Raw genomic sequence first — 57671 nt, forward strand, 5'->3', positions numbered from 1 at the left:
TCAAGACAAAGCCCCCGAAAGCTGCGTCCACCGACCGAGAAAAAAGAGCGCAACATAACATAAGCCGCATGCAAAGCCCATTGAACAACGGCGATTTATCGACCTCTTCGAACCCTTAGTGATGATTTAGAGGGGACTTAATGGAGACTTGTCATGCTCTGGACATAAATTCACTCTAGTTTGAACCAGCCGGGCCACCGGATCCCAATGTGGGCCAAGGACTCATAACCCCAGGCCTTTATTCACTGATTACAAGCGGATATCGGAGTGTTATTGTATATCTGCCGGGCTTTCTCTATACCCGGATTCTGCTAATGAGGAGTCTTAGCGTGTTACCGTCCGTCGAAAAATTTTCTCTGGATAAGGAGCTTTCCTGGCTGTCTTTCAATGAAAGAGTCTTGCAGGAAGCGGCCGATCCTCTGGTGCCTCTGGTGGAACGGGTTCGCTTTTTGGGCATATTCTCCAATAACATGGATGAGTTCTTCCGGGTCAGGGTTGCTGCGGTGCGCCGCTCGATTCTGTTATCCACCCTGCAGGAAGGCCGTAATTCCAGCCGCCATTTGATGGCCAAGATCCAAACCAAGGTATTGATACTGCAAGAGCGTTTCGACACTATCTACGGCGAGTTGATGCGAGAGCTGGCCAGACACAGCATCTTTCTTATCAATGAGAAACAGTTGAGTGATTTTCACAGCCAGTGGCTGAAAAAGCATTTCAAGGATCATCTCAAACGCCATATCGCACCGCTGATCCTCAGCAATCGCTCCGAGCTGTTTAAACAGATCAACGATGACACCACTTATCTGGCGGTGTGCCTCTACAGCCGGGAAAAGCGTCAGTACGCCTTGGTGGAAGTGCCCACCAAGAATGTGCCGCGTTTCATCCAACTGCCGGCAGAAACCTCAAAGCGCCGCAAGCATTTGATCTTGCTTGATAACATAATAAGGCACTGTGTCGATGAGCTATTCGCCCCCTTCTTCGAATATGAAGAGATTGAAGTCTTCTCCATGAAGCTGACCCGCGACGCCGACTTCGACCTCACCGATGAGCTGGAACAGAGCCAACTGGAAAAGCTCACCAAGGGCCTGAAAAAGCGACTCACCGCCGAGCCGGTGCGTCTGGTGTATGACAAAGAGATGCCGGAGCATATGCTGAGTATGCTTACGGCGCAGCTGAATATCTCCAATACCGAGTGCCTGATCCCCGGCGGCCGTTACCACAGCTTCAAGGACTTTATCGGCTTTCCCAATCCGGGACGCAAATACCTGGAAAACGACAAGCTTCCGGCACTGGACTCAGCCGGATTCAGTGTCTGTGCCAACAAGTTTGACGCCATTCGCCGCGGCGATATCATGCTCTATTATCCCTATCACAAGTTTTCCCACTTTACCGAGCTGGTGCGCCAGGCGGCCTATGATCCTGCCGTCAAGTTCATCAAAATCAGCCTCTATCGGGTGGCGAGAAAGTCCCATATCATCCAGTCGCTGATAGATGCGGTGAAAAACGGCAAACAGGTCACCACAGTGATTGAACTCAGGGCCCGTTTCGATGAGCAGGCCAATATCGAGTGGAGCCGGGTGCTGGCCGAGGCCGGTGTCAAGGTGCACCATGGGATCCCAAGCTTGAAGGTCCATGCCAAGATGTGCCTTATCGGCCGCGAGGAAGCCGGTGCAATGCGCCTCTATGGCCATATTGGCTCGGGCAACTTCAACGAGGGCACGGCCAGGGTGTATACCGACCTTTCGCTGTTTACCGCCAATCAGGAAATTGCCGCCGAAATAGAACAGGTATTTGAGTTGATTGAGCACCCTTACAGACGGGATAACTTCCAGCATCTGATAGTCTCCCCCTATGATGCGCGCCAGAAGCTGACCGGCCTTATCGAGCAGGAGATCATCAATGCCCAGAGCGGCATCAAGGCCGCCATCACCCTCAAGCTCAATAATCTGGTGGATGAGGCGATGATCCAAAAGCTGTATGAAGCTTCCAGCGCCGGCGTCAAAATCCGTTTGCTTATTCGCGGTATGTGCGCGCTTATTCCCGATATTCCCGGGATCAGCAACAATATTGAGGTCTTCAGCATAGTGGACCGATTCCTCGAGCACTCGCGGGTGATGCTGTTCCACTCAGGCGGCGAAAACAAACTCTTTCTCTGCTCCGCCGACTGGATGGGGCGTAATATCGATAACCGTATTGAAGTCAGCACCCCGGTATATGATCCCGGTTTGAAGCAGATGATCCTCGATACCCTGGCGCTGCAATTTGCCGACAACATCAAGGCGCGGGTGATCAACAAAGATCAATCTAACCCCTACCGTAAGCGGGGCAACAAGCGTAAGGTAAGATCCCAAATAGCCATACATCAGTATCTGGGCAACTACGAAAAACAGCGGCAACTGGATCTGGCCAAGCCCCAGGAACCGACGCAATAGCAAAATGAGGACCACCTTGACTGCAACACCCAAGCATTTTGTCGCCGTGGATATGGGCTCCAACAGCTTTCATCTGGTGATAGCCCGCGAGCAGGATGGCAGCATTCAGATCCTGCATAAAGAGAAACGTCTGGTACAGTTGGCCGAGGGGCTGGATCAGAACAACAGGCTGGATAATGACGCCATAGCGCGCGGTCTCGCCTGCCTCAAGGATTTCAACCTCAGGTTTTCCACTCTGGATCAGGCCAGAGTCAGACTGGTGGCCACCCACACTCTGAGAGTCGCCCGCAATCGTGAGGCCTTTATCGAGGCGGCCAGGGCCATTATGCCCTACCCGGTCGAAGTGGTATCCGGCCATGAAGAGGCGCGCCTTATCTACAAGGGCATAGCCCACAGCCAGGAGTTGGCAGAGCGCAACCTCATCATAGATATCGGTGGAGGCTCCACCGAGGTGGTGCTTGGCCACAAGACTCAGGCGCAGATACTCTCCAGCCTGCGCTGTGGCTGCGTCAGTTATAACCAGAAATACTTTGTCGATGGCAAGCTGACGTTGGAGAACTTTCGCGCCGCCCAGGCTGCGGCCGATAAACAGTTTGCCTCACTGGCTAAGGAATATTTCAGCGGCCAGTGGGACCTCACTCTCGGCAGCTCAGGCAGTGTCAAAGCCATCTGTGAAGCGATGCAGCACTTCTTCAACGATGAAACCATCACTCTGCCCAGGCTCAAGCAATTGAAACAGCAGTTGCTGGACTGGGGGCATGTGGATCAAATTGAACTGCCGCAGGTGGACAGCAAACGTGCGCCTTTGCTACCGGCGGGGCTGGCTATCCTGATCAGCTTCTTCAAGAGGCTGCCGGTCACCGAGTTGCAGTTTGCGCAAGGGGCTCTGCGCGAAGGCGTTCTATACGAACTTGCCGGGATCAGCCAATTCGGTGATGTCAGCGGCCGCACTGTCGAGAGCATGGCCAAACTCTATCATGTGGACTTGAACCATGCCGCCAAGGTGGCCACTTCCGCCAAACAGCTGTTTGATGCCGTGGCCGACGGTTGGCAACTCGAGCCCTGGCGCTCCCTGCTGGAACATGCGGTGAAACTGCATGAGATAGGGATCCATATCAACTCCCGCGCTCACCACAAACACGGCGCCTACATCATAGCCCATAGCGATCTGCCCGGTTTCAGCCAAGAGCAGCAACAGCTGCTGGCACTGCTGATTGGCAACCAGCGCAAGAAACCCAACCTGGAGGCGCTGGCACAACTGGAGCCCGCTCAGAAATTACGCCTCATCCGCCTAATGGCGTTGCTGCGGCTCGCCGTGTTGCTGAATCTTGGCCGTATCGCCCGCAGCTTGAAAATCACCCGGGTAAAAACCACGGCAACAGGGATGCAGATAAGCCTGCCCGAGCCGCGTCAACGCATCAGCCTGTTTGCCAAAGACCTGCAGCGGGAGCAAAAGCAGCTCGCCCAGTTGGGTTTTGAGCTGCAGATAAGTTATGCCGATAACTAACGTCCTGTGACTAGGCCCTTGTTATATCGGTAACTGTGGTTAATCAGTGGCTGGGGTTAATCAATGACTATGATGTCAGTGGCTGTGATGCCCGCCTTCAAGCTGCTGACCATCTGCCGAGTAGAAGCCTGAGCTGCCATGTTGAATAAAGCCCTGGGTGATCATCTTGGCAATAAAAGGGTCAGACTCACTGTCGCCCACATCGGCAAAATCGAGGTCCTGGAAACCTGAGGTAAGCCGCTTGAAACCCTCCTGGCTCACAGGCGTCAGTTTGCTGAGCCGATAAACAATACGCTGCTCACCTTGAGTGATGGTCATCTCGGCCGGCAGTTCCAGCTCACTTATCCAGCTCAGTTGCAAAGACTGCTGCTCGGTGGCGCTTTTGTTCGCGTGACTATGGTTTTCTTCATGACCTTCGTCATGACTATGATTTTCCTCATGACTTTCTTCATGACTCTTGCTCTTAAAAGAATAGCTCTGACGGGTGAAGCAGCTATCCTGCAGGCTTTGGCCCTTTTCAAATTGACTCAAGGCAGCAGGCGATATCAGGTGAAACTGCCTATCGAGATCGGTGTGAATATTCAGCGCCAAGAGATCGCCGCGGCGATAGCTGATAGAGCGTTTCTCCTGGGGGAAATAACGCACATACTCGCCATTTTTATGCCAAGCCTCGTAGCTGACAGGGCTGCGTTGATAGATGATGGTATCGTCAAAGCGCGTCAAGGTCAGTTGCTGCTGCCTGGCCTGCTCACCGCTGCCAACAGTGATCTGATAGCTGGCTTGAAAACGGCCGGGTTTGGCGGCACAAACATTAGCATCATTGCCAATTGAGCCGCCCGCTTTAACATGGGCTTGCTCCTGGCTGCCAGGCTGGTTGCTGACAGACAAAGTATTGGCCATGGCAAACTGCCCCAGCGAAGCTGTGATCCCCAAAGCGAGTGAAAACGTAAGTGGATGACAAAAAACGCGAGGGGCGGTGCAAAGAGCTATGCGAGGAGCGATATGAAGCGCTACGCGGGAAAAAAAGGGAAACGCTGGCTTGAATGTTACTCGGGACATAATAAACCTACTGATATGACTCTAAAACAAAAGACTAAAACCAAAGACCAAAACCAAAGAAGCAGCCTGACACCTTGCCTGAAACTAGGGGCAGGCAGTGGTATCAGGCTGCGAAACGCTAAACCTTATTGCGCCGCGGCGGCCTCGGCCTTATTGACCAGATCACCGGCAAAGTTCATCACATGGAAGATGTGGTTCTGCTCAACCGTACCCTGGACCAGGCTGGCACCCGGGCCGCGAGCGAAGATGGCCACATCTTCACCGGCATGGGTTTCACTTGCCAGCGGCACCAATGCTTCCTGATGGAACCCCACACTCTGGGTGTCTATGTAATTCAGATCCACCCGACCAGGCTCGGCGGCATAGTTGTAACGCTCATCGCCACCGGTCGCCAGCGAGCCAAAGCCCAGGCCGTTGGCATAACCAACCGTGGTATAAGGCATGCCGTTGGCATCGGTAGAGTTGGTGACCGATGGCTGACCGCTGGCATCGTTACTCTTCACCAGTCCCAGGATAGGATTACCTCGGGTCGGATAGCCGGCGATGGTGAACACATGGCTGTGGTCGGCGGTAACCATCAGCAAGGTATCATTGGCCGAGGTCTTCTCCATGGCGACACGTACCGCCTCAGATAAGGCTATGGTGTCGTACAGAGCTCGGGCCGCATTACCGGCATGGTGAGCGTGGTCGATACGACCGGCTTCAACGATCAGGACAAAGCCTTTGTCGTTCTTTTTCAGAATATCGATACTCTTGGCCGTCATCTCTGCCAAGGAAGGTTCACCGGTAACACCGGCCTCCACTCTGTCGTAGTCATATTCCATGTGAGAGGAGTTAAACAGCCCCAGCGCATGCTCTGTGCTGCCGCTATCCATCGCCAGGAAGCTGTCACGGTCGGTAACGTAACTGGCGTTGGGGTACTGGGACAGCCACTCGGCGGTCAGATCGCGACCATCGTTACGCTTACCTGCTTTGCCTTCAGGATCGATAGTGGTGTTGGGAATAAACGCGCGGCGACCACCGCCCATAACCACATTGATCCCTTTGCCGTTATTGAAGTCCAGCATCTGGGCGGCAATGTCTTTACAGCCGTTGCTGACGGCTTCGGCCGGCAAGTTGCTGTCCGCTTCCCAGTCGCGATCCGGCACATGAGCATAAGTGGCAGCCGGGGTCGCGTGAGTGATACGTGCGGTCGAAACCACACCGGTAGCCATACCCGCCATGGCGGCCAGCTCCAGCGAAGTCACCAGGTTTTGACCGCTGGTGGAAGAACAGACGCCGCGCTCAACACCTTCAGCCTGTGAGATCACGCCAACGTCCGTCTTCACCCCGGTGACCATGGCCGTCATGGTGCCGGCCGAATCCGGGGTTTGACCATCGACATTATAAGTCTTGGCCAGGCCAAGATAAGGCAGGGTTTCAAAGGAGAGTGAGTTTTCCTCTCCAGTTTGCCCCTTGAGCTGACCATCGAGGATCCGCGCAGCCGTCACAGTTGAAACGCCCATGCCATCGCCGACAAACAAGATGATGTTTTTTGCCGCCCCCGCCTGGGTGTTATTGCTCATATTGGACGCCTTGGTGACGCGGTTTTGACCATCGACATACCATTGATTAACGGCGGTCCAGTCTTTTCCGTCACTGCCGTTGCTTCCATCCGTGCCCGGGGTGCCTGCATTGCCGTCCTTGCCGTTGTCACCGTCACTTCCACAGGCCGCCAAACCGAGAATCGCAGCCAAAGACAGTACCAGTAATTTCTTATTCATTTCCTTGCTCCCAATTAATACTTAGTACCGCCAAGCTCTTGGGCTTGATTGATAATGTGGAAAATCACGCTCTGCTCCATTACACCCTGCACCAGGTTGGCGCCGGGGCCTGTGGCGTGCAGACTGATGTCTTCACCGGCGTGGGTTTCACTTCCCATAGGAATAAGAGCTTGTTGCATAAAGTCTTTGTCTTGAGTGTCCACTGAGGTTAGGTCGTCACGGTTCCCCACAACGGCGCCCGGGCCATTGGTGTAACCCAAGGTAGTGTATGGCTTACCGTCAAGGGCAGTAGAAAGGTTTCCGTCTACGCCATGTACCAGACCCAGAATAGGGTTACCCCGCTTCGGATAACCTGCGATGGTGAACACGTGGCTGTGGTCGGCGGTGACCAGAATGAGCGTCTCTTCCGGGTTGGTGTTTTCTACCGCCGCCTTAACGGCGTTGGAGAGTTCCACCGCATCGGCCAGGGCGCGCTTGGCGTTACCGGCGTGGTGACCATGGTCGATACGACCCGACTCGACAATCAGCAGATAGCCCTTGTCGTTCTTCTGCAAAATCTCGATGGATTTCGCTGTCATCTGGGTCAATGAAGGTTCACCGCCCACATCATCGGCGCGGTCCGCTTCATATTCCATGTGGGAGGAGTTGAACAAGCCCAGCAGGTGATCTGTGGTGCCGGCATCTATGGCATCAAACTCTGCGCTGTTCCATACATAGGCGGCGTTGTCCAGGTTGTCGACCCAAGCCTTGGTCAAGTCCAGGCCGTCTTTACGCTGGCCTTTCTTGTTCTCGCCATCTGTCACTGTTTCAGGGATAAAGGCGCGGCGACCACCGCCCAGCGCGACTGACAGGGCATTGTCTTTATCGCGCATCACCATCTGGTAGGCGATATCTTTACACTCGTTGGCTACCGCCTCGGCAGGCAGGTTGGCGTCAGATTCCCAGTCACGCTCCGGGCTATGGGCATAGGTTGCTGCCGGAGTGGCGTGGGTGATACGTGCAGTGCTCACCACACCGGTAGATAAGCCTTTGGCATTGGCCAGATCCACCAAAGTCACCAGCTCATTACCTTTGGATGACAGGCAGTTGCCACGAAGGCTCTGTTCGGATACCGAAATCACCCCCGCTTTGGACTTTACCCCAGTCGCAATGGCCGTCATGGTGCCGGCACTGTCCGGTGTTTGCTGGTTGGTGTTATAGGTCTTGATCAATGCGGTATGGTCAAACTTCTCAAAACTCAGGAAATTCTCTTCACCACCCTGGTTACCGGCCAGCTGCTGCCCTTGGTAGATACGCGCAGCAGTCAAGGTGGAGATCCCCATACCGTCACCGACAAACAAAATGACGTTTTTGGCTTTTGCTTTTGATTCTAATGTAGCCTTGTCTGACACCCGCTGGGCGCTTTCCTTATACCAATGGCTGTCAGTTTGAACACTGGGTAACACGGCACCGTTGGCCGCCATGGTTACCAGGCTGCATGAGATCAACGCAGCTAATCTATTTTTCATCACTTTCATCATCCGTATTGGGTTGAAGTAAATTGTTCGCTATTAAAAATAAAGCGGCCTGATTGTCAGGGATCCAGATGACAGATTTGATTAATCAAGATTGCAGTTATGTGAAGCTCTGCGTTTAAACGACACAAATCAAAGGAAAAGCTGGCTTTTTGACCAAGAAACCTGAATGGGGATTGAGTGGGGGGAAGGCTGCGGTTTGTTCCGGTATCGAAAAACCATAGTGACTGGGGCGATTCAAGGCTCTGAACTAAGGAAGATGTATATAAGAAAAAAGGAGCCTGTGGGCTCCTTGGATGATTAGATTTCTTACCGCTATCAAGAGGTTTGCTTGGCCTGCTCTTTCTGACGCTGTTTTTGCTCACGGCGCTTATGGATCACTTCTTTGACATCGGCGCCTATATGGGCCTCACCGCGGCGCTTGGCCAGTTGCATCTGCCGCTCTCGCTCGATAAAGCGCCGGCGCTGCTTTTCATCCAGCTTATCTATGCAATGGGGACAGCTGACCCCCTGCTCATAGGCCGGGCTCTGCTTATCGGCCTCGGTTATCGGCATCCGGCAGGCATTACACTGATCGTACTGACCTTTTTGCAGCTGGTGATCCACTGAAACCCGGTTGTCGAAGACAAAGCACTCTCCCTGCCACAGACTCTGCTCTTCGGGCACTTCTTCCAGGTATTTGAGGATCCCGCCTTCGAGGTGATACACCTCATCAAAGCCTTGTTGCTTAAGATAAGCTGTGGACTTTTCACAGCGGATCCCGCCGGTGCAAAACATGGCCACCCTCTTGTGCTTGGCCGGATCCAACTGCTGCTTCACATATTCGGGAAACTCGCGGAAAGTCTCGGTCTCGGGATTGACGGCATTCTTGAAAGTACCAATTTGCACTTCATAGTCGTTGCGGGTATCAACCAGCAGCACATCGGGATCGGAGATCAGCGCATTCCAGTCTTTGGGTTTGACATAGGTGCCGACCACTTCTCTGGGATCTATGCCTTCCACCCCCATGGTGACTATCTCTTTCTTGAGTTTGACCTTGGTGCGATAGAACGGCATCTCATCATCAAATGAGCGCTTGGAGACGATATTATCCAGGCCATTCTGGGCATCCAACCAGGCCATCAGGGTATTGATACCGTTTTCCGAGCCGGCCACAGTGCCATTAATGCCTTCGGCAGCCAGCAGCAAGGTGCCACGAATACCATTGTCTTCCATGGTTTCCAGCAACGGCTGACGCAAAGCCTCATAATCCGGCAGGGAAACAAACTTATATAAAGCACATACCACTATTTTGGACATCATTACCTCAACTTCTGCTGGCTGGAACCTAATTTCCAGTGCATAACGGCGTCACCTTCCGGAACCTTCCTTAAGTGATCGGCCTCCCAAAATGGGGGCGCCATTCTATCCCAATCACAGTAGCGCAAATAGACAGCAAAAGTAGGGTTATTCGGCGATTCCTGCAGCAGGCCGCCATATAGTAGCGGTTTAATCCTTTACATGCGGTTATGAACAGCAACCTTGCCTGCCACCCGAGTGATTCCTACAATGGCTGTTTTCATTGAATTCCAAGGGACTCTTGTGACTCAAGTAAGCAGTCAAACTATTCTGTACAGCTTTCGCCGCTGCCCCTATGCCATGCGCGCCAGACTGGGCTTAATTGCCGCCGACTACTCTGTTGTAGTGCGGGAAATTCTGCTGAAAAATAAGCCGCAGCAGATGCTTGCCCTATCGCCCAAAGGCACAGTGCCTGTGATGCAACTCGCTGATGGAAGGGTGCTTGACGAGAGTCTGGATATCCTTTTCTGGGCATTGGCACAAGCCGATCCCCACTCATTGCTGCCGCAAAATCCTGAGGAAGAAAACCTTATCTCAACCCTGATAGCGACCAATGACAGGGCATTCAAGCCTTTACTGGACAGATACAAATACTTTGACCGTTACCCTGAGTTCAGCCAGCAAAGCTATTTCGAGCAAGCGCTCCTGTACTTGCTGCCACTGGAGCAGAGGCTGGCTGAGGCTCAAGAACATCTCGGGCAGCAAAAGCTACAGGGGCAAAAAGAGCAACAACAGCAAGCCATGTTGCTCGGGCGAATGAGCGCGGCAGACCTCGCCATCTTCCCTTTTGTGCGCCAATTTGCCCATGTGGATAGAGCCAGGTTCAATGCAGCTCCCCTGCCCTGTCTGACTCAATGGCTGCAGGCCTGGCTCGAGCACCCTTGGTTTATCCGCGCCATGAAACCCAAGCCTCTGTGGCTGGAAAGCGGCGAGCAACAGCCGCTTTAGCGCCTGCCGAGTAATCTGGGCAAGCATTTGCGAGCTGCCGATATCCCGCCAGGTTTTACAGGTGTGACGGTCTGGGGGCGCTGGTATCATCACCGGCCAAACGCCGCACCTCGGGTGCCTGGCCTTCAGCGACTGCTTGTTTGTAGTTTTGATGCATACGCACCGCCAAGGCCAAATCAGGCCTGATGATCAAGCCATCCTCCGCCACATCTATGCCACTGGCTTCGCACCAGCTCAGCAGTTGACGTTTACGGCCCGCCAGTACCAAACTGACACCGCGGCGCTTCAACAGGTGCGCCACATCGGCAATCATGGCCATCACACTGATATCCAGATGACTGAAACAGGCCACAGCATCGACTATCACACAGTCCACCGGCTCGGGCTGCTCTTTTAATCTGGCCAGCAACTGGCGTTTGAAATAACCGGCGTTGAAATAGGTCAAGGGTGAATTGAAACGGTAAATCATGATCCCCGGGATCGCCGTGGCCTTGTCACTGCGGTCGATACTGCGCAGCACCCCTTTGCGATCGACGCCGAGCAGCTGCTCAGAGGGTTTCATCACTACCCGGATAAATTGGAATAAGCCCAGCAGCACCGCCAGGGTGATCCCCGGGATCACCCCGATAAAGAGCACGGCCAACAGGGTGATCAGCGCCAGGGTAAAGGCGCCGTTGTCACGCTTTCTCAGCTTCCAGATCCCCTTGATATCAATCAAAGAGAGCGATGCGATAACCAGCACCACCCCGAGCGCCGCCGAAGGGATATATTGCAGCGGCGCAGTCAGGAACAGGGCCACCAGGGCTATCAGCAGCGCCGCTATCACAGAAACCAACTGCGACTTGCCGCCATTGGCATCATTAACCGCGGTGCGCGAATCGGCGCCGCTGATGGCAAACCCCTGGGACAAACCCGAGGCGATATTGGCAAATCCAAGCGCGCGAAACTCTTTATCGGGATCTATGTCGTAGCCGTTTTTGGCGGCAAAGCTGCGCGCCGTCAGCATCATGGAGACAAAGCTCACCATGGCAAGGTTCAGCGCCGGCATCACCAATTCACGGCTGAGCCCCAAATCAAATACCGGTGCCTGAAACTCCGGCAAACCGCCTTCAATAGTGCCTACCACCGCCAGTTGATACTGCTGCAAATCTAGCAGCCATACCAATAATCCGGCCACAGCTATCGCTACCATAGAAGCAGGCAGTTGCGGCCGCAGACGCTTGACCAGCAGGAACACCAACAGAGTGACCAGACTCATGCCCAATGTTGGCCAGTGAGTGCGCGACAGATACTCGGCGCCGCCTGCCAGGCGCTCCAGCAAATAGCGGGATTCGAAGCTAAAGCCAAAAATCTTCGAGAACTGGCCGACGATAATAGTTATCGCCACCCCGTTGAGCAGCCCCATCAAAATCGGCCGCGAGAGAAACTCGGCAAGCACCCCTAGCCGAAAACGGCTGGCCAGCAAACACCAAATCCCCGTCATCAGGGTCATGGTCATCACCAACTGCCAGTGCACCTTGGCATCGCCCGCGGCCAGTGGCGTCACCACAGCGGCAATGACGGCGCAGGTCGCGGCATCCGGACCCACTATCAGTTGCCTCGATGTACCCAGCAGGGCATAAATCAACATAGGTAAAATACAGGAGTATAGCCCGGCCACAGCACTGACTCCGGTAAGCTGGGCATAGGCGATAGCTACCGGCAAGGCCACAGCGGTTACCGACAAGGCGGCGCGAAGATCATCCCGCAACCATTCTTTCTGATAATTCAGCAATCCTGCCAACCCTGGAAGTGATTGAGTCAGCAATTCCCGGGTATTCCATCGTGGAAAATGAACTCGCATATTCAGCACTCAACTCCATTAATTTAAGCGCACACAATCTTGAGTGGACAATGTAGTGAGCTTATGCCAGGAAGTCATCCAGGGTGAAATAAAATATTCTCACTACCCACTTTTTCATCTTCCTTTGTCAGTAATGTAAAGAAACCACTCTGGGGGATTGGCTAAGGAAGGCGCGAACAAGTCCCATGTGTGCTCTGCGTCGGCTTACGGGCCTGGATGCAAGGCCTGGTTCGCAGCAAATGGCCTAGTCCTTTGCAAGAAGCACAACACAGCAGGCAGACCTGTAAGCCACGCCCTTCGGGGCTTTCACAGCAACCGGCTCTCTGCGTTATCCGACTTCGACAGGCCCCGGCATGCCTTCAGTCAGATGCCTTGAACGCCAATTGCTGTGTAAGCCACTCTCTACAAAAGAGAGTGCCACGAGGACTTATTTGCACCTTCCCTTATTGGTCGCCACGGCTTAACATGAACCCCAAGCCACATTTCGTGGCATGAGTCACATTCCTGACCAAGCATCCAATGCTTTTTGGCCAATATATGAGGTTAAATTGGATACCCAACCCCAGATAACCAGGCGCGCGCCCCAAGGGCTGCATCTGGCCTTGCTTATTCCCATGCTGTCGGCCATAGTGGCGATAACGCCTTTGGCCATCGACATGTATCTGCCGGCCATGGCCACCCTAGCCGAAAGCTTCCATTCCGATATCACGACAGTGCAGCAGTCTCTGAGCCTGTATCTGGCCGGGTATTCTCTGGGCATGCTTACCTTTGGGCCTTTGGCCGATCGCTTCGGTCGTCGTCCTTTGGTGATCATTGGCCTATCGGGATTTATGTTGGTCAGCCTGGGATTGGCGCTGTCGCAAACGATAGAAATGTTTTTAAGCCTCAGATTTGTCCAGGCGTTTATCGGCGCCGCCGCTACCGTGGTTATCCCCGGCTATATCAAGGAGATCTATGGTGACAATACAGCCAAGGGCATGTCCTATGTCAGCCTAATAATGATGCTGGCGCCACTGCTGGCACCGTCCATCGGCAGCCTAATTTTGGAGCTGGGTGAATGGCATCTGATTTTCTTTATCCTCGCCTGCTATTCCTTGCTGCTACTCATGCTGGTATTGCTGAAACTGCGTTTGCCATCGGATATGCAAGGCGCCGAGCGCAGCCGCAAGTCATTCTTTGGCGCCTATGCCACCGTCTTTACCCGGCCCGGCGTTAAGCTGCATATTGGCAGCGGCGTACTGACTTCATTCGCTTTTTTTTGCTATCTGACAGCCTCGCCGTTTGTCTATATGTCGGTATTTAACTTGGATAAGTCACTGTTTGCCATACTATTCAGTACTAACGTAGGCGCCTTGATGCTGGCCAATATTATCAACTCACGCATTGTCGGTCGCTATGGTTCAAGACGCATGTTGGTTGCCGCCACTCTGCTCGGTAGTATCGCCGCTACCGGGCTGTTACTGGTGAACCTGCTCGACTTGAGTTACCACTTTACCGTAATCATGTTGCTGCCATTGATGGGCTGTCTGGGGATAATGTCGGTCAATGCCGATGCCATAGTACTGATGAGATTCCAGCAGGAAACCGGCACCGCCACCGCGGTTATCGGCACCCTGAGATTCGGCTTTGGTGCTCTGGCCGGACCGTTGCTGGCACTGTTTTACACGGGGACTGCCGTGCCCTTTGCCGCGCTGATGCTGGCCTCTGTACTACTGGTGGGGCTGTGCCAGTTCGCTGTCAGTCGCCGCCCTGCGCCCGAATGCCGCAGTACCGGCTCCTAAAATAAAGCTAGCGGTAAAGCACGCTCAAGCGTTTGAAACCGCTTGAGCGAAAAGTGCCGTTTGTCGATTTCCCGCAACCACTAGAACCCCAGTTTTCAAAGATTGGTTTCATACACAAGGAATTAGCGGCGCTTTAGACTAAAGTCTAAAAAGATCCTCAATTAAGAATTAAATACAATAAATTCAACACTTAATAAATAACGCTTTAGAAAAAGCCTACCGCAACCAGGGCCGCTTTTCGGCGGCAAAAATGAAATTTATTCATGCTCATAAAAAAGCCAGGTTCAGGGGCTTGAAAACTTACCTCTTTCCAATATGATGAAATTCTGTCCATTGGTGACAGAGATCCCTTCCCTACAAGGAAGTGTGCCCCACGGCCGGGTCGACAGCTGGCCGGAACTACCCTTCCGGCTTGGATTAGAGCGATAACCGTCGCTGTAAAAGTTACTGTTTACCGTAACGGTATCTTATCAAGGAGTACCAAATGGAGATGCTTTCAGGCGCCAGCATGATAGTGCGTTCGTTAATTGACGAAGGCGTAAAACATATATTCGGCTACCCGGGTGGCTCAGTTCTCGACATCTATGATGCCCTGCATCAAAAATCCGATATAGAACATATTCTTGTCCGCCATGAACAGGCGGCCGTGCACATGGCCGATGGTTACGCCAGAGCCACGGGCAAGGTCGGCGTGGTGTTGGTGACATCCGGCCCGGGAGCGACCAATGCCATTACCGGCATCGCCACCGCCTATATGGATTCAGTCCCTCTGGTGGTGCTTTCGGGCCAGGTGCCCAGTAACCTGATCGGCAATGACGCCTTTCAGGAGTGCGACATGATAGGGATCTCCCGCCCTGTGGTGAAACACAGCTTTTTGGTGACAGATCCCACCGAAATTCCCACCATTATCAAGAAAGCCTTCTATATCGCGGCCAGCGGCCGCCCTGGCCCTGTGGTAGTGGATCTGCCAAAAGACAGCCTCAACCCGGCGATACTGCACGAGTATCAATACCCGGAAGAGATTAAGATGCGCTCCTACAACCCGACGCTTTCGGGTCACAAGGGCCAGATCCGCCGGGGTTTGCAGGCCTTGATGGCCGCCAAAAAACCTGTGTTGTATGTGGGCGGCGGCGCCATTATCTCCGGCTGCCACCAGCAGCTGTTGACTCTGGCCGAACGACTGAAACTGCCCGTGGTCAATACGCTTATGGGGCTGGGCGCCTTTCCCGGATCTCATCACAACAACCTGGGCATGCTGGGGATGCACGGTCTGTACGAAGCCAATATGGCCATGCACCATTCAGATTTAATCTTCGGTATTGGGGTGAGGTTCGATGACAGAACCACCAATAATGTCGCCAAATATTGCCCGGATGCCACCATACTGCACATAGATATCGACCCTTCATCCATCTCCAAGACCATCAAGGTGGATATTCCGATTGTGGGCTCGGCCGATAAGGTGCTGAACGAGATGCTGCAATTGCTGGATGAAGACAAGGTAACGCCTCAGGATGACGAGGCGCTGCAACACTGGTGGCAGCAAATTGCTTCCTGGCGCAGCCGCAACTGCCTCGAATATCAGCGCAATGCCGAACGGATCAAGCCTCAGCAAGTGATAGAAACCCTCTATCGCCTGACAAACGGTGATGCCTATGTGGCCTCGGATGTTGGCCAGCACCAGATGTTTGCCGCTCTCTACTACCCCTTCGACAAGCCACGGCGCTGGATCAACTCAGGCGGCCTGGGCACCATGGGATTCGGCTTGCCGGCCGCCATGGGGGTCAAGATGGCGATGCCGGATGAAACCGTCGTGTGCGTCACCGGCGACGGCTCGATTCAGATGAATATTCAAGAGCTTTCCACCGCACTGCAATATGATGTGCCGGTGAAAATCATCAATCTCAACAACCGTTTCCTCGGGATGGTGAAACAGTGGCAGGACATGATCTACTCCGGCCGCCACTCCCATTCCTATATGGACTCAGTGCCTGATTTTGCCAAAATAGCCGAAGCCTACGGCCATGTGGGGATCAATATCGACCATGTGGATGAGCTGGAGAGCAAACTGGCACAAGCCCTGGCCATGAAAGACAGGCTGGTGTTTGTGGATATCAGTGTCGATGAAACCGAACACGTCTACCCGATGCAAATTCGTGGTGGCGCTATGAATGAAATGTGGCTGAGCAAGACGGAGAAAAGCTGATGAGACGTCGAATCATATCTGTATTGATGGAAAACCAGCCCGGCGCCCTGTCAAGAGTTGTCGGTCTCTTCTCCCAACGCGGCTACAACATTGAAACTCTGACGGTTGCGCCCACCGACGATCCGACACTTTCCCGGCTCACAGTCGCAGTCGAGGCCGATGAGAGCATTCTGGAGCAGATAGAAAAGCAGCTGCACAAGCTTATCGATGTGCTCAAGGTGTCCAACATCACAGAGTCCACCCATGTGGAGCGGGAACTTGCCTTGGTTAAGGTCAAGGCCAGCGGCGCATTGCGGGCAGAGGTAAAACGCACCGCCGATATCTTCCGCGGCCAAATCGTCGATGTGACCGCCAATCTCTACACAGTACAGATGGCGGGCACCAGCGATAAACTTGACGCCTTTATTGCCGCGCTGACCGAAGTCACCAAGGTAGTGGAAGTATCCCGCTCCGGCGTGGTGGGGCTTGCCAGAGGCGAAAAGGCGATGCGCGCCTGAGCCCCACCTCAAAGTCTACGCATGAAAAAACCAGGCTTGAACCTGGTTTTTTACTATCTGTGAAAACTTATATTATTGCAGAGGTTTGCTTATCCGGATAACCACCCGGCGGTTGCGGGCCCGCTCGTCACTGGAGTCATTAGAAGCCACATGGCGGCGCTCGCCATGCCCTTCGGTGTGGATCCTGTCACCCGGGATCCCCCGCGCCACGAAAAACTCTTTGACTGAACCGGCGCGCTGCTGAGATACCTTCTGGTTGATACTACGCCCACCATAGCTGTCGGTATAGGCGTCTATCAGTACCAGCTCTACCTCGGGATCATAGGCCAGATACTCCTGCACCCGTGCCAGCTGCGCCTTGGAATAACGGGTCAATTCAGTACCGCCCATCTCATAGGTAAGCACGGTAAAGGCGATATCATCGAAACTGTAAGGCAGTAGATTGGCCAAACACTGCTTGAACTCGCGGTATTTCTGAGCAAAGTTGGCTGCAGAAAGCCCGACCGCCACCTTATTGCTTTGGTTATACCAATCGCTGTAGTAGAAAGTGGGTTCCATGCCGCGATCCAGCTCTGCCAGCATCGACCAGGCGGCCTTTTTCGGCACTTCGCCATTGAAATATTTCTGGTAGCTCAGCTCGGTAATCGCCTTGGAGGTCACTCCGGGACGCCAGGCCGGTGCCTTGCTCATCAAGCGGGCATGGGTCACGGCATCAGGCTTTTGCCACATATCCAGAGTAAACTGCAGATTCAGCTCTTTACCCGCATGACTGCTAAACACCGCCTTGCCGTAGGCAGGAATGTCGTGCTCCAGACTACAGCCTATGGGGGTATTTTGCGCCACGCGCCAATGAGAGTCGTCGAGTGACGCTACATAGTGTCTAAGATCCGCCACCGCCGACAGCGGCAGACAAAGAGTCGACAGCAGGAACAGTTTACGCCACATAGAAATCTCTCTTTTACATATCATGTTGTCTCTATCGGCAAAGAAATTCATTCCTTTAGCCTATAAAAACAACAATCGAACATGACACCCTGTTGATGTTTTAGCATAATAGCCGCTTCGTTATTTTCCAGGGGAAATGCATGACTCAGCCAAGCCTAGCCAACCAACTCAAACACAGATTCAGGGGCTATTTCCCTGTGGTGATCGACGTGGAGACCGCTGGCTTCAATGCGCAGACCGACGCGCTGCTGGAGATTGCCGTCACCCTGCTGAAGATGGATGCCGATGGTAATCTGGGCATAGACAGAACCCTGCACTACCATATCGAACCTTTTGAAGGCGCCAACCTCGAGCCGGAGGCGCTGGCATTCAACGGCATAGATCCCAACAACCCTCTCAGGGGCGCCGTCAGCGAGAAAGAAGCTTTTCTGGAGATATTCAAGGCGGTGAAGAAAGCGCAGAAGGCGGCCGATTGCCACCGTTCTATCATAGTGGCTCACAATGCCGCCTTCGATCACGGCTTTGTCAGTAAGGCAATTGAGCGCAATGATATCAAGCGCTCGCCGTTTCACCCCTTTGCCACCTTCGATACCGCCACTCTGGCCGGATTGGCCATAGGCCACACAGTGCTGGCCAAGGCCTGCAGCTTGGCCGGGATCCCCTTCGACAACAAAGAAGCCCATTCGGCGCTTTATGATACAGAGCGCACCGCCGAGCTGTTCTGCTACATAGTGAACCGCTGGAAAGCCCTTGGCGGCTGGCCTTTGCCTGCCGCTGCCGAAACCGAAGCCCCACAGGATGTGGTCTAAACCTGCTCAAACATACGTTCAAACATAGTAAGTCGGCTCAGACATATAAGCCGAGTCAAACTACAGTGTTGCCCGTCCTCAAGCCAAATCCTTTGAGCATCTGGCGTGAGGGCGCATCAAACCCAGTGACCAAAGACCAGCTTTCAGAAACCCGTTCAGAAGCCAGTGACTGAAAACCAAAGACAGCTAGGCTCCAAACCCAGATCTTGAGCCCCATGTTTAAAGCCCGGTGCGACTGTCGAGTTTCAAGGCTTTAATCAAGTCGAATACTTCATGGATCTCTTTAAACACTTGCTCGATATCAGCGCTGAGATCCAGCGGCTTGAGTAAATCCAGTTGCGGCTCAAAATAGCTGTGCTGACAGGCTATTTTGACAAACAATCGCCCCTGTTTGAAACAGGCTTCCAGCTCACCCTGATAAAATCCTGATAGTGACAACAAACGCTCCATCGTCGCTGTATTGAGCACATATCTGGCTTCGAGCTGATCGTCACTGTAGACCTCAAATCTACGCTCAAAGTCCGGGTCTTCCAGCTTTACCCTCGAGAGTTTGCTTCTGAACTGCGCCAAGCCATTGGCCATAAAACCTTTATCGCGGCGCACTTGGATGGTTGCGGAAAATGTCTTTGGCAGCTCGAACTCTATCACTATGCCATCGAACAGCGTCTTATACTGGGGACCATTATCGTTCTTGCCTGTGCGTTCGAGTAACGTCAGTTCCCTAAGCAGAAAAGGCACATTAAGATATTTGCCTCTGACCGAGTTTTGAAAATACCCTTTGTCATAGTCGGGAAAGAGACCATAGTCTTTATAGCTTTCCAGTTCAGGCAATCCTGAGGGGTTAAACGCAAAGCTTTTACCGAAATACCCCAGCAATAGAGGGTAGATCTCCTCGACTATCTGGGTACGCAGTTCACTTATCTCACTGCCTGCCCAGATGTTGGCCAATACCACCACCGCCAGAGATACCACGGCGCCGCCAAAGCCGATAAAAAACACCCCTTCTTTAAAATCCAGCATGAAGGCGCCGTAGAAACTCATGGCAAAAAACAGTAAAAATGCCGGAATGCCGATAAAGGTTAGAGGCGCAACTATCTTTCTACGCTCTTTATACCTGGCAGCGGCGGCCTCTCGCACCGACTCATAACGCCGACATTTGGGGGCGATCTTTTGCGCATAATATTGGCTGAAGGCCTGCTTGTCCTGCTCAGGGATGGCAAACTCCACTGAATTCATCCTGTCTTCCTTACTATTTTCCGGCTCAATTAGCGGCTATCTCAAACCTTACGTCACGCACTGAACAATAAAGGTTTAATCGATATAAAAAAAGCTGCCCGAGGGCAGCTCTTTGAAATCAATTCAGAAAATTACAGCTCTTCAGCGTTCTCTGACAGATAGGCAGCTACACCGTCTGGGCTGTCTTTCATGCCTTTCTTGCCTTTTTCCCAACCGGCAGGGCAAACTTCACCGTGCTCTTCGTGGAATTGCAGCGCGTCAATCATACGCAGCATTTCATCGACGTTACGGCCAAGAGGCAGATCGTTAACGACCTGGTGACGCACCATACCTTCTTTGTCGATCAGGAAAGAACCGCGGAAAGCCACACCGGCTTCTGGATGCTCAACGTCGTAAGCCTTACAGATGTCATGACGAACGTCGGCAACCAGTGTGTATTGAACCTGGCCAATACCGCCTTTTTCCACTGGGGTGTTGCGCCATGCATTGTGAGTAAACTGAGAGTCGATAGAAACACCGATCACTTCAACGCCACGCTTCTTGAACTCTTCCATGCGGTGATCGAAAGCGATCAGCTCAGATGGGCACACGAAGGTGAAATCCAGTGGGTAGAAGAACACTACCGCAGGCTTGCCTTTGATTGCTGCAGTCAGGTTAAAGCTGTCAACAATTTCGCCAGAACCCAGAACAGCTGCTGCAGTAAAGTCCGGAGCCGGACGGCCTACTAATACGCTCATTTTATACCTCCATCTATGGATTGAGCTGTGAATAAAACAGAATCCGTTTTAAGTACAAGTCATTATAAGAGGTGCCATCCACCTGACAACCTATTTAGGATCAATATCACGCTTTTGCGACACGCCAAGGCGTGTTTGAGCAATAAACCAACAAATTGTTATCCATTTTATCAATCTGGCTCACATGCTGCGAAGCAGAACACTGATCCAATTCACAAAGGCAGATTTTTTCCCGCAAACACTGATTGCAGCTGGACATCCAAGCCCCCCCAGTCAAAAATACCCCCTTTGTTTAGCGAATAAGACTTTACTATGAACGCAGTTGTGATTGCCGTCTGTCTGATGCTCGCTCTCAGTCTGGCCCGGGTCAATGTAGTGATCGCCTTAACGATCAGCGCCCTGGTCGCCGGCTTGATGGGAGGACTGGATATCCACCAGACCATAGAGGCATTCAATACCGGCCTGGGCGGTGGTGCCCAAATAGCCCTGAGTTATGCCCTGCTCGGCGCCTTTGCCGTGGCCCTGTCCCACTCAGGGTTGACCACTTTGATCTCCACGACGGTGATCAAGGCCCTTGGTAAGGATCCCAATAGTCAAAACCTCAAGTGGGTTCGCAGCCTGTTGCTGCTGTCACTGCTAGCCATGGCTATCAGCTCACAAAACATTCTGCCGATCCATATCGCCTTTATCCCCATTTTGGTGCCGCCCCTCTTGCATCTGATGTCCAAACTCAAGCTGGACAGGCGTTTAGTTGCCTGTGTTATCACCTTCGGCCTAGTCACCACTTATATGGTGTTGCCTGTGGGCTTTGGCGGCATATTTCTAAACGACATACTGCTGGCAAACCTGCAGTCCAACGGCTTACAGGCCCAGTCAGGAGATATTCCCAAGGCCATGCTCATCCCGGCCGCCGGCATGCTGGCCGGACTGCTGACGGCCGTGTTTATCAGCTATCGCAAACCAAGAGAGTACCGGGAAGAGCAGATCCTCGCCGCCGAGCCGGAAACTGGCCTCAGCAAGCGCAACATCATCATTGCCGTGCTGTCCATTTTGGCGACTCTGCTGGTGCAGCTGCAGACAGATTCAATGATCTTCGGCGCCCTGGTCGGCTTTATGATCTTCTCATTCAGCGGCGCGCTCAAACATGTGGCCGATGAAGATATCTTTAACCAAGGCGTGCGCATGATGGCCAACATAGGCTTTATCATGATAGCCGCCGCCGGTTTCGCCGCCGTGGTCAAACAAACCGGTGAAGTGCTAACTCTAGTGAGTGCCATAGGGGAATTGATCGGTGATAACAAAGGCCTGGGCGCGCTGTTGATGTTGGTGGTAGGTCTGTTGATCACCATGGGCATAGGCTCATCTTTCTCGACTATCCCCATTATTGCCACCATCTATGTGCCGCTGGCGCTGAACTTTGGTTTCTCTGTACCTGCGGTTATCGCCCTGGTCGGCACCGCCGCGGCGCTTGGGGATGCCGGTTCACCGGCATCGGACTCAACGCTCGGCCCCACTGCCGGCCTCAATGCCGATGGTCAGCATGACCATATCCGCGATAGCGTGATCCCAACCTTTATTCACTACAACATTCCGCTGCTGATCTTCGGCTGGATTGCCGCCATGGTACTCTAAGCACTGCCTTGGGGAATGATAACCCTGAATACAAAAAGCCAGTCTGTATCAGACTGGCTTTTTTGCTTTAGCGGTCTGCTTTACAAGCCGGGACTTAGCTTATCGGCGCTGTTTCAGGCCTGAGTTTCTTCTATCAAGCGGTTACCTGAGCCTATCTCAATTTTGCGCGGTTTCATGGCTTCAGGGATCTCGCGCACCAAATCTATATTAAGCAGGCCATGTTCCAGATGAGCACCTTCAACGGTCACATAATCGGCCAACTGGAAGGTACGCTCAAAGCCGCGCTCGGCAATGCCTTGATACAGGTATTTACGCTCCGGAGCCTGCTCGCCCTTGGTGCCTTTCACCAACAGCTTTTCGCCCTCGCTGGTGATCTCCAGCTCATCCATGGCAAAGCCTGCAACCGCCATGGTTATCCGGTAACGGTTCTCACCCAGGAGTTCGATATTGTATGGAGGGTAACCGGCATTGCCATTGTTGGCGGCGGCATGTTCGGCCAAACGGGCCAAACGATCAAAACCGATAGCGCTGCGGTAAAGGGGAGTCAAATCATAGTTACGCATAGTCATATCCTCATAGATTAAGCAATATGTAGTGTCGGGCCGAATCATCGCACCCTAGGTTTCACTGGCCGCCCAATGGCACGGCCTTTAATTTATCGGTCAAGGCGCTTTCCCTGCCGACACTCAATAGATAGGGTCGGGCAATGGTATTTCAAGTCCAGGTAGAATTGATTGATTAAAATTCACCCAAAACCACATGACCACCCTGCTCTTTTGCCATAAAAAAAGCAGCCCCGAAGGGCTGCCTCTAAAGTGACTTAAAGTGCTATTTACTGAGGCACTTCACAACCCAGTGGGCTGTTGGAGTTTTCATAGACGATATCGCCTACCGGCGCGTAGTCAGCGGCTGTGATACTCTTCTTCTCTTTCAGGAAGCTGTAGAAGACTTCGGCATCCACATAACCAGTCTGTACCGGATCCAGCTTGGGATAGCCGTCACCGCCCGCGGCATTAAACCCAGGCACAGTGAAGGTGTAGCTGTCTGTTGCACTGTAGTCCTTGCCGTTAACTTCGCTGATAGCGACCGACTTGGCCTGACAATCAACTGTCATTTTCACACCTGTGATCTGGGCATAAGCCCCTGAACCGCGCTGCATGGTGGCCACCACACCCAAATAATCGCTGAGCTCGGCACCTGTCATGGTACTCAAGGTGATCATGTTACCGAAAGGCTGCACTGTCAGTACCTGACGGTAGCTGATATCACCGGCGGCGATAGAGTCACGTACACCACCCGAGTTCATCACGCCGATGTCGGCATTGACCTTGGAGGCCTGTGCCATGGCGAGCAAACGGCCCAGGTTAGTCTGCTGACCACGTACCACATCGCTATCGCCTTCCAGTTTGCCATCGGTAGTCGCGATGATCTCACCCAATTTTTCACTGCCCTTGTCCTGATACTGCTGCAGCACAGCCTTCACTGTGGTATCGGCAGGGATAGGCTCGCCGGCCAGTACCTCTGTCTTCTTGCCTTCGGCATCCAGTTTTCTCAGGTTGACCGGGATCAGCTTGTAGCTGGCCAGGTGCAGTTTGCCGCCATAATATTCAAAATCGGCGCGGCCAACATATTTACCCCATTCATGAGCCTGCATGATCCAGGTGCCGTTCTGCTGATCGGGCAGGCACTCATCACCGGGTTTGAAGTCGGCATAGCTCTGGCTGCCGGGCTCCATACAAACCGGATCTTGTGAGTGGCCACCTATGATGACCTGCAGCTTTCCCTCTTCCAGGGCGCGAGCCATGGCCACATCACCCGGGGCGTTACTACCGTTTTGGGCATCGGCATAGTGCCCCATGTGAGTGGTCGCCACTATGATATCGGCGACTTTGTTATCATTGAGCTCTTTGATGACCTTTTTGATCTCTTCTTTGGGATCGGTAAACTTAAGTTCGCCGACAACCTCAGGGTTACCTATCTTGTGGGTGTCTTCTGTGGTCAAACCTATGACAGCCACTTTAAGGCCTTTGACATCGAATACCTTGTAAGGCTCGAAATAGCGGGTGCCATCTTTTTTATAGATGTTGGCGGCCAACATGGGGAACTCGGCGAGCTCGCGCTGCATATCCAACACGCTCAGAGGGTTATCAAACTCATGGTTACCCACGGCCATGGCATCATAACCAATCAGGTTCATGCCGATAAAGTCAGGCTCGGCATCTTGCAGATCCGACTCAGGCACACCTGTGTTGATATCACCACCGGAGAGCAACAGAGTCTGGCCGCCGTTGCTTTCCACTTCGCTGCGCAACCGTTCAATCAAGGTCTTACGAGCCGCCATACCATACTCACCGTCGCTGTTTTCCCAGAAACGGCCATGGTTGTCATTGGTGTGCAAAATGGTGAACTTGGTGCAGTTATCGGCGCCGCAGACTTCCGCTACCGGATCCTTGTCATCACTGTTACAACCGGCAAGCGCGGCCACAACGGCGGTCGCCAACAGTCCTTTCATCAGTTTATTAGCCATTATCAAATTAACCCCATGTTTTTATTTATTTTTGCCAACTTCATTAGCAAGCGATGAAGTAAACTTCCCGCGCACGACATACTAACAAGATTAAGTCGAACATGTGTCATTAATATTAATGACAGTGTTCTATAGGTGTGATTTTAAGGCGAAAAACAATAACTTTTGTTTACATGGGCGAACGTCAGCTTTCAACGAAAGGGGGCTTAAATGGAATAGATTTAAAGACCAGGTTTACTGGCTAGACACAACCAAACCTAACCTACTGTTATTTAACTAAATAATTAATTGTCACTACCCAAGAGATTATTGTTTGGCAAAACAAACAGTCCTAAAGATCATCGTCTTGCCCGGACTGTTTAATTTTCAAACACCTAACTCCTGGACGACTTAGTGCCAATTAGCTAAAACGCGCCTGCAGCCATTGGCTGATAAGATTCAGCTCCTGCGGCACTACGCCGTGCGCCATTGGGAAAGTGTGCCATTCAAGCCGATATCCCCCCAGCTCAAGCGCTTCTTTGGCCATACGTCCGGCACTGAGGGCAACCACATCATCCTGCTCGCCGTGGCATTGCAAAATAGGTGTATCACGGTTGGCGCGGCTCAAGTCTTCCGGCAACTGCTCACCACTCGGCAAATAACAGGACAGCGCCATAATACCGGCCAAGGCTTCGGGATAGCGCAGTGCAGTAAAGAGGCTCATCACCCCACCTTGGCTGAAGCCGGCAAGCACAATGCGGTTGGCGGCAATGCCCTGGGCGACTTGCTGATCTATGAGTTGTCGAACCAAACGCTCGGATTGCAGTACCCCAGCCATATCGGCTCTGTCATGGAGGTTGAGGCTCTTGATGTCATACCAGGCGCGCATCACATAGCCACCATTGACAGTAACAGCCTGCTCCGGCGCATGTGGAAACACAAAGCGTATCGAGTGATCGGCAGGCAGTCCCAAGGCTGGCACCACAGGGGCAAAGCCGTCACCCGAGTCACCCAAACCATGCAACCAGATAACACAGGCCGTGGCCGGCTCGCGGGGTTCAACAACAACGGCATCCAGGGTCGTTGACGACATAACAACTTCCTTCTTGATAGGCAAAAATGTGACCGATATCATATCAGGCTAAGACTTCCTTGCCAGCACCATTCTAAAAATTCGAATAAAAACACATGTATTTCGCACTTTACCCATAAATAACCTCCACCTAGACTGAAATGCGAGCCATAGAGCAAAGCGGTTAAAGGAGCGACAGATGGGATTATTGCAGCAGGGCAAATGGGTCGACCAGTGGTATCAGACAGGCAAAAGCGGCGGCAAGTTCGTCCGTGAAGATGCCAAGCTGCGAAACTGGATCACCCCGGATGGCAGTCCTGGCCCCAGTGGTCAAGGTGGATTCAAGGCCGAGCCGGGCCGCTACCATCTCTATGTTTCACTCGCTTGCCCTTGGGCCCATAGAGCCTTGATATTTCGCGCCTTGAAGGGATTGGAGGCGCTTATCTCTGTGACTGTGGTCGAGCCCCATATGTTACAAAACGGCTGGGAATTTGCCACAGAGGCGGGTCCAAAGGGTGGCCACCCTATCCAGGGGGCCGAGCAAGACCCTTTGTTTGGCAAAGCATTCCTCTACCAAATTTACCAGCTCGCCGCGGCCGATTACAGCGGTCGGGTGACAGTACCTGTGCTGTGGGACAAACATCATCAGACCATAGTCAGCAATGAATCGTCGGAAATCATCCGTATGTTCAACTCCGCCTTCGATCATCTGACCGGCAATAACCTGGACTTTTACCCGTCCCATCTGAGAGAGGAGATAGATACGCTCAACGAGTTCATCTATCCCAATATCAATAACGGGGTTTACCGAGCCGGTTTTGCCACCTCACAACAAGCCTATGAAGAGGCCTTTGAGCAGTTGTTCAGTGCCCTTGACAGATTGGAGTTGCAATTGAGTGAACGCCGCTTTCTTACAGGTTCACAAGTCACTGAGGCCGACTGGCGCTTGTTTACCACCTTAATCCGTTTCGATGCCGTCTATGTGGGCCACTTCAAGACCAATAAACGCCGCATTGAAGACTACCCGGCGCTGAGCCAATACCTGCGCGATCTGTATCAGTACCCCGGCATTGCTGCCACGGTCAACTTTGAACATATCAAACAGCACTACTACTACAGCCATGGACAGATAAACCCCAGTCGCGTCGTACCCAAGGGCCCCGAGTTAGATTATCAGCGCAGCCATCAACGCCACAGACTGGAATAGTAAATCACTCGGGCGTCAGGCCGTAAAAGTCTGCCAGTTGCTGGAGCTGTTCATCTGAGTCGAGCCGCAGCTGCCAACGCACGGCGCCGGCATCGGCCAGCAGAATGCAAGGGCCTTTGAGCAAACGGATATCGTCGCTCAGCGCCATCAACACTGTCTGCATGGTCGGCAAGCGTACCTGCAGCTCATTGGGACTCAGCAGCAATCGCCCCTGCTCGCAGTCAATTTTCATCCCCACTCCTTTCAATGGTTTCTCAATCAAAAACGCCCGCTAAAGCGGGCGTTTTCAGTTAAAGCCAAACTCAGTGGTGATGACCACCGACGCCATGGGCATGACCATGGGCTATCTCTTCATGGGTGGCTTCACGGGCAGAGACCACTTCAATATCAAAGGTCAGCTCGCGACCGGCCAATGGGTGATTGATGTCCACAGTGGCCATAAACTTGCCCACCTTGAGCACAGTCACTTGACGCTGGCCTTGATCTGTATTGACTATCGCGCGCATGCCTGGCTTCCATACTTTGGCGCCCATCAGGTGTTTTACCGATACGCGCTGCTCGGCGCCTTCAACCCGCTCACCGTAAGTTTCAGAGGCAGGCAAGGTCACACTGAACTTGGCACCTATCTCTTTGCCTTCGATGGCTTTCTCGACTCCAGGCATCATGTTGTCATGGCCATGCAGATAGGCGATGGGATCGTGCCCCTCGTTGGTTTCCAGCACTTCACCCTTTTCATCGCGCAGTGTGTAATTGAACTGCACCACCATATCTTCTTTAACGCTCATTCTGAGTCCTCAGTATTCATGATTCCGGCGCAGCTTAACAAAACTGTCGCCTGCACTCCACTGCTTTGAATTAACGCCCTGCGCCCGGCACTATCGCCAGATGCTCGAGTCGCTCCAGCACCTGGTGGTTTTTAAGTGCCAACTGACAAACACCACCATCGATTTGATGCCTGGTGGAGCAATCCACACTCCAGCTGCGCAGCAGATATCCGGCCAAGGCCGCGTTGCTGGCCACCTTGAGTTCACCATCTTCCATACGATAGTCGAGCATAATCGCCTCCGGATGCTTCAGGCTCGGATGGGGTACCAACACCAGTTCCACCGGCGTCAACCAGTTGCCGTCGGCCGCCGGTTGCTCCTTGGGCAAGGGAGAGCCTTCAAGTTCTCTGGCCTGCTTGATACGGGTCACCACAAAGTCGTTGAACTTGCCATGCTGTCTGTCAAATGCCCGTACATGCCAGCGCTGGCCGTTGTTGACCAGGGCATGGGGCACAATTTCACGGAGGGTTTCACCGCTTGAGGTGGAAACATATTGCAGCGCCAGCGCCTGCCCTTGCTGAATCGAGCGCATCAGCGCCGCGATAATCTCGGTATCCGGATGAATAAGCCGCACCGCATCGAAACAGACCTGACTGGGCACCAGGGGCTGTGACAAACCATCACCAAAGCCACGGGCCAGCCCCGAGAGAATGGCTTCGGGATCGTGATGAAACAAGGGCTTGAATTCATGCTGGCGCTGATAATGACGACTGGGGTGCATCAGCTTGAGGTTTTGCGGCGCCAGCTCGCGATAGAGACTGAAGTCGCGGGTGGCGGCCGCCAATCCGGTGGCAAACTTGGCAATCAGATCCTGACGACTGACCTGGCCAAAATATTGCAGACTGAAATCGATAAAGGCCAGACGCTGACGCTGGCCGTGACTCAACTTATCTATGTTGCTCATCTCGCTGCTCATATCATTCCCTGAGTTCTAATCGGTGAGGGAGAACGCCAATTTCTGCTGCCGGCATTATCCGGGCAGTTGCTTGGTGCCTTTATGAGCTAACATTAGCCAACCCCTTGGCTACTGGCAATCATTTTGATTAGCAGAATTAGAGTCCCAGAGCTTTAAAGGTTTCGGCAGAGGGGAAACCGTCGGCCACCAAGCCTTTGCTGAGCTGAAACGCCTGCAAACTGGCGCGGGAGTTACGCCCGAGAATACCGTCCGGCTTTCCGGCATCAAACCCTTGCTCATTGAGCTTTTGCTGCAGCGCCTTTATCTGGGCGCGGCTCAAGCGGGTTTGCTGCGGCGGTGCTTTGGCAAGGTGTCCGGCGCCACTTATTCTGTCGGCCAAATGACCTACTGAAATGGCATAAAACTCAGAACGGTTCCAACGCTGGATCACCTGGAAGTTATCGTAGCCGAGAAACGCCGGGCCCTCGTGCCCGGCGGGCAGATAGAGCCTGGCTTCCATCTGGGCCTGTGGCAGCACCTGGCCATTGCTCTGGGTCAATCCCAGCGCCTGCCAGGCGGCGAGAGACTTTTTCTGCCCCAGATGTTGATAATCAAATGATTCAGGTAAGCGAACCTCCCTGCCCCAGCGTTCGTTGCGCTGCCACCCTAGGTGAGCAAGAAAGTTTGCCGCCGAAGTCAGGGCATCGTCTATGCTGTTCCAGAGATCCGCCTTGCCATCACCGTCACCATCGACGGCATAACTGGCATAAGCACTGGGCATAAACTGGGTGTGTCCCATGGCACCGGCCCAGGAGCCTTGCATATCGGCCGCAGCAAAACCATATTTCTGGCTCAGCTTCAGCGCTGTCATCAACTCCTGGGTAAAGAAGCCTGAACGGCGGGAGTCACAGGCCAGAGTCGCCAGCGAGTCCAACACTGGCATCTTGCCCTTGTAGCCTCCGAAATTGGTCTCCATGCCCCAGAAAGACAAGAGATATTGCGGCGGCACGCCATACTCGCGCTTGAGCTTATCCAGCAGCGCCTTGTGTTCAACCAGCAGTTCCCTGCCCTTGGAAACCCGCCAATCGGTTACCCGCTTATCGAAATAGTTGGCAAATGTCTGAGTAAACTCGGGCTGACTGCGATCCAGCTCTATCACTCTGGGGACAAACTTGAGTGGCTTGAGATGTGAGTCGATGGTCTGTTGACTAATGCCCTCTTTCAGGGCCTTGTCCTGCATCGCCACAATACACTGAGGAAAAGCCGCTTCCCCGGCCTTTATCAGGGCTTCTACAGGATCCTCATTCTGGGGGGCTGCCAGCGTTTGCGTGGCCAACAGCAGGGGAAACCAGGATAATACTCTGAACACCTTCCGACTCCTTAAAAGATTAAACACCCCATCGAGTTCCATCCTAACCAGTCGCTCAACGTTTTTTAAGCCCCGCAGGCATAATTCCCTGTCGTTGAGTCGATTTTTAAGCATTTATTCCTGTTTGTTCATCTGAGGTTAAGATTAACTTGGACTCCAGTGCTTATGCCGTATAATGGCGCCACTAACCCTTGCTCAAGAGAGAGATCATGACTGATTTAGCGCCGGCACTGAGCCAATTTATCGATAACGTCAAAGAGCACCAGCAGGTGTGGGGCTTACAGGACGACTCCGGCGAAGGCTGGGTGGTGTGTGACTCCAGCGAATATGAAGACACAGATGTCATGCCTTTATGGTCTGATCAGGCGGTGGCCCAGAGCCATTGTACCGAGGAGTGGGTCAACTTCGCACCAGTAGCGATTTCACTGGAAGAGCTGCTGGAGTTCTGGATTGAAGATCTCAACGAAGATGGCGTATTGATTGGTATAGATTGGCGTGCCGAGCAGGAATGTCCCGAAGTGGAGCCGGTAGAGCTGGCCAAGTTCCTGGTGGACGTGGAAGCCGAATAAGCTTTACCCGGTCGGGAGTCGCCAAGACTCCCGACTTCTTTTAAGACTCAGAGCAGCATCTGCACAACCCTATGCCCTGTCCCTTGGTCGACATCCCCTTTAATTGCCGTCACAGTTGCTGGTTTTGTGCCGAGCCCTGCGAACACGTTTTTGCCTTTGAAGCCTCCCCCAATGCAGAACATGCCTCACTGAGCGTGCCCGCCTGTAAGGAGTGCCTGACGCTAGCCCGCAAAAATCCTCTCACCTCGATATACGAGTGCCGTATTGCAGTTAAAGATGCGCTGATGAAGCGCTACGCCAAACATCTGGCCATAGGGTTGAATTGGACCCGTGAAGAGCTGGAAGAATCGGAGTTTTCCTGCAAAATTCTTGGCGGTTTTAAACGCAGCGCCTGGTTTATGTATGAAGTGGCCAGAGACAGGATCAATGCCAAAGGTTGGCCCCTCTGTATTGAAGGCGTTCCGCTGAGCGACGAGACCCCAAATACCGGGTTTGACTTCGACGGCTTGCACTACAGCTCAGTGTTTGCCGCCATAGAGCACTACGCCAAAAATTTTTCGTTGGATAAAGACTTTCTGCAGGCCTTGACGGCCATCTGCGGCCGCAACAGCTTTGCCTTTGCCGTGCGCCTGGCCAGGCTCAATATCGCCGCGGACAAACGCACCAAAAAGCAACTTATCCGCGAGCTGGAGCAGGAATACTGAGGTTAGGTATCAATCCAACAGGCGCATTCTGTCCTGTACGGCTTCCACCAGCAGATCCGGCTGGAACTTGGATATAAAACGATCGCAGCCCACTTTTTCCACCATCGCCTTGTTAAAGCTGCCGCTGAGAGAGGTATTGAGGGTGATATAGAGTTCGGCCATCCGCTTGTCGTTGCGCACCTCATAGGTTAGACGGTAACCGTCCATTTCAGGCATCTCAGCATCGGTGATCATCATCAAAATCTGATCTGTCACCTTGAGCCCCTGATCGCACCATGACTTGAGCAGCGTCAGCGCCTCGCGACCATCGCTGCATTCAATCACCTCGAGCCCCAACTGCCCCAAAGTATCACGTACCTGACGTCTGGCCGTAGGCGAATCATCGACAATTAAAATCTTGTGCCCCGGCATCTTGGCCACCAAGGACTCATCCAGTACACCTTCGGAGAGACGCACATCATAGTGGATGATCTCCGCCAACACCTTTTCCACATCGATAATCGACACCAACTCAGTTTTCCCCTGAGTCTCAATACGGGTAATGGCGGTGAGGTAATGATTGCGGCCGGCAGTTTTCGGTGGCGGCATGATATCGCCCCAGGTCATATTAACAATATGCTCAACCTTACCCACCAGAAACCCCTGCACGCTGCGGTTGTATTCTGTGATGATCAGGTTGGCATCGTCACCGGCAGGCATCGGCGAAAAGCCTATGGCGCTGCGCAGATTAATGACAGGGATGGAAGTACCGCGAATATTAGCAACGCCGCTGATAGCAGGATGGCTGCCGGGCATGGCCGAGAGCTCCGGCAATTTCACCACCTCTTTAACCTTAAACACATTGATGGCAAAGAGTTGAGTTGAATTAATTCTGAATAACAGTAACTCCAGCCGGTTCTCACCCACAAGTTGTGTGCGCTGATCTACTGATTCCAATACGTTAGCCATAACGACTGCTTTCCCGATTTACCGCTATCTAATGGACAAATTATAGTGGTAAAGCCGTTCAACAAACCATGTCCTAGGGCAAATTTAAGCTAAATTGTCTTAAATGATACGCACTTGGCTACAGTTATATCGGTAGAGTTAAACGCATCAGTGCTTATAGAGTGAAGCTGGGCAAAACCCAACCGCCAAGTACAACAAGGCCCAGCTCGCCCCGTGATTATGCTGCTCAAGCTTTGCCGGCGGTTTTACGGGCCAAGATGATACCCGCCAGCGCTGGCAACTGGTGTTGGCGGATAATCTCAAAGTTGCCGCTATCTTCAAGAACAGCCAAGAGTTCAGCGTGATTGAAACGGTTTTCCAGGGGATGTTCAAACAGACGCCGACTCAAGGGATTACAGATAGCGGCGCGATAAAGCTCTTCCAGTACAAAATAGCCACTAGGGCGCAATACCCTGTGTACTTCGGCCACCGCCTGTTGCCAATCCGGAATATGATGAAAGGCGGCAAAATCGACCACTAGGTCAAACTGGCTATCGGCAAAAGGCAAGGCGCTGCCATCACCCTGGCACAGATGCAACCAGTTTTGATCCGAATACCGCCCGGCACAGTGGCTGACCATGTCGAGATCAAAATCGAGCGCCCACACTTCTTCCGCCCCCAGCTCCTGACGCACAAGCGCGATTCCCTCACCAAAGCCGCAGCCTATCTCCAAGGCGCGACTAAAAGCCGGTAAAGGCTTGGCAAACAACTTCAACAACATCCGCCGCTCCAGCCGCCTTTGCAGCCACAAACGCAGCGGATGCCTGACTATCGATTTTTCAAAGCGATTGAGTTGCATGAATGGCAATCCACCCAAGATAATTCATGGTTAACATTTAAGCGCTCTTACGGCGACAATCATCTTCACTCGTCCCCAAAGGGTTCCAGCGGCAGTTGATCCCAATAGATGCCCTGCCCGAAGAAGTCTTCCAACAGTTGATTGAGCCGTGAAAAACTGCTCACCCTTTGCGGCTTACCGCTGATACAGTGCCACACGTACCTGTGGCAGTTATTGTCAAACAGGTCATAATCCCGATACTGAAACAGGCTCTCGCCGGCGCGGGCCAACGCCTGTTCGCTGACCAAGGGCATTCTTTGATGATCGCAGGCAACAAACACCTTGCTACCGCTGCGACCTGCCAGGAAACGCTTCACCGATACTGGCCGCACCAGGCCGCTGCCGTGGAGTTCGGCCAACATACCGTCACCGAGCCAGATACCTGTGTGTTCAATGACCCCGAATACGTGGCAGCACACCAGCATCCCGGGCTGTACTTGTTTGACACTCTGACTGTGAAACCATTCACTGGGTGTCAGCCGCGCCTGCCCCTTAGTCCCCTTTGTCGGCATATCCTTGAGTACTCGATTGCGGGCGACTTTCTTACGCTTCTGTCCTTCATCGGCAAGCCACACGGCGCCGAGTGCGGCAGAGCCGAGCCAGAGTAACGGAAGTGCCATAGCTTTGCTCCTTAACGCCTTGAGTGACATCTTGAAATTAATCGAATTCAGGCCGCTTGGCAAAGTTCAATTCGACCAAGCTCAGTTCAGCCAAAGTTCTGCTCAGTGTCAAACCAAGGGAATACACCCAGGAAGTGTTCAAAGGCTACTATACCCAGGAGAGGAAATCGGCCACAGGCTCTTTGGCGGCATCACAGCTTTGCGCCAGAAACAGCTCACCACAGGCCAGCGCATCAGTCAGGGCATTGTGGGCCGAATACGGCGGCAGATGATAGCGGCTGCGGCTAGCGCCGAGGCGCAGACTACCGCTTGGCAGCACCTCCTGTTGCCGCTGTAGGCGGGTCTTTTCCAGCAGCAGGGTATCTATCACGGGAAGGTGCAACTTAGTACCATATGCCTGCTGACAAAGCCTGCTGAGAAAAGCGCAGTCCAAAGGAGCATGATGCATCAGTAAAATGCGCCCCTGACTTTGCCGTAACAGCCAAGGCAAGAGCTGTTCGGGCGCTAGCGCCCCCTGTTCAAGATGGCGATCCATAATGCCGTGAATCGTGGCGCTCTGACCGACACTGCCATCAATACTCACCAATTTGTGGCGCGCGCCGCTGAGCTCCAGTCTGCCTTTGTTGATGGGCACCACACCGATGGAGAGGATCTGATCGCAACCCGGCTCTAGGCCGGTCATTTCCAAGTCCAGCGCCATCAAAGGCGCCTCTGCCACAGGCTTGGATAACACAGGACTCAAGGACTGGTAAAAAGATTTGAGTGGCTCTCTTGCCTGCCAACAATGCCAGGCCAGGCGGGTTCTATGCAGCAAAGGCATCTTAGAAACTCCGGGTAAATTTGAGTTTCAGCGCCGCCTGCGCATCATGCACCACCTTGAAGGCATCCCTGAGTTGATGACGCATCAGTGAAGAGAGTACCTGCGGCATCAGAAAATTGCTTATCTTCTGGCCCTGCTCAAACTGACGCCCCTGATTGGCCAGCCGCATATGGGCAATAAATTCATGGGCATCGGCAAGATTGAGGGCATCTTTGCGGCTCAACAGCTTGCTCTCCATCAGGGCGCGGATCCGTTTGGCGGTATTGACCTCTTTGATACCGGTGGCCAAGGCATATACCCGGGCGATGTCATTGATAAGGGCGCTGCCCCTGTGTTTAAGATCCATCCCCTTGACCTCACTGCCATCCCTGTCGAGCACGAATTGGCGGAAGAATCCCAATGGCGGCGACTCACTTAAGGCATTGCCGGTCAGGGCCGCCAGAAAGATATCGTTATCTTTGGTCTGCGCCAGCACCTTGTCTTGCAACGCATCGAACAGGCTGTCCGGCCCATATACGGAGCGCATATCGAAAAAGATGCTGGCATGCATCAAGGCCTTGGGCTCAGGGATATTGACCCAAGAGGCAAACTTCTGTTGCCAACTTGCCAGCGACAAACACCAGTTGGGGTTTTGCGCCATGATATCCCCAGGGCAGTATACATAACCGCATTCGTTGAGCCCGGCGCACACCCCCTTGGCCAAGGCCTGAAAGTAACCTCTGGCATGCTCATCCGGCTCTTCGGCCAGCAATAAACCATTGTCCTGATCCGAGCAGGCGGCCTGATCCTGGCGCCCCTGTGAGCCAAATGCCAACCAGCAAAACGCCATCGGCGCCTCCCCGAGCAGCGCCTGATGGAGCTGGATAAGCCTGCGGGTAAGCGCATCGGTAACTGAAGTCAGTACCCGACCAATCTCCTCGGCGCGGGCATCGGCGCTGATAAGGTTTTGCAACAGAAGTGGAATTTGCCGACTGACACTGATGAGGCTTTGTAAATCTTTTTGCCGCTCTATCTCGCCAATCAGCAGCAAAGGTTGGGATGCCTGACTGCGCAATATGTCTGTGCTGGTGATCATCCCCACCGGCTGCTCTCGCTCCATGACCGGCAGATGGTGAATGTTGTGCTCGCTCATCAGCAGCATGGCTTCAAATACCAAGGCCTGGGCATCTATGTATACGGGCTGGCGGGTCATGGCTTGAAACACGGCTTCATTGCCGGTAAGCCCCTCGGCCAGCACCCGATTACGCAGATCCCTGTCGGTAAGGATCCCCACCAGTTTGTGATTATCCAGAACCAACACAGACGACACCCTGTGCTTGCGCATCAGCTTGGCCGCATCGGTAATGGAAAGACGGTGATCGACACTGACAGGCTCATGGGTCATCAGGGTGCTGATCCGGCTGGTGGTGGTCAAATCTTTAGCCCGAAAACGCCCTTGATGACGCAACCGCTTGGCATAGGCGCGGTTGAAGAAGCGATCGAAGCTGCGGCACTCCAGGCGCAGAGTGTCAAACAGTGCTGGCGGCACATGATAGACCAAACCATCTTCGAGGATCAGCACCTTATTACTGATCTCCTCGCCCGACAGCAAAGAAGGAAAGCCGAAACAATCGCCCTCCCCCAAGCGGTCCAGCAACTCGCCCTCGGCATCGCGCACTTCAAAGGCCCCGCTGCGAACGATATAAAGCATGGGGTTGGCCGAATCCAGCGGCACGGCTTTCATCGACTTGCTGTAATAACCTATGCTGATGGCGCGGCAACATTGCTCCAGCAAGGGTTGCGGCAGTTCATCGAAAGGAACCGTCTGTTGCAGAAAGCTGCGAATAGGCAGCAGTTCACTCTCATCCATGGGCGGCCTTTAAAGTTGGACTGACTCACCACAGTATTGCCCACTCTGGAGAATGCTGACTATCTGGCTTTAGTCGAATACCACCATCCCTGAAACAGAAAACCCGAAACTGAAAGTCCAAACTAAAAAATAGAAGGTTGAATATCCAACCCAAGCGAAATTGATAAAAAAATCCCCCGGCTATGCGGGGGATCCTCTACTTGAGCAGCATCAGACTATCAGTGATCCTGCGCCGTGCCAGCCCCTTTGGGGAAGCGAATAGACTCCACCATTTCCTGCACATGCTCTGGAACAGCAGCAGTCATCTTGGCAACGATAATCGCCACCGCAAAGTTGATTATCATGCCTACCATGCCGATACCTTCAGGTGAAATACCAAACAGCCAGTTCTCGGCGCTATTACCCGCAGGATTAATGAACTTGAAGTAGATGATATAAGCCGCGGTAAAGCCAAGCCCCACTACCATACCGGCTATGGCCCCTTCCTTGTTCATTGACTTAGAGAAAATCCCCATCACGATTGCCGGGAACAGTGACGATGCCGCCAAGCCAAAGGCAAAGGCCACCACTGCCGCCACAAACCCGGGCGGATTAATCCCGAAGTAACCGGCAATCACTATACCAACAGCCGCCGCGGTTCGGGCGTAGAACAACTCCTTCTTGTCAGAGATGTCCGGCATAAAGTTTTTCTTCAACAAGTCATGGGATACCGAGGTTGAGATAACCAGCAGCAAGCCCGCAGAAGTCGAAAGCGCCGCCGCCAGACCACCGGCTGCCACCAGAGCAATCACCCAAGCCGGCAGATCGGCGATTTCAGGGGTCGCCAGCACCATGATATCGCGATCGATATTCATCTCGTTGCTGCTGTCGTCGGTGAGGTTACCCTTGGCGTAGTACATCTTGCCGTCGCCGTTTTTATCGTTCCACTTGATAAGCCCGGTCGTTTCCCAGTTTTTGATCCACTGCGGCGCCGACTCATAGGCAACACCGGTCGATTCAGGGCCATTGATGGTTTCAATCATGTTTACCCGAGAGAATGCCGCCAGAGCAGGCACTGTGCTGTACATGATGGCGATAAACACCAGCGCCCAACCGGCACTGATACGGGCATCTTTTACCTTAGGTACGGTAAAAAAGCGCACGATCACGTGCGGCAGACCGGCAGTACCCACCATAAGCGCGGCCGTGATAGCGAATACATCTATGGTACTCTTGGCGCCTTCTGTGTATTCAGTGAAACCCAGCTGGGTTTGCAGACCATCGAGCTTTTGCAGTAGATACACCCCGGTATCATTCCCGGCGGCATCTATCAGCTCAGCACCAAAACCGATTTGTGGGATAACATGGCCCGTCATCATCACAGAGATAAAGATGGCCGGAACCATAAAGGCGAAGATCAGCACGCAGTATTGCGCCACCTGAGTGTAGGTGATCCCCTTCATGCCACCGAGCACGGCGTAGAAGAATACTACCGCCATACCGATATACACCCCAGTGTCGACATCCACTTCCAGGAAACGGGAGAACACCACCCCAACGCCACGCATCTGCCCGGCAATATAAGTAAAGCAGATGAAGATGGCGCAAATCACGGCCACAACTCGGGCCGCCTGGGAGTAATAACGCTCACCAATAAAGTCAGGTACAGTGAACTTACCAAACTTGCGAAGGTAAGGTGCCATGCACAAAGCCAGCAGCACATAGCCACCGGTCCACCCCATCAGATACACGCTGCCATCGTACCCCACAAAGGAAACGATACCCGCCAATGAGATAAAAGAGGCAGCCGACATCCAGTCTGCAGCCGTGGCCATCCCGTTCATAACCGGGGGCACCCCACCACCTGCAACATAGAAATCCTTGGTAGAGCCGGCTCGCGACCAGATGGCAATCCCGATATAAAGGGCAAACGAGAGCCCCACAATCAAAAACGTTAATGTTTGAACATCCATCGGCCCACTCCTTAGTCTTCGTGTACGTTATATTTTTTATCTAAGGCATTCGCTTTGGCCGCATAAACGAAAATCAGCGCTACGAACACATACATGGAACCTTGCTGGGCAAACCAGAAGCCAAGCTTGAATCCCATAAAATGAATTTCATTGAGAACATCCACCAGTAAAATTCCACAACCGTAGGAAACAGCAAACCAGATGGCCAGTAGTCCCAGTACCAAGCGCAAGTTTTCGCGCCAGTACCCCTTTGCCTTGTCATTGTTTTCAAAACCCATAGCGACTCCCCTGTGGTAATAATTATTAAGTCACAGTTAATCTAGCAACCGCCGGGAACGTCACAATCAAGACCTTAGTCTAAGCCAAAATTCACACACCATTAACAATTCAACAAAGTAATTTATTATCAAAAACTTATAAACATATCCCTCGATAAAACGCTCGTTTAATTGACGCTTATTATTAGACCAATGTCGAAGTGATTTTCAGCATAATTTGATAAAAAAGCGGCTCTTTTCCGCCATATAGTGAATAGAGCAAGAGTCCAACTCTCTTGATGAAAAGTGGTCAAAATGGAGTAAACAACCAAACCCAGCCATTAACCCGTACAGAATTAACTCTAGGTATTAGGACAGAGATAAAAAAAGAGGCCTTACGGCCTCTTGATGATATTGATAATATTATGGAAATTATGGTGCTTCCCGGTTCAGATAGAGAATGAGTGCCGCCAACTCCTTGGGATCTGAACTTTTCGAGGTAATTAAATACTTGCCATTGACCAAAAGAGAGGGCACACCACGGATCCCGGAGAGTTGAGTCTGGGTATCATAATTGGCCAATGCCAGCTTGCTGTCGGCCGAGCCTAAGGTTTGGTTAAGCTCTTGCTCATTCACCCCCTGTGCCAAAAAGAAATCCTTCAACTGTTGCGGCCGCTCAAAGGCCTGATGTTGTTCATGGATCCGGTTAAAAATATTGCCGTGCACCTGATCGGTAATCCTGAATTTTTGCGCCAGATAATAGGCTTCCTGACTGAGGATCCAGGAAGGACGTCCGGCACCGACCGGGGTTCTTTCAAAATCCAGTTTCCCCTTCAGCAGGGCAGCTGTTTGCTGCATCAAGGGATCCTTGTAGTAGCAATGGGGGCAGTTATAGGAGAAAAACTCTCTGACAATACCGCCCTTGGCTTCGGGGATCCCCGCCACCTTGACATAATCGCGCCCTTCCTGAAAATCGGCCGCACTGGCACTGAAACTGCCAATGGCCAAGAGTATCAACGGCAAGGCTCTCACCATTCTAGATAACAAAGACATAGGCTTTCCTCTTGTTCTGTTTTTAATCATGCCCTTTAACGGCAAGCGGCAATAAGGCTATCAGCGTCGGGGTAACTGTATTCAAAGTCAAGTTCGCGGCAGATGAGAGAACCATCCACCCACTTACCGGTTTCACTCTCTTTTGCAAACTCGGGCGATGCCAAGCCGAGTGCCTTGGCGGCAGCCGGATAAAACTCTTGCCTAGTTGGATGACACGGAGAACAAAGATTATAGATGGCCCCGGGGTTAGCGGCGGTCAATAACTTCAAGCAGGCATTTATACAGTCATCGAGGTGCACCAGATTCACCACGGCGTTCGCACCGGGCAGCCCTGTCTTTCCAGCGAGGAAGCGCCCAGGGTGACGCCCTGGACCGACCAAGCCGGCAAAACGGATAACAGTGACTTGAAGACCTTCATTGGCAAGCGCCAGTATCTTATGTTCAGCCATCGCCAAGGTGCCGCAATAGCTGTCAGATGGAGCATCAACAGATGTCGTCTCTGTGACTACGCCCTGAGACTGAGGGTAAACCCCTGAACTACTGATAAACAACAGGCGTTTGATGGAGCTTGCAGCAATCACAGGCAATAAGCGCTCGAGAGAAGGTAGATAATCATTATCGCCGCGCCTTAGACCGGGGGGGATATTGAGCACTAGGGCATCACAGTCATCCGGCAACGAAGGTAAAGGTGCCGGTTCAGCAAGATTGAGGGTCACGGCATCTATTCCCTCTTTTCTCAACAGCTCCGCGCCCTCCTCGGTACGCTTACTGCCGCAAACCTTAATGCCACTGGCAAGCAGTGTCCTTGCCAGTGGCAAACCAAACCAGCCGCAGCCCCAAACCGCAATATGTTTCATCGCCCTACTCCGCTGTAAACCGAGCTCAAGCATAAGACAAATAACAATAAAAACCAGAGGTGAACCTATGAGTGACTAAACTTTAGCCGCTCAAAGCAAGAGCAAGCGGGTTGCAAACTATTCCAGGGCGCTGAAATAGAAACTGATGCTGGCACCGGTTTGCAGGGTTTTTGAGGCGCCTTCGGTCAGTTCATCAGACTTGAGCACCGCCTCCACGCTGACATCTTCATCCATCAGAAAGCGCAACTTAGGCTCGCTGCCATCGCGTTTACAGGCCCAAACCTGAGGCTGTCGCACCTCTGATGTGGTCATCATCACCTTGCCGACGCTGTTGTCAGACAGACTCACCAGGGTGCCAGGCGGATATATACCCAACACCTTGACCAACGCCGAAATCAGTTGCTCCTGATGTTTGCCAACCCGATATTTAAATAGGTATCCCAAAGCGATTTGCGGCGAGACGATCTCCTGACGCGCCAATTGGCTGTCATAGTCGTTGGCCAGCGCGACTATCTGAGTGATCAGGGGCAACTTGGCCAGCTTGAGCCCATCTGGATAGCCGGAGCCATCGATAAACTCATGGTGGTGCATCACGATATTCAGCACCTCATTGCCAAACAGGCCACTGCGTTTGAGCATGTCATAACCGAAATTGGGATGCATAGAGAGAAAGTTGCTTTCATGTTGACTCAAAGGCCCGCGCTTACGTCTGATAGACTCCGGCACCTTGAGCTTTCCAACATCATGCAGCAGTGCGCCCAGGGCGATATCCCTAAGCTTATCTTTGGAGAGTTCCAATGAGTGGGCAATCATCAAAGCCAATACAGCGACCGATATCCCGTGTTGAGTCACGCTGGGAGCGCCTTCACCACTGGACACCAATGCCAGTTTGGGGCTATCGGACTCCAACAGATGCTCCAGCATTTGCTCAACTAAAGTTGAGGCTTCACGAGCGGCGCCTTCGGGATCGGACACCAACTTACTGACCACGGTACGACTGTCATTAATGGCATTCAAAAAACGTCCCTGACTTTTGCGTATCGCCTTACGAGCTGTCGCTTTGGGATCTGGCTTACTGTCCTTTGTCTGCTCTGTTACCTGTTGCGCCTCGTCTTCCTCTTCAATCACATCATTGAGCAGTTCCTCATCGGAGAGCAAAATGACATAGGGCACTCCGAGATTACGGATCATCTCTATTTGACTGGCATCTTTGATTTCTATGCGATTAAACAAAAAGGGGTGATCTGTCCAAGACAGAGGCAATTTGACTGTAATGCCGGTTTGCAGGCGTGACAGCGGGAGATGGATCCTTTCAGCTTTGGCCACTCAAAGTTTCTCCAGAGAACGACTTGATAAACAAGGTTTAAAAAACCATTACCCAAGAGTCCTAACTATAGTCTATTGAAAACCAAGCGTAAGACTTAAGCGCCAAATTTATGACAAAAACAGCATATTTGACAGTATTTTAGTCTTTAAACTGCATTGGGCGCCCGGATCTGTTTAAATTTCACCCGAAATGGCCGCTAGAAATAGTTATTTGAGCCGACAGAAACAAACTGATCCCTGTTTTATATAGCAAATAACTGCCGAATCTGCCTTTTAAGTCACTCCGATATGTCTTGTTTTTGCCAGTCGTTGAGATAATGGCGTAAATGCGCCGACTTGGCGAGGTACAGCAAGGACCAGAACAGCAATAAGGCATCCAACGCCAGATTCCAACTAAATAGCCAGTCACTGTGACCAAGACGCTGAATAAGCAGCATGCCATCTATCCCCAGCAGCAGCGCCAACCACCAGCGAATTTGCCGAAACAATGGGATCAATGCCTCAAATACCCGTTTACGCTCAGCCAGGATCAAACCATAGATCAACAAAGCGCCGGCGCCGGCGGCCAGAGACAATAGAAAGTCACTCTTTTCCGGATAAAATAGCCGCACCAGAGCGGCCCTGTCGCTGGCCTGGGTCAGGGACGCTGCAAACACACACCAGCCGCGAGCCAAAAACAGCACTATGATGTAAAGCAGTAACGGTGGCTTGATATGGCCGTCATTGTCGAGCCAGCGCACATGTTCAAATTTAAGCAAGGGCATGATCCCATGATTGTGACTCACCCAGACAAGGCCTGGCGCAGCCATGATAAAAATAACCTAAAGCGTCCACGCTTGTGACTGACTCTGTTTTTAAGCAGATGCCCCGAGATACACCTCTTCCATAAGCGGCCTCAATGAGGCGATCTGAGAGCGAGTCTCGACCAACCATCCTACGGAATAATGAGGTGGGTCCTGTGGCAACACAATTCAAGTTATGTGGCGCAAATAAGCTAAATAGAAGCCAGAAACACACCGTTTGGCTATTTTGACTCTACAATCTTAAGGGGTTCATACCACCTCGGATTGGTTGCCATTGAGTGAAGGTAAAAAAGCCCCGCGGCTTGGCGAGGCTGAAGCAGAAAGATTAAGCTCAGGATTGCTGCAGAGAAATTCGGCTCAGGACTGCAGCAGCGCCAGCAGGCCGGCTTCATCCAACACCTTGACCCCAAGCTCATTGGCCTTGGTCAATTTGGAGCCAGCGGCCTCGCCGGCCACTACGCAGTCTGTCTTCTTGGAGACACTGCCGGACACTTTGGCGCCGAGCGCCTCCAGCTGCGCCTTGGCGTCAGTGCGGCTCATCTGGCTCAAAGTGCCGGTCAAGACCCAAGTCTGCCCCTTGAGCGGTTGCTCGTCTTCAGACGGCGCTTCGATGGCCGGCCAGGTCACCCCGGCGGCCAGCAGTTTATCTATCACCTCAAGGTTGTGGGGCTGAGCAAAGAAGTGCGCCACATGCTGAGCCACTATGGCGCCGACATCTTCCACTTCGATAAGCTGCTCGACACTCGCCTGCTTCAGGGCATCCAGCTCTTTGAAGTGCCGTGCCAGGTTGGCAGCGGTAGACTCGCCTACCTCACGGATCCCCAAAGCGTAGAGAAACTTGGGCAGGGTTGTTTGCTTGGCCGCTTCTATGGCCTGCACCAGATTGGTGGCCGACTTGAGCCCCATCCGCTCCAGCATAGTCAGGGCAGAAGCCGTGAGTGAGAACAGATCCGCCGGGCTCTCTACCAGCTCCTTATCGATCAGCTGCTCGACTATCTTGTCGCCCATGCCATCTATATCCAGCGCCTTGCGGGAAGCAAAGTGTTTGATGGCTTCCTTGCGCTGCGCTTCGCAGAACAAGCCACCTGTGCAACGGGCCACGGCTTCACCCTCGAGACGTTCCACCTGAGAGCCACAAACCGGGCATTGCGCCGGGAAACGGATCTCTTTGGCATCCTCAGGTCTTTTTTCCGGCACCACGGCAACCACTTGTGGGATAACATCACCGGCACGGCGAATGATCACAGTATCGCCAACTTTCACCCCAAGGCGGGCGATTTCGTCGGCGTTGTGCAAAGTGGCGTTGGAAACTGTCACCCCACCGACAAACACAGGCTTAAGCCTGGCAACCGGTGTCACGGCGCCGGTGCGGCCTACCTGAAAGTCGACCCCTTCGAGCAGAGTCATCTCTTCCTGGGCCGGAAACTTATAAGCGATGGCCCAGCGCGGTGCACGGGAGACAAATCCCAGTGTCTGCTGCGCTTCTATGCTGTTGACCTTGAATACCACACCATCGATTTCATAGGCCAAAGCACTGCGGCGCGCCATAATATCCCGGTAGTAGTCATCCACTTCGCTGAGGTCCTTGGCAAGGCGGATCTCACTGCTGACCGGCAATCCCCAGGTTTTAAGCTGCTGCAACTGCCCAAGATGGGTGTCCGCCAGCGGGAAGGATTCCGGCTCAACCACGCCCAATGCATAAGCGTAAAACGCCAGTGCCCGAGAGGCAGTGATCTTGGAGTCCAGCTGCCGCAAACTGCCGGCGGCGGCATTACGCGGATTGACAAACAGCTTGTCTCCCTTGACTCGGTTACGCTCGTTGAGCGCCTCGAAGGCCGCCTTGGGCATGAATACTTCACCGCGCACTTCCAACAGCGGCGGATAGTCATCGCCCCTGAGTTTCAGCGGCACCGCCCGAATGGTGCGAACGTTTTCGGTAATATCTTCACCGACCGCACCATCGCCACGGGTGGCGGCACGCTCCAACACGCCATCGCGATAGAGAATACTGACCGCCAGCCCATCGAGCTTGGGCTCGCAGCAATAGCTGAACTCGCCTACTCTGTCAGTCACCCGCTTATGGAAGGCGGCAAAATCTTCTTCGCTGAAGGCGTTGTCCAGACTGAGCATAGGTTTGAGGTGAGTTACCTGTTCAAATTTGGCCAGCGCCAGCCCACCGACTCTGAGGCTTGGCGAGTCGCTGCGTTGCAGCTCAGGGTGCTCGGCCTCAAGCGTTTTGAGCCGCTGCATCAGGCGGTCATATTCGGCATCGGGAATGCTGGGGTTGTCATCCACATAGTAGCGAATGTTGTGCTCGTTAATGGTGCTTATCAGCTGATCAATTTCGTTTTCAATGGCTTGCATAAAAATTCCGCACAAAACAAAGGCCGCAGAGGCGGCCTTGGATAGAGAGACTCACACTGGCTCCCTGATGAATATCAGCCCTGAGCCCGAATACGGCCCAGGTAGGCTTGTTTAGTGTCCTGATGCCATGGCTGACGTTGGCCGTCTAGCAGATCGGCACCAAGATCATCCGCCAATTGATGGGCGGAGTTGAGCATGATGGAAAAGTTCATCAGCGGATCGCCATGACAAGGTAAGGTCATAAACAGGACTATCCCTTGAGTGCTGAACTGTTCCATGTTGTCCGGATCAAACACCCCGGGTTTCACCATGTTGGCTAGGGAAAACAACACCCGCCCCGTACCAGCGTTATCTTCATGGCGATGGAAAATATTCATATCACCGAACTTGAAGTTCAGTGCCAACAAGCAAGGCAGCAACTCGGCGCCGCTGAGGCTCTCGCCTTCTTTGGCAACCACATGCAGTACCAAAACATCCTTGGGATCGGGCAACTCATCGTGGCGCGATTCTTCCTTGGCCTGCTCGCGGGTCTGTTGTTCAGTAGCCAGTTGTGGCTCTGGCTGACTATTTGCCTGATGACCGGCTTGGGCCGCTATTTGAGTGTCGTTGTGATTATCCGCGCCCAGCCCAAGCTCCATCTGCATTTCAGCCGTATCTTGGTCATCATCGAGATGCAACACTGGCTCTTGCCGTTGTGGCTTGCTATTCACTCTCGGCTCGGGTTTGGCCCCTGAGAGGGAAAATGCCTGTTCAGTTTCAGTCTCATCAACCTGAGGCGACTGGAAGCCAGGTTTACGCAACTTGCTGCTCTTGAGCTTGGGTGGCTTTTCATCCGGTGAGACTTTACGCACCCTCACCTCACCAATTCCATCGGCATCGAAACCTTCGCTATCACGCCGAGCCTGATCCTTATAGAAACCTGTCAGCGGGTTTTCTTTCAGCGACTTGGGCTGTTGTTTGCGGATAGACCAGAAACCGTGAACCAGCACGGCAATGATGGCAATCGCGCCCAATACAGACAATACCAGTTGCAAATCTTCCATTGGTTACCTGTTTTCCTATGGTTATCCGGCGTCGGCCATAGCCACCGCTTCTTCAATATCGACTGCGACTATGCGAGAGACACCCGGCTCATGCATAGTGACACCTATCAACTGATCAGCCATCTCCATAGTGAGCTTATTGTGGCTGATATAGATAAACTGTACGCTGTCCGACATCTCCTGCAAAAGACGGCAGAATCTGTCGACGTTGGCGTCATCCAAGGGTGCATCGACCTCATCCAGCATACAAAAAGGCGCCGGATTGAGCCTGAAAATCGCAAACACCAATGATAAAGCCGTCAGCGCCTTTTCTCCACCCGAAAGTAGATGAATCGTGCTGTTCTTTTTGCCCGGTGGCCGGGCCATGATGGTCACTCCGGTATCGAGTAAATCATCATCTGTCAGCGCCAGGTAGGCACTGCCGCCCCCAAATACCTTGGGAAACAACTCGCCCAGTCCGGCATTGACCTGCTCAAAAGTCGCCTTGAAGCGACTGCGGGTCTCTCTGTCTATCTTGCGGATCGCCTCTTCGAGACTAGCCAGCGCCTTGTTGAGGTCTTCATCCTGGGCATCGAGATAAGCTTTACGCTCTTTTTGCTGCTCATACTCTTCAATGGCCGCCAAGTTAATGGCGCCGAGGCGACTTATCTTGCGCCGAACCGATTCCAGTTCATCCTGCCAGGGCTCGATTTTTGCTTCATCCGGCAGGTTTGCCGCCACTTCATGCAACTTGATCTGTTGCTCGCTGAGCTGCGCCAATTGGCTGTCGGCCTGACCTTTTAAGCCCTCGCGACGTAACTTTAACGTGCTGATTGTCTGAGTCAAGTGCTCCAGTTGTCCAAGCTGTTGTTTTTGCTTTAAAGCTGTACTATCCAACTGCTGTTGCTGCTCGGCAAGTTTGGCCCGGGTGCGCTCAAGCTCCGTCTGCATCCTGTGTTGCTGCGCCAGCAATCCCTCCAGGCGTTGCTCCAGCGGTTGCAGCTCGGCGCTATCTGCCCCCTGCTGCGGTCTATCTAGCAATTCACTGCGCTTGTGCTCAGCCTGCTGCAACTGCTCGGTCAACTGTTTACGCCGCTGCGCTGCCAACGCCAAGGCGGTTTTCTGCTCCGCCAGAGTCCCGTTCAAGGTTTTTAACTGGCGCTCGAGTTCGCTCAGGCTGACTTTAAGGCTGTTTTTTTGCTGATTGGCCTCGTTGTGGCGCTCACTCAGCAATCGCTCCTGCCGCTGGCGCTCATAAAGAGTATCATCGGCAGCAAACTGACTCTCAATCAGCGTCTCCAGCTCAAACTGCTCCTGCTCGAGGCGCTCTTTTAGCTCGGCGATTTCCGCTTCTATCTGTTGCCTTTGTCTGAGTTCGCGTGCCGCCTGCTCGGTAGCCGCCTCACAAGCCATCACTGCGCGGGTCAACGCCAGTTGCTGTTGCTGTAGCGCCTCGGACTTGAGCTGCTGAGCCTGCCTTAATTCGTTGAACCTATCCTGAGCCGCAGTGGTTTGTTGCTGCACCTGCCGACTCTCACTTGCAAGCTTATCGAGCTCGGCCTGAATGGCGCCCTGCTCGGCGGTCAGCTTCACCAGTGACTGGCCATCCTCGGCGAGCGTCAGCTTTACATCATGCGCAAAAAGGTTGCCATCGCGGCAGAGGATCAACTCCCCCTCTGCCAGCCCCTGCTCGAGCAAGTTGGATGCCTGCTGCGCCGACTCGGCCCAGCGCACCCTGGCAAGCCAGGGGCTTAAGTTGACGCTAGCGCTGACCGGCCCCCAACTTTGGCGACGAGTCTGAGCAAAACCTTGGCCATCAAATGGTTTGCTGTCAGGATAGACAGCGGCGCGCATCAAGGGGCCAAGCCAAGCCTCAACCACTTGCTCCCAACCGGCCTCGACCTGAATGTCCTGCCAAAGCTGAATCAAGGCAGTTTGTGTTGCTTGCGTTGCTTGAGCGGCGCCTTCGAGCCACTGACTTATCAGTTCCAGGCGACCAGTTAGCCCCGAGCGGCGCTGCACCAGCTGTTGCTCCGCTTGTCTTGCCCGCTCCCACGTTTCCTGGGCCTCAATCAACTCTGCACCATGGCGTTCGACATCGGCCTTAGCTGCCGCCAATTGTGACTCACACAAGCTGACCTGCTGCTGAAGCTCAGCCGGGTTTGCCCCGTTATCGGCCTCAGGTTGCTGCAATCTTGCACTAAGCTTATCGAGCTGCTCGGTGCGCTGGGCATGTTGCTGTTTAAGATGCTGCTCCCGGGTGGCGGCGAGCTCCTGCTGATGCTTGATATCTCTGACTGCAGTCACCGCCTGTTGCAACTCACCGGCAAGGCTTTCACTTTGCGAGAGCGCCGCTTCATACTGTTGGCTCAGTTCAAACTGCTGCTCTTCCAGCACCTCCTGGCGCGGCAAATGTTGCTGCAAACTGTCATCCAGAGTTTGCTCCTGCTGCTTGGCCTGAGCCAGCTGTTCATTCAATGTGGCGATTTGCTGTTGCAGCGCACCCAATTCAGATGCCTGCTGTTTATCCCGCTCTTTGAGATACTTGAGCTGCTGCTCGATACGGGCGATTTCAGTGTTGTTGTGATAATAATCGGCAACCTGGCGCTGCTCCTTTTCACTGAGTTCATCCTGAGCCAGCTTTTGCCGAGTCAGGCTCAACTCCAACTCTTGTTTTAGCGCCTGCTGCTGGGCCAGCTCGGTCTCCAGCCTTTCTATCTCGCTGTTTTGCGCTTCGGTCTGCTCATTGAGCTCCAAGAAACGCATCACCAAGAGTTCAGCATGCAAGCGCCGCTCGCTTTGCTTGTATTCCCGATAGCGTTTGGCGGCCTGAGCCTGAATCGTCAACTTATCCAGTTGCTTACCCAGCTCGGAGCGAATATCCCCCAGGCGCTCAAGGTTTTCACGGGTATGGCGAATACGGTTTTCCGTGTCCTTGCGCCGCTCTTTGTAACGGGAGATACCAGCGGCCTCTTCGATAAAAACCCTGAGTTCCTGAGGTTTGCATTCGATCAAGCGGGAGATGGTGCCTTGGCCTATGATGGCGTAGCTGCGCGGCCCAAGGCCGGTGCCCATAAAGATATCCGTAATATCCTTGCGGCGGCATTTTTGACCGTTGAGAAAATAAAGAGCTTCGCCATCGCGGGAGACCTGGCGCTTGACGGAAATTTCACCGTAGTTGGCATACTGGCCGCCGATACGTCCAAGGGCGTTGTCGAATACCAGCTCAACGCTGGCGACAGAAACAGGCTTACGGGCACTGGAGCCGTTAAAGATAACATCGGCCATGGAGTCACCGCGCAGGTGTTTGGCCGAGCTTTCACCCAGCACCCAGCGCACGGCATCAATCACATTGGATTTACCGCAGCCATTAGGGCCAATAATGGCCGTCAGCGGATTGAGAAAAGGGATTTTGGTAGCATCGACAAATGACTTGAAGCCAGCGAGTTTTATCTGTTTGAGTCTCATATTTGCCGTTGGATGTCAGTGCCGATTGTTTTTGTTTTGCGGGCCAATCCTGAAGGAAATTCAATAGCCTGATTGAAACGCCGCCGTCCTGGCCCAAGAAGCTGTATAAGCGCTGTCACTTTAGCAAAGCGGGCCGCATTTTGTAACGCTTTTTATTCCCTTGGCTGCGTTTTTCCCTTGTTTTCGTGGCCTTGGTTGCTCAAAATCGGCCTAAGTATTCTTTTATTGAGAGTAAGTGGTACATGTCCGCATCTTCAAGACCCGCCAAGAGCGGCGTCAACTATTTTCTCCAAGGCTTTAGCCTGATCAAGCAACCGGGCTTGCGCAGCTTTGTGTTTATTCCGCTGATGATCAACCTGCTGTTGTTTGCCGGCGTCATCTATTTTGCCATAGGCCAACTAGGAAATGTGTTTGCCTGGCTCGAAGGCCAACTGCCGGACTACCTCAGCTGGCTTAATGTGATCCTCTGGCCACTGGCGATTATCACCCTGCTGGTGCTGCTATCGTTTATCTTCAGCTCCGTGATGAACTGGCTGGCAGCGCCATTTAACGGTCTGTTGGCCGAAAAGGTAGAGCAACTGCTGACCGGCAAGCCGCTCAATACCGGCGGCACCTTAGATTTAATCAAGGATCTGCCGCGGATCCTCGGTCGTGAATGGCAAAAGCTGGCATATTACCTGCCACGAGCCATACTGATCTTACTGCTGTTTTTTATCCCTGTGATTGGCCAAACCGTTTTCCCTGTGGTCTGGTTTATCTTCAGTGCCTGGATGATGAGCATCCAATACTGTGACTATCCTTTCGATAACCACAAGGTGGCATTCAAAGAGATGAAGTTTGCCCTGAAAAATACCAAGGGTAGCAGTATGAGCTTCGGCGCCGCCGTCACTCTGTTTTCCATGATCCCTATAGTCAACTTTATCGTGATGCCGGTTGCCATTTGCGGTGCCACTTCCATGTGGGTCGACAAGTATCGCGAGGCCTATCGCAATCCGGCCATAGCGCCCGATTAAACGTCGTATCCATGAAGATTAAGGCTGCAACAATAATCTAGCTGACGTTGCATACCGCCACCAATGGTTTGGCGGCGGTATGCATATAACAGGAATACTCGGGGCCTTGGCCTAATCATCCCGGCATAAAATTACACTGGGTTTGGAATATCGATAAACTCATGTTCGAGATCAAATTCTCGAGCCAAATGTTCTCCCAGGGCCTTGATACCAAACCGCTCTGTAGCATGGTGACCAGCACCGAAGTAATGGATCCCCTGCTCCACCGCGCTATGGAAAGTGCGCTCTGACACCTCTCCGCTGATAAAGGCATCTACCCCCAAGGTCGCGGCGGTATCGATATAATCTTGAGCGCCGCCAGTGCACCAAGCCAGCTTTTGTATAGATTTATCACCGCCATCCAAGTGTAGAGGCGCCTGCCCCAAACGTTGCTCAAGCAAGGCACTCAAATCTTTGGCTGTCATTGGTGAATCAAATACACCTTGCCAAAGCAAACCTTGAGCGACAGTCTCCACCGCCTCTGGCTCTATAATCCCAAGCGACCGGCCCAATTCGGCGTTATTACCCAGCACAGGATGGGCATCGAGCGGCAAATGATAACCGAACAGGTTAATGTCGTTGAGCAATAAGGTCTTGATCCGTCGCTGTTTCATTCCGGTCAGTACTTCGGGCTCATTCTTCCAGAAAAAACCATGGTGCACCAATAGGGCATCGGCTCCGGCTGCCACTGCCCGGTCAATCAATGCCTGGCAGGCGGTCACACCTGTGACTACTTTGCGAATTTCGCCCTTGCCTTCAACCTGCAAGCCATTGGGAGCATAATCACGAAATTTATCCAGTTGTAACAGTTCGTGCAGATATTGTCTGAGTTCCTCTCTTTTCATGGGGTTTCCTGTCGATTCAGATGCCGATATATGCCGACATTCTAGCACAGCAAGTCCTTGGGGTTGAGTTCACAATTCCGCGTCAGGAGGTCGGTTTCAGACCCCAAAGCGGGCAAAAGCTGCGCCCTTGGACACAAGTTTGCTGCTTTTTGGCCTGCAAATTGGACATTTCCGGCCTTTGACTTATAAAATTATCGCAAACCTTCAAGTAACTCTAAAAACAAACAGGTTATGAATATGGCAAAACTGACCAAAGAAGAAGTTATCAGCGCACTGCAGCAAGCTCTCAGTGAGCAACAGGGCAAAGCAGTGACCATTGAACAAAATGGCAGCTGGTACAAAATCGATGGCGGTAAATCACTGCGTTTCGCTGAACTGGAACAGATGCTGGCAGATAGCGCCAAACCAGCCAAGGCTGAAACAAAGCAGGAAAAAACCAAGGCGGCCAAGCCTGCTGCAAAGCCCGCCGCTAAGACCCAACCCAAACAGGCTACGCCTGCCAAAGCCGGCAACCAAGGGGGCAAGACTCCCAAAGAACTGTGGCGTGAAAAACTGGCGGCCGGTAATCACAAACTGCCTCGTGGTTTTTAATTGTTCCATCCAAAACAAAGGCGCCTCTCGGCGCCTTTGTTTTATCTGTTATTGGCTCAAAGCTTACACAGTCAAATCACATAGCCAGGTCGACCCGGACGCTACCCTGCAGATAAACCACCCGCACTTCATCGCCTACCTTGAAGGTCATGCCGGGATCTTCGTCTTGTATGATCATCACCTGGGTTTCATCTTCTTGGCGTATCATCAACTCCACCAACTTGAGTTCACGATAGTAACTGCTGTCACCATATTGATGACCAATACCGGCGCCGAGCAGAGCACCCAGCACGGTTGCCACATCCTGACCACTACCACCACCGAACTGATGACCAATCACGCCACCGAGCAAGGCACCACCGAAGGTTTTCCAGCCGCGATTTCTGTCTTCCATCAGCTGTTTTTCGGTGATTTTCCGTACCGATTCCACCTGGCCGTAGAGTACTTTCTCAACCGGCTGAGCCTGATTTCTATCATAACCGGCATAGAGGGACTGGGTTCCTGCTGCGAGGGACAATGAGAGCAGCAGCATTGCATTCAGTATCAGTTTCCACATAGCTGTTTTTCCGCTAACTTATAAGAAGGCCCTGAGCAGAATCATACGCAATTGTGAACCTACTGTCTTTCTTAAATCATGAGTTGGATCCTTTCCCGTCGCCTGAGCTGGCGCTGACGGATCCCAACGGCCTATTGGCCATTGGCGGCGACCTGCATCCCAGGCGGTTACTCAACGCCTATTACGAGGGTATTTTCCCCTGGTTCAATACCCATGACCCCATTCTCTGGTGGTCTCCGGATCCCCGCGCCGTCTTTGTTCCTGGCAGCATCAATATCTCCCGTAGTCTACGCAAGTATTTGAAAAAGCAGGATTGGACTTTCAGCATCGACCGAGCCTTTGCCGATGTGATGGCCGGCTGCGCCATGCCGCGAAAAGATCAGCCCGGCACCTGGATAACCGAAGAGATCCGTCTGGCCTACCAGGAGCTGCACCACTTGGGCCATGCCCACTCCTTCGAGGTCTGGGACAATGATCGCCTGATAGGTGGCCTGTATGGCCTGGCCGTGGGTCAGGTGTTCTGTGGCGAGTCCATGTTCCACCGTAAAACTAACGCCTCCAAGGCGGCCTTTATCGCCCTGCACCAATATGCACTCAAGCAGGGTTTCAGACTTATCGATGCTCAGGTGATGAATCCGCACCTTGAGAGCCTCGGAGCCAAGAGTTTAAATCGTAAAGATTTTCTCGCACTCTTGAAACAGTTCAGGGACGGTAGTCTTGCCAGGGATTGCTGGCAAACCGATGAGGTCAAACTTGAACTCTGATACCCATGCCATTGCCATAGGCCTCAGCCAACCCTTTGCCTGCAGCTACCTGAGCGGACAACAGGAGCAGTTATTGGTGATCCAGGAAGATGAGCTGGACTTGTCACTGTTTGAGCGCCTATTGGCACTGGGGTTTCGCCGCAGTGGCGGCGCCATCTACAAGCCCCGTTGCCCTCACTGCAACGCTTGTCAGCCCATCAGAGTCCCGCTGGATGAATTTCGCCTGTCCAAAAGACAAAAACGCACCCTGGCTAAAAATCGTGACCTGCACTTTCGGATTGTGACCGAGGAAACCCCGGCTCACTATCCCCTCTATGAGCGTTATATCTGTGCCCGCCACAGTGACGGCCCCATGTATCCTCCGAGCGAAGAGCAGTACCGTCATTTTCTCGCCTGTGAGTGGCTCAGTCCGGTGTTTATCGAACTTTGGCATGGTCAGCGACTGGTTGCCGTGGCGGTGACAGATCTCCTGCCCCAGAGCCTGTCAGCCATCTACAGCTACTTCGACCCGGACTACAGCGATAGATCCCTCGGGAGCTTACTGGTGCTGCAGCAATGCCGCCTGGGCAAATTGATGTCGAAATCGTTTCTCTATTTGGGATATCAAATAGATAACCACGACAAAATGGGTTACAAGCGACTCTACCGCCCCTATGAGATCCTCGGCGTTCAGGGCTGGCAGAAAAGCGACAATCACTGAGGCCTCCCCTTTACAGCCGTTGTAATTTGCGGCATGATACGGCGGTTTTTTACATTCGAGGCTAACGGGATAACTGATTAATGGCGAAAGAAGACAACATTGAGATGCAAGGGACTATCCTTGAAACCTTGCCAAATACAATGTTTCGGGTTGAACTGGAAAACGGTCACGTTGTGACTGCTCACATTTCCGGTAAAATGCGTAAAAACTACATCCGAATCCTGACCGGTGACAAGGTCACTGTGCAGCTGACTCCATACGACTTGAGCAAAGGCCGCATCGTCTTCCGCTCACGCTAAGATCCCAGTTATTTCTCAAAAGCCGGCTGTGCCGGTTTTTTTGCTGGTGAGCCCATGGGGGCGACCCACTGCGCAGCAGGCGCACCTGGCCTGCCGTTGTCTATCCAGGCATCAATGTGTCGGATAAGGGTCAGGATTCAGAATAAAAATGGCTGCCAGTGGCAGCCATTTTTTTGTTTCGACTAAGCTTCTCAGGAGATCTTCTCCGGCGCTTCCGTGTTGATCTCCAGTTCGCCATCTTTGACATCCACATGGGCGATGCCACCGGACTCGAGTTTGCCAAACAGGATTTCATCGGCCAGCGGCCGTTTCAGCAGATCCTTGACCACTCTGGCCATAGGTCTGGCCCCCATGGTCTTGTCGTACCCCTTCTCGGCCAGCAAGGTTCTGGCTTCATCACTGACTTCCAGCGTCACCCCTTTCTGATCCAACTGTGCCTGCAGCTCGACCAGGAACTTGTCCACCACCTTGGCGATAATGGTCATATCCAGATGGTTGAACCAGATAATGGAGTCGAGTCGGTTGCGAAACTCGGGCGAGAACACCTTATTGATCTCCGACATCGCATCCTGGCTGTGATCCTGCTGTTTGAAGCCAATGGACTTACGCACCGTTTCCTGCACCCCGGCGTTGGTGGTCATCACTAGGGTCACGTTGCGAAAATCCGCCTTGCGGCCGTTGTTATCGGTCAAAGTGCCGTGATCCATTACCTGCAGCAGCAGGTTATAGATATCCGGATGCGCCTTTTCGATTTCATCGAGCAGCACCACACAGTGAGGCGTCTTGATCACGGCATCGGTCAGCAAACCACCCTGATCGTAGCCGACATAACCCGGAGGCGCGCCAATCAAACGCGACACAGTATGACTTTCCATATATTCGGACATATCGAAGCGGATAAGCTTGAGGCCGAGGCATGCCGCCAACTGGTTGGTCACCTCAGTCTTACCCACCCCGGTTGGGCCGGCAAACAGGAAGCTCCCCACTGGTTTGTTTTCATTGCCAAGACCACTGCGTGCCAGCCGAATCGCCGCGCTGAGACTCTCTATCGCCTTGTCCTGACCGAACACCACCATCTTCAGGTTGCGTTCCAGGTTTTTCAGCAAGTCCTTCTCGGAAGACGTCACTGTTTTTTCCGGGATCCTAGCCATCTTGGCGATGATGGTTTCAATCTCGCTCTGACCCACTGTTTTCTTGCGTTTGCTCTGTGGCATCATCGCCATCCGCGCCCCCGCTTCGTCGATCACATCGATGGCCTTATCCGGTAGATGTCTGTCGTTGATATGCTTATCCGACAGGCTGGCGGCACAAGCCAAGGCGGCTTGGGTATAACGCACTCCATGATGCTCTTCGTAACGACTCTTGAGCCCCTGAAGTATCTTGGTGGTTTCGGCCACCGAAGGTTCGTGAATGTCCACCTTCTGAAAGCGCCGCGCCAATGCTCTGTCCTTCTCAAAGATGCTTTGATATTCCTGAAAAGTAGTAGAGCCCATACAGCGCAGATTACCGCTGGAGAGCAAGGGCTTGAGCAGGTTGGATGCATCCATCACCCCACCGGATGCCGCACCGGCACCGATAATGGTATGGATTTCATCGATGAACAGAATCGCATTATGATCCGCGGTCAGCTCTTTAAGCAGACTCTTGAAGCGTTTCTCGAAGTCGCCGCGATACTTGGTGCCGGCCAACAGCGCGCCGAGATCCAGAGAGTAGACGGTCGCTTCGCTGATCACCTCAGGCACAGACTCATTGACTATCCGATAGGCCAAACCTTCGGCGATGGCAGTCTTTCCGACGCCGGCTTCGCCCACCAGCAGCGGGTTATTCTTGCGACGACGGCAAAGAATTTGAATCGAGCGTTCAATTTCGTTGTCGCGGCCGATAAGCGGATCTATCTTGCCCTGTTTGGCCATCTCATTGAGATTGCTGGCAAACTGAGCCAGCATGCTGCGCTCTTCTGTGGCTTCGGATTGATCTTCCAGGCTTTCCTGCGAACCCGGAGCATCGGCCTCATCGTTCTTGGCAAAGCCGTGAGAAATATAATTCACTACATCCAGGCGGGTAATATCGTAACGGCGCAGCAGATAAACCGCCTGGGACTCCTGTTCGCTGAAAATGGCCACCAGCACGTTGGCGCCGGTTACCTCATTGCGACCTGACGACTGCACATGAAATACAGCCCGTTGCAACACCCGCTGGAAACCCAGTGTCGGCTGGGTCTCACGCTCGTCATCAGGGTCACTGATAATAGGCGTGGTTTGATTAATAAAGTTGGCAACGTCCTCTTTGAGTCGGTCGATATTGGCACCACAGGCGAGTAAGGCATCTCTTGCGGCAGGGTTATCGGTCAGCGCCAGCAGCAGGTGCTCAACCGTCATATATTCGTGACGGGCATCTCTGGCTTGTTGGAATGCCAGGTTCAAGGTCACTTCAAGATCTTTGTTCAGCATACGCACCCCCTAAAAAACTACAGAGACAGGCTGGTTAAGCTTCCTCTAACGAACACAGTAACGGATGTTGGTTTTGTCTTGCAAACTGATTTACCTGAACCACTTTGGTTTCGGCTATCCCGAATGGATAAATGCCACAAACCGCCTTTCCCTGATGATGTATGGTCAACATAATGTCCGTGGCTTCCTGTTCATTCTTACGAAAGAACAGCTGCAGTACCTCCACAACAAAGTCCATTGGGGTATAGTCATCGTTGTTCAGAATCACTTTATACATTGGAGGCGGTTGCAGTTCCTGCTCAACCCCTTCCTCCACACGTTCTATCTGTCCAGTCTTACCCATGATTCAATATTAGCCTCTCAATTTGGCTTCTACCAACACACTATGCCCGGCTGCATTTTAAAGTAGCGCCTGGCGAGACTTGGGCGGCATGGCCCTTTGTCACACTATACTCTGGCGCGGCGGCGCTTGTCTAAGGCGTTTCTAACTCATGCTTATTTTTCAATCGGTTAAAACGAAACCACCGAAATCAAGTTCGGCAAACTCCAGGGCAACCTGTTCAGACAAAATGCAGCCGTAACAAAATTCCCCCGGACTCGCCCCAAAACAATGTTGTTTTTTTGTTAATTTCAGCTTGACATCCAGCAACACTACTTACATTCTGTTATCTGAGCGACTGCTAAAGCGCTCAAAAGTTTTACTATCTTACTGGGAAGCAGACAATAGAAGGAAGTGGAAGTATGGCAAGCGGAACTGTTAAATGGTTCAACAACGCCAAAGGATTCGGGTTTATCTGCCCTGATG

At 52.8% G+C, this 57671-nt stretch carries 50 protein-coding genes (1 of these 50 cut by a window edge); 17 read left to right on the forward strand and 33 right to left on the reverse strand.

The features are described 5' to 3' along the window. Positions 1 to 314 precede the first annotated feature (314 nt). On the forward strand, positions 315 to 2432 hold the full coding sequence (gene ppk1 / locus CBE72_RS05905; protein WP_373289213.1) for a polyphosphate kinase 1: 2118 nt from the start codon (positions 315 to 317) through the stop codon (positions 2430 to 2432). A gap of 16 nt (positions 2433 to 2448) precedes the next feature. Beyond that, positions 2449 to 3939 carry an exopolyphosphatase gene (gene ppx, locus CBE72_RS05910; protein WP_268239835.1) on the forward strand — a complete coding sequence of 497 codons (1491 nt, stop codon included), beginning with the start codon at positions 2449 to 2451 and terminating at the stop codon, positions 3937 to 3939. A gap of 75 nt (positions 3940 to 4014) precedes the next feature. Here the strand turns inward: ppx and CBE72_RS05915 are convergent, their stop codons facing one another. The 4 genes from CBE72_RS05915 to trhO form a co-directional block, all read right to left on the reverse strand. Continuing rightward, positions 4015 to 4839: a hypothetical protein gene (locus CBE72_RS05915; RefSeq protein ID WP_188726011.1), complete on the reverse strand. Its 825-nt coding sequence runs from the start codon at positions 4837 to 4839 to the stop codon at positions 4015 to 4017. Between the two features lie 284 nt (positions 4840 to 5123). Continuing rightward, on the reverse strand, positions 5124 to 6761 hold the full coding sequence (locus CBE72_RS05920; protein ID WP_100142734.1) for an alkaline phosphatase family protein: 1638 nt from the start codon (positions 6759 to 6761) through the stop codon (positions 5124 to 5126). Positions 6762 to 6775: 14 nt separating this feature from the next. Continuing rightward, positions 6776 to 8278: an alkaline phosphatase family protein gene (locus CBE72_RS05925; RefSeq protein WP_100142735.1), complete on the reverse strand. Its 1503-nt coding sequence runs from the start codon at positions 8276 to 8278 to the stop codon at positions 6776 to 6778. Positions 8279 to 8593: 315 nt separating this feature from the next. Further along, positions 8594 to 9574, reverse strand: a complete 981-nt coding sequence (gene trhO, locus CBE72_RS05930; protein ID WP_100142815.1) for an oxygen-dependent tRNA uridine(34) hydroxylase TrhO — start codon at positions 9572 to 9574, stop codon at positions 8594 to 8596. Positions 9575 to 9856: 282 nt separating this feature from the next. On the opposite strand from trhO, the gene CBE72_RS05935 reads away from it, so the two are divergent. Beyond that, the gene (locus CBE72_RS05935; protein WP_229671800.1) at positions 9857 to 10561 is read left to right on the forward strand and encodes a glutathione S-transferase; all 705 of its coding nucleotides are present in this window, start codon (positions 9857 to 9859) and stop codon (positions 10559 to 10561) included. A 55-nt stretch (positions 10562 to 10616) separates the two neighbouring features. Here the strand turns inward: CBE72_RS05935 and CBE72_RS05940 are convergent, their stop codons facing one another. Beyond that, the gene (locus CBE72_RS05940; RefSeq protein ID WP_100142737.1) at positions 10617 to 12404 is read right to left on the reverse strand and encodes a SulP family inorganic anion transporter; all 1788 of its coding nucleotides are present in this window, start codon (positions 12402 to 12404) and stop codon (positions 10617 to 10619) included. 548 nt (positions 12405 to 12952) lie between these two features. Here CBE72_RS05940 and CBE72_RS05945 point away from each other — a divergent pair. The 3 genes from CBE72_RS05945 (at position 12953) to ilvN (ending at position 16888) form a co-directional block, all read left to right on the forward strand. Beyond that, on the forward strand, positions 12953 to 14185 hold the full coding sequence (locus CBE72_RS05945; RefSeq protein WP_444544634.1) for a multidrug effflux MFS transporter: 1233 nt from the start codon (positions 12953 to 12955) through the stop codon (positions 14183 to 14185). A gap of 484 nt (positions 14186 to 14669) precedes the next feature. Continuing rightward, positions 14670 to 16391 carry an acetolactate synthase 3 large subunit gene (locus CBE72_RS05950; protein ID WP_028779342.1) on the forward strand — a complete coding sequence of 574 codons (1722 nt, stop codon included), beginning with the start codon at positions 14670 to 14672 and terminating at the stop codon, positions 16389 to 16391. Next, complete coding sequence (ilvN, locus tag CBE72_RS05955) at positions 16391 to 16888, forward strand: acetolactate synthase small subunit (protein ID WP_039033365.1); 498 nt, start codon at positions 16391 to 16393, stop codon at positions 16886 to 16888. The genes CBE72_RS05950 and ilvN overlap by 1 nt, the downstream gene beginning before the upstream one ends. 72 nt (positions 16889 to 16960) lie before the next feature. Here the strand turns inward: ilvN and CBE72_RS05960 are convergent, their stop codons facing one another. Continuing rightward, positions 16961 to 17833, reverse strand: a complete 873-nt coding sequence (locus tag CBE72_RS05960; protein WP_100142739.1) for a flagellar protein MotY — start codon at positions 17831 to 17833, stop codon at positions 16961 to 16963. A 140-nt stretch (positions 17834 to 17973) separates the two neighbouring features. Between CBE72_RS05960 and rnt the strand changes: the two genes are divergently transcribed. Continuing rightward, entirely contained in the window at positions 17974 to 18642 is a 669-nt protein-coding gene (gene rnt / locus CBE72_RS05965) for a ribonuclease T (protein ID WP_100142740.1), read from the forward strand. Positions 18643 to 18861: 219 nt separating this feature from the next. Here rnt and CBE72_RS05970 read toward each other — a convergent pair whose 3' ends face one another. Both CBE72_RS05970 and CBE72_RS05975 read right to left on the reverse strand, forming a co-directional pair. After that, a complete protein-coding gene (locus CBE72_RS05970) occupies positions 18862 to 19878 on the reverse strand; it encodes a DUF3137 domain-containing protein (RefSeq protein ID WP_100142741.1) in 1017 nt (338 codons plus the stop codon). Between the two features lie 131 nt (positions 19879 to 20009). Then, positions 20010 to 20615: a peroxiredoxin gene (locus tag CBE72_RS05975; RefSeq protein ID WP_025009505.1), complete on the reverse strand. Its 606-nt coding sequence runs from the start codon at positions 20613 to 20615 to the stop codon at positions 20010 to 20012. Positions 20616 to 20927: 312 nt separating this feature from the next. Here CBE72_RS05975 and CBE72_RS05980 point away from each other — a divergent pair, with 312 nt between their 5' ends. Further along, on the forward strand, positions 20928 to 22247 hold the full coding sequence (locus tag CBE72_RS05980; protein WP_100142742.1) for a Na+/H+ antiporter family protein: 1320 nt from the start codon (positions 20928 to 20930) through the stop codon (positions 22245 to 22247). A gap of 113 nt (positions 22248 to 22360) precedes the next feature. Here the strand turns inward: CBE72_RS05980 and CBE72_RS05985 are convergent, their stop codons facing one another. The 3 genes from CBE72_RS05985 to CBE72_RS05995 all read right to left on the reverse strand — a co-directional run bounded on the left by CBE72_RS05985 (position 22361) and on the right by CBE72_RS05995 (position 25846). Continuing rightward, complete coding sequence (locus tag CBE72_RS05985) at positions 22361 to 22810, reverse strand: Hsp20 family protein (RefSeq protein ID WP_028779347.1); 450 nt, start codon at positions 22808 to 22810, stop codon at positions 22361 to 22363. Between the two features lie 269 nt (positions 22811 to 23079). After that, positions 23080 to 24774, reverse strand: coding sequence for a bifunctional UDP-sugar hydrolase/5'-nucleotidase UshA (gene ushA / locus CBE72_RS05990; RefSeq protein ID WP_100142743.1), 1695 nt, complete (start codon positions 24772 to 24774; stop codon positions 23080 to 23082). A 400-nt stretch (positions 24775 to 25174) separates the two neighbouring features. After that, complete coding sequence (locus CBE72_RS05995) at positions 25175 to 25846, reverse strand: alpha/beta hydrolase-fold protein (RefSeq protein WP_100142816.1); 672 nt, start codon at positions 25844 to 25846, stop codon at positions 25175 to 25177. Between the two features lie 178 nt (positions 25847 to 26024). Between CBE72_RS05995 and CBE72_RS06000 the strand changes: the two genes are divergently transcribed. Continuing rightward, complete coding sequence (locus tag CBE72_RS06000) at positions 26025 to 27032, forward strand: glutathione S-transferase family protein (RefSeq protein ID WP_100142744.1); 1008 nt, start codon at positions 26025 to 26027, stop codon at positions 27030 to 27032. A 4-nt stretch (positions 27033 to 27036) separates the two neighbouring features. Here CBE72_RS06000 and CBE72_RS06005 read toward each other — a convergent pair whose 3' ends face one another. The 4 genes from CBE72_RS06005 to CBE72_RS06020 form a co-directional block, all read right to left on the reverse strand. Beyond that, positions 27037 to 27264 (reverse strand): DUF3389 family protein, encoded by a 228-nt coding sequence (locus CBE72_RS06005; protein WP_100142745.1) that lies wholly within the window; start codon positions 27262 to 27264, stop codon positions 27037 to 27039. A gap of 70 nt (positions 27265 to 27334) precedes the next feature. Beyond that, positions 27335 to 27817, reverse strand: a complete 483-nt coding sequence (locus CBE72_RS06010) for an FKBP-type peptidyl-prolyl cis-trans isomerase (RefSeq protein WP_028779351.1) — start codon at positions 27815 to 27817, stop codon at positions 27335 to 27337. A gap of 70 nt (positions 27818 to 27887) precedes the next feature. After that, on the reverse strand, positions 27888 to 28772 hold the full coding sequence (locus tag CBE72_RS06015; protein WP_229671802.1) for a WYL domain-containing protein: 885 nt from the start codon (positions 28770 to 28772) through the stop codon (positions 27888 to 27890). Between the two features lie 136 nt (positions 28773 to 28908). Beyond that, positions 28909 to 30120, reverse strand: a complete 1212-nt coding sequence (locus CBE72_RS06020) for a lytic murein transglycosylase (RefSeq protein WP_373289214.1) — start codon at positions 30118 to 30120, stop codon at positions 28909 to 28911. A gap of 209 nt (positions 30121 to 30329) precedes the next feature. On the opposite strand from CBE72_RS06020, the gene CBE72_RS06025 reads away from it, so the two are divergent. Then, positions 30330 to 30689: a DUF2750 domain-containing protein gene (locus CBE72_RS06025; protein ID WP_025009498.1), complete on the forward strand. Its 360-nt coding sequence runs from the start codon at positions 30330 to 30332 to the stop codon at positions 30687 to 30689. A 71-nt stretch (positions 30690 to 30760) separates the two neighbouring features. Beyond that, positions 30761 to 31393 (forward strand): hypothetical protein, encoded by a 633-nt coding sequence (locus CBE72_RS06030; RefSeq protein ID WP_100142747.1) that lies wholly within the window; start codon positions 30761 to 30763, stop codon positions 31391 to 31393. Between the two features lie 9 nt (positions 31394 to 31402). On the opposite strand, the gene CBE72_RS06035 is transcribed toward CBE72_RS06030, so the two are convergent. The 14 genes from CBE72_RS06035 to CBE72_RS06100 all read right to left on the reverse strand — a co-directional run bounded on the left by CBE72_RS06035 (position 31403) and on the right by CBE72_RS06100 (position 49609). Then, positions 31403 to 32341, reverse strand: a complete 939-nt coding sequence (locus CBE72_RS06035) for a chemotaxis protein CheV (RefSeq protein WP_100142748.1) — start codon at positions 32339 to 32341, stop codon at positions 31403 to 31405. A 226-nt stretch (positions 32342 to 32567) separates the two neighbouring features. After that, complete coding sequence (locus CBE72_RS06040; protein WP_100142749.1) at positions 32568 to 33179, reverse strand: class I SAM-dependent methyltransferase; 612 nt, start codon at positions 33177 to 33179, stop codon at positions 32568 to 32570. Between the two features lie 65 nt (positions 33180 to 33244). After that, on the reverse strand, positions 33245 to 33838 hold the full coding sequence (locus CBE72_RS06045; RefSeq protein ID WP_100142750.1) for a C40 family peptidase: 594 nt from the start codon (positions 33836 to 33838) through the stop codon (positions 33245 to 33247). A 148-nt stretch (positions 33839 to 33986) separates the two neighbouring features. Continuing rightward, positions 33987 to 34658 (reverse strand): exonuclease domain-containing protein, encoded by a 672-nt coding sequence (locus tag CBE72_RS06050; protein ID WP_100142751.1) that lies wholly within the window; start codon positions 34656 to 34658, stop codon positions 33987 to 33989. Between the two features lies 1 nt (position 34659). Then, positions 34660 to 36507 (reverse strand): DUF294 nucleotidyltransferase-like domain-containing protein, encoded by a 1848-nt coding sequence (locus tag CBE72_RS06055; protein WP_100142752.1) that lies wholly within the window; start codon positions 36505 to 36507, stop codon positions 34660 to 34662. Positions 36508 to 36725: 218 nt separating this feature from the next. Further along, complete coding sequence (locus CBE72_RS06060; protein WP_100142753.1) at positions 36726 to 38459, reverse strand: sodium:solute symporter family protein; 1734 nt, start codon at positions 38457 to 38459, stop codon at positions 36726 to 36728. 11 nt (positions 38460 to 38470) lie between these two features. Next, positions 38471 to 38737, reverse strand: a complete 267-nt coding sequence (locus CBE72_RS06065; protein ID WP_096141649.1) for a DUF4212 domain-containing protein — start codon at positions 38735 to 38737, stop codon at positions 38471 to 38473. Between the two features lie 411 nt (positions 38738 to 39148). Continuing rightward, on the reverse strand, positions 39149 to 39769 hold the full coding sequence (locus tag CBE72_RS06070; RefSeq protein ID WP_100142754.1) for a thiol:disulfide interchange protein DsbA/DsbL: 621 nt from the start codon (positions 39767 to 39769) through the stop codon (positions 39149 to 39151). 35 nt (positions 39770 to 39804) lie between these two features. Beyond that, the gene (locus CBE72_RS06075; RefSeq protein WP_157929043.1) at positions 39805 to 40626 is read right to left on the reverse strand and encodes an SDR family oxidoreductase; all 822 of its coding nucleotides are present in this window, start codon (positions 40624 to 40626) and stop codon (positions 39805 to 39807) included. A gap of 117 nt (positions 40627 to 40743) precedes the next feature. After that, positions 40744 to 41952: a cyclic di-GMP phosphodiesterase gene (locus tag CBE72_RS06080; RefSeq protein ID WP_100142756.1), complete on the reverse strand. Its 1209-nt coding sequence runs from the start codon at positions 41950 to 41952 to the stop codon at positions 40744 to 40746. Between the two features lie 278 nt (positions 41953 to 42230). Then, positions 42231 to 42716 (reverse strand): DUF2919 domain-containing protein, encoded by a 486-nt coding sequence (locus tag CBE72_RS06085; protein WP_100142818.1) that lies wholly within the window; start codon positions 42714 to 42716, stop codon positions 42231 to 42233. Positions 42717 to 43112: 396 nt separating this feature from the next. Next, the gene (ligA, locus tag CBE72_RS06090) at positions 43113 to 45119 is read right to left on the reverse strand and encodes an NAD-dependent DNA ligase LigA (RefSeq protein WP_100142757.1); all 2007 of its coding nucleotides are present in this window, start codon (positions 45117 to 45119) and stop codon (positions 43113 to 43115) included. Positions 45120 to 45193: 74 nt separating this feature from the next. Further along, complete coding sequence (gene zipA, locus CBE72_RS06095) at positions 45194 to 46162, reverse strand: cell division protein ZipA (RefSeq protein WP_100142758.1); 969 nt, start codon at positions 46160 to 46162, stop codon at positions 45194 to 45196. Positions 46163 to 46183: 21 nt separating this feature from the next. Then, positions 46184 to 49609, reverse strand: a complete 3426-nt coding sequence (locus CBE72_RS06100; protein ID WP_100142759.1) for a chromosome segregation protein SMC — start codon at positions 49607 to 49609, stop codon at positions 46184 to 46186. A gap of 242 nt (positions 49610 to 49851) precedes the next feature. On the opposite strand from CBE72_RS06100, the gene cysZ reads away from it, so the two are divergent. Next, entirely contained in the window at positions 49852 to 50622 is a 771-nt protein-coding gene (gene cysZ, locus CBE72_RS06105) for a sulfate transporter CysZ (protein ID WP_100142760.1), read from the forward strand. A gap of 131 nt (positions 50623 to 50753) precedes the next feature. On the opposite strand, the gene CBE72_RS06110 is transcribed toward cysZ, so the two are convergent. Then, on the reverse strand, positions 50754 to 51506 hold the full coding sequence (locus CBE72_RS06110; protein ID WP_100142761.1) for a Nif3-like dinuclear metal center hexameric protein: 753 nt from the start codon (positions 51504 to 51506) through the stop codon (positions 50754 to 50756). 237 nt (positions 51507 to 51743) lie between these two features. Here CBE72_RS06110 and CBE72_RS06115 point away from each other — a divergent pair, with 237 nt between their 5' ends. After that, a complete protein-coding gene (locus tag CBE72_RS06115; protein ID WP_100142819.1) occupies positions 51744 to 52097 on the forward strand; it encodes a hypothetical protein in 354 nt (117 codons plus the stop codon). A gap of 76 nt (positions 52098 to 52173) precedes the next feature. Here CBE72_RS06115 and CBE72_RS06120 read toward each other — a convergent pair whose 3' ends face one another. Next, the gene (locus CBE72_RS06120) at positions 52174 to 52653 is read right to left on the reverse strand and encodes an outer membrane lipoprotein (protein ID WP_100142762.1); all 480 of its coding nucleotides are present in this window, start codon (positions 52651 to 52653) and stop codon (positions 52174 to 52176) included. A 53-nt stretch (positions 52654 to 52706) separates the two neighbouring features. On the opposite strand from CBE72_RS06120, the gene aat reads away from it, so the two are divergent. The 3 genes from aat (at position 52707) to infA (ending at position 54416) form a co-directional block, all read left to right on the forward strand. Further along, positions 52707 to 53417 (forward strand): leucyl/phenylalanyl-tRNA--protein transferase, encoded by a 711-nt coding sequence (gene aat, locus CBE72_RS06125; RefSeq protein ID WP_100142763.1) that lies wholly within the window; start codon positions 52707 to 52709, stop codon positions 53415 to 53417. Then, positions 53395 to 54117, forward strand: a complete 723-nt coding sequence (locus tag CBE72_RS06130; protein ID WP_100142764.1) for an arginyltransferase — start codon at positions 53395 to 53397, stop codon at positions 54115 to 54117. The genes aat and CBE72_RS06130 overlap by 23 nt, the downstream gene beginning before the upstream one ends. A gap of 80 nt (positions 54118 to 54197) precedes the next feature. Then, positions 54198 to 54416, forward strand: a complete 219-nt coding sequence (infA, locus tag CBE72_RS06135) for a translation initiation factor IF-1 (RefSeq protein ID WP_005500725.1) — start codon at positions 54198 to 54200, stop codon at positions 54414 to 54416. 191 nt (positions 54417 to 54607) lie between these two features. Here infA and clpA read toward each other — a convergent pair whose 3' ends face one another. Both clpA and clpS read right to left on the reverse strand, forming a co-directional pair. Continuing rightward, entirely contained in the window at positions 54608 to 56866 is a 2259-nt protein-coding gene (clpA, locus tag CBE72_RS06140; protein WP_100142765.1) for an ATP-dependent Clp protease ATP-binding subunit ClpA, read from the reverse strand. 34 nt (positions 56867 to 56900) lie between these two features. Then, positions 56901 to 57209, reverse strand: a complete 309-nt coding sequence (gene clpS, locus CBE72_RS06145) for an ATP-dependent Clp protease adapter ClpS (protein ID WP_100142766.1) — start codon at positions 57207 to 57209, stop codon at positions 56901 to 56903. Between the two features lie 398 nt (positions 57210 to 57607). Here clpS and cspD point away from each other — a divergent pair, with 398 nt between their 5' ends. Further along, a protein-coding gene (cspD, locus tag CBE72_RS06150; protein ID WP_025011178.1) for a cold shock domain-containing protein CspD crosses the window boundary here: on the forward strand, positions 57608 to 57671 show its start. Its footprint extends 143 nt past the window's final position; the window shows 64 of its 207 coding nt (coding positions 1-64); its start codon is at positions 57608 to 57610; its stop codon lies beyond the right edge, outside the window.

It is taken from the genome of Shewanella carassii, assembly GCF_002777975.1.
Taxonomy (GTDB): Bacteria; Pseudomonadota; Gammaproteobacteria; order Enterobacterales; family Shewanellaceae; genus Shewanella; species Shewanella carassii.

What these genes read in the sequence shown, in the direction of transcription:
- ilvN (WP_039033365.1), top strand. Translation starts at nt 16,391, where the DNA reads ATGAGACGTCGAATCATATCTGTATTGATGGAAAACCAGCCCGGCGCC.
- CBE72_RS06070 (WP_100142754.1), bottom strand. Translation starts at nt 39,769, where the DNA reads ATGTCTTTGTTATCTAGAATGGTGAGAGCCTTGCCGTTGATACTCTTG.
- CBE72_RS06035 (WP_100142748.1), bottom strand. Translation starts at nt 32,341, where the DNA reads ATGGCTAACGTATTGGAATCAGTAGATCAGCGCACACAACTTGTGGGT.
- CBE72_RS06030 (WP_100142747.1), top strand. Translation starts at nt 30,761, where the DNA reads ATGCCCTGTCCCTTGGTCGACATCCCCTTTAATTGCCGTCACAGTTGC.
- CBE72_RS06110 (WP_100142761.1), bottom strand. Translation starts at nt 51,506, where the DNA reads ATGAAAAGAGAGGAACTCAGACAATATCTGCACGAACTGTTACAACTG.
- zipA (WP_100142758.1), bottom strand. Translation starts at nt 46,162, where the DNA reads ATGGAAGATTTGCAACTGGTATTGTCTGTATTGGGCGCGATTGCCATC.
- cysZ (WP_100142760.1), top strand. Translation starts at nt 49,852, where the DNA reads ATGTCCGCATCTTCAAGACCCGCCAAGAGCGGCGTCAACTATTTTCTC.
- CBE72_RS06005 (WP_100142745.1), bottom strand. Translation starts at nt 27,264, where the DNA reads ATGAAAATTGACTGCGAGCAGGGGCGATTGCTGCTGAGTCCCAATGAG.
- CBE72_RS05940 (WP_100142737.1), bottom strand. Translation starts at nt 12,404, where the DNA reads ATGCGAGTTCATTTTCCACGATGGAATACCCGGGAATTGCTGACTCAA.
- CBE72_RS05985 (WP_028779347.1), bottom strand. Translation starts at nt 22,810, where the DNA reads ATGCGTAACTATGATTTGACTCCCCTTTACCGCAGCGCTATCGGTTTT.
- CBE72_RS06065 (WP_096141649.1), bottom strand. Translation starts at nt 38,737, where the DNA reads ATGGGTTTTGAAAACAATGACAAGGCAAAGGGGTACTGGCGCGAAAAC.
- CBE72_RS05925 (WP_100142735.1), bottom strand. Translation starts at nt 8,278, where the DNA reads ATGAAAGTGATGAAAAATAGATTAGCTGCGTTGATCTCATGCAGCCTG.
- CBE72_RS06075 (WP_157929043.1), bottom strand. Translation starts at nt 40,626, where the DNA reads ATGAAACATATTGCGGTTTGGGGCTGCGGCTGGTTTGGTTTGCCACTG.
- clpS (WP_100142766.1), bottom strand. Translation starts at nt 57,209, where the DNA reads ATGGGTAAGACTGGACAGATAGAACGTGTGGAGGAAGGGGTTGAGCAG.
- CBE72_RS06055 (WP_100142752.1), bottom strand. Translation starts at nt 36,507, where the DNA reads ATGGATGAGAGTGAACTGCTGCCTATTCGCAGCTTTCTGCAACAGACG.
- CBE72_RS05980 (WP_100142742.1), top strand. Translation starts at nt 20,928, where the DNA reads ATGAACGCAGTTGTGATTGCCGTCTGTCTGATGCTCGCTCTCAGTCTG.
- CBE72_RS06050 (WP_100142751.1), bottom strand. Translation starts at nt 34,658, where the DNA reads ATGCCTTTGCTGCATAGAACCCGCCTGGCCTGGCATTGTTGGCAGGCA.
- ushA (WP_100142743.1), bottom strand. Translation starts at nt 24,774, where the DNA reads ATGGCTAATAAACTGATGAAAGGACTGTTGGCGACCGCCGTTGTGGCC.
- CBE72_RS05950 (WP_028779342.1), top strand. Translation starts at nt 14,670, where the DNA reads ATGGAGATGCTTTCAGGCGCCAGCATGATAGTGCGTTCGTTAATTGAC.
- trhO (WP_100142815.1), bottom strand. Translation starts at nt 9,574, where the DNA reads ATGTCCAAAATAGTGGTATGTGCTTTATATAAGTTTGTTTCCCTGCCG.
- CBE72_RS06100 (WP_100142759.1), bottom strand. Translation starts at nt 49,609, where the DNA reads ATGAGACTCAAACAGATAAAACTCGCTGGCTTCAAGTCATTTGTCGAT.
- CBE72_RS06130 (WP_100142764.1), top strand. Translation starts at nt 53,395, where the DNA reads ATGAGGTCAAACTTGAACTCTGATACCCATGCCATTGCCATAGGCCTC.
- CBE72_RS06115 (WP_100142819.1), top strand. Translation starts at nt 51,744, where the DNA reads ATGGCAAAACTGACCAAAGAAGAAGTTATCAGCGCACTGCAGCAAGCT.
- CBE72_RS05920 (WP_100142734.1), bottom strand. Translation starts at nt 6,761, where the DNA reads ATGAATAAGAAATTACTGGTACTGTCTTTGGCTGCGATTCTCGGTTTG.
- infA (WP_005500725.1), top strand. Translation starts at nt 54,198, where the DNA reads ATGGCGAAAGAAGACAACATTGAGATGCAAGGGACTATCCTTGAAACC.
- ppk1 (WP_373289213.1), top strand. Translation starts at nt 315, where the DNA reads ATGAGGAGTCTTAGCGTGTTACCGTCCGTCGAAAAATTTTCTCTGGAT.
- CBE72_RS06015 (WP_229671802.1), bottom strand. Translation starts at nt 28,772, where the DNA reads ATGAGCAGCGAGATGAGCAACATAGATAAGTTGAGTCACGGCCAGCGT.
- CBE72_RS06000 (WP_100142744.1), top strand. Translation starts at nt 26,025, where the DNA reads ATGGGATTATTGCAGCAGGGCAAATGGGTCGACCAGTGGTATCAGACA.
- CBE72_RS06025 (WP_025009498.1), top strand. Translation starts at nt 30,330, where the DNA reads ATGACTGATTTAGCGCCGGCACTGAGCCAATTTATCGATAACGTCAAA.
- CBE72_RS05970 (WP_100142741.1), bottom strand. Translation starts at nt 19,878, where the DNA reads ATGAATTCAGTGGAGTTTGCCATCCCTGAGCAGGACAAGCAGGCCTTC.
- CBE72_RS05915 (WP_188726011.1), bottom strand. Translation starts at nt 4,839, where the DNA reads ATGGCCAATACTTTGTCTGTCAGCAACCAGCCTGGCAGCCAGGAGCAA.
- CBE72_RS06120 (WP_100142762.1), bottom strand. Translation starts at nt 52,653, where the DNA reads ATGTGGAAACTGATACTGAATGCAATGCTGCTGCTCTCATTGTCCCTC.
- CBE72_RS06010 (WP_028779351.1), bottom strand. Translation starts at nt 27,817, where the DNA reads ATGAGCGTTAAAGAAGATATGGTGGTGCAGTTCAATTACACACTGCGC.
- ligA (WP_100142757.1), bottom strand. Translation starts at nt 45,119, where the DNA reads ATGCAAGCCATTGAAAACGAAATTGATCAGCTGATAAGCACCATTAAC.
- CBE72_RS06060 (WP_100142753.1), bottom strand. Translation starts at nt 38,459, where the DNA reads ATGGATGTTCAAACATTAACGTTTTTGATTGTGGGGCTCTCGTTTGCC.
- CBE72_RS05995 (WP_100142816.1), bottom strand. Translation starts at nt 25,846, where the DNA reads ATGTCGTCAACGACCCTGGATGCCGTTGTTGTTGAACCCCGCGAGCCG.
- CBE72_RS06085 (WP_100142818.1), bottom strand. Translation starts at nt 42,716, where the DNA reads ATGCCCTTGCTTAAATTTGAACATGTGCGCTGGCTCGACAATGACGGC.
- clpA (WP_100142765.1), bottom strand. Translation starts at nt 56,866, where the DNA reads ATGCTGAACAAAGATCTTGAAGTGACCTTGAACCTGGCATTCCAACAA.
- CBE72_RS05960 (WP_100142739.1), bottom strand. Translation starts at nt 17,833, where the DNA reads ATGTGGCGTAAACTGTTCCTGCTGTCGACTCTTTGTCTGCCGCTGTCG.
- CBE72_RS06045 (WP_100142750.1), bottom strand. Translation starts at nt 33,838, where the DNA reads ATGGCACTTCCGTTACTCTGGCTCGGCTCTGCCGCACTCGGCGCCGTG.
- CBE72_RS06040 (WP_100142749.1), bottom strand. Translation starts at nt 33,179, where the DNA reads ATGCAACTCAATCGCTTTGAAAAATCGATAGTCAGGCATCCGCTGCGT.
- CBE72_RS05975 (WP_025009505.1), bottom strand. Translation starts at nt 20,615, where the DNA reads ATGAGCGTATTAGTAGGCCGTCCGGCTCCGGACTTTACTGCAGCAGCT.
- rnt (WP_100142740.1), top strand. Translation starts at nt 17,974, where the DNA reads ATGACTCAGCCAAGCCTAGCCAACCAACTCAAACACAGATTCAGGGGC.